The organism is Bacillus sp. mrc49 (assembly GCF_002803435.1).
Map to the genome: position 1 here is coordinate 1 of NZ_PHNG01000722.1, position 57671 is coordinate 57671.

At 43.6% G+C, this 57671-nt stretch carries 51 protein-coding genes (1 of these 51 running past the window's edge); 14 read left to right on the forward strand and 37 right to left on the reverse strand.

The annotated features are described in order from the left end of the window. A partial coding sequence (locus tag CVN76_RS20600) for an HAD family hydrolase (RefSeq protein WP_100532856.1) occupies positions 1 to 485 on the reverse strand: 485 nt, incomplete at its 3' end. Between the two features lie 337 nt (positions 486 to 822). On the opposite strand from CVN76_RS20600, the gene CVN76_RS32160 reads away from it, so the two are divergent. Next, on the forward strand, positions 823 to 1620 hold the full coding sequence (locus CVN76_RS32160) for a peptidoglycan-binding protein (protein ID WP_100532857.1): 798 nt from the start codon (positions 823 to 825) through the stop codon (positions 1618 to 1620). 94 nt (positions 1621 to 1714) lie between these two features. Here the strand turns inward: CVN76_RS32160 and CVN76_RS20610 are convergent, their stop codons facing one another. From CVN76_RS20610 to CVN76_RS20620, 3 genes are read right to left on the reverse strand one after another with little or no spacing between them, the layout of a single operon-like run. Beyond that, positions 1715 to 2236: a GNAT family N-acetyltransferase gene (locus tag CVN76_RS20610; protein WP_100532858.1), complete on the reverse strand. Its 522-nt coding sequence runs from the start codon at positions 2234 to 2236 to the stop codon at positions 1715 to 1717. Positions 2237 to 2257: 21 nt separating this feature from the next. Further along, positions 2258 to 2671 carry a bleomycin resistance protein gene (locus CVN76_RS20615; protein ID WP_100532859.1) on the reverse strand — a complete coding sequence of 138 codons (414 nt, stop codon included), beginning with the start codon at positions 2669 to 2671 and terminating at the stop codon, positions 2258 to 2260. 19 nt (positions 2672 to 2690) lie between these two features. Further along, complete coding sequence (locus CVN76_RS20620) at positions 2691 to 3698, reverse strand: phosphotransferase enzyme family protein (RefSeq protein WP_100532860.1); 1008 nt, start codon at positions 3696 to 3698, stop codon at positions 2691 to 2693. A 269-nt stretch (positions 3699 to 3967) separates the two neighbouring features. Here CVN76_RS20620 and CVN76_RS20625 point away from each other — a divergent pair, with 269 nt between their 5' ends. Then, the gene (locus CVN76_RS20625; RefSeq protein ID WP_100532861.1) at positions 3968 to 4417 is read left to right on the forward strand and encodes a YfmQ family protein; all 450 of its coding nucleotides are present in this window, start codon (positions 3968 to 3970) and stop codon (positions 4415 to 4417) included. Positions 4418 to 4947: 530 nt separating this feature from the next. Here CVN76_RS20625 and CVN76_RS20635 read toward each other — a convergent pair. The 9 genes from CVN76_RS20635 to hpaB form a co-directional block, all read right to left on the reverse strand. Beyond that, positions 4948 to 5997: an aldose epimerase family protein gene (locus tag CVN76_RS20635; RefSeq protein WP_100532862.1), complete on the reverse strand. Its 1050-nt coding sequence runs from the start codon at positions 5995 to 5997 to the stop codon at positions 4948 to 4950. Between the two features lie 17 nt (positions 5998 to 6014). Further along, on the reverse strand, positions 6015 to 7502 hold the full coding sequence (gene galT, locus CVN76_RS20640) for a UDP-glucose--hexose-1-phosphate uridylyltransferase (protein WP_100532863.1): 1488 nt from the start codon (positions 7500 to 7502) through the stop codon (positions 6015 to 6017). A 129-nt stretch (positions 7503 to 7631) separates the two neighbouring features. Next, positions 7632 to 8804 (reverse strand): galactokinase, encoded by a 1173-nt coding sequence (locus tag CVN76_RS20645; RefSeq protein WP_100532864.1) that lies wholly within the window; start codon positions 8802 to 8804, stop codon positions 7632 to 7634. A gap of 78 nt (positions 8805 to 8882) precedes the next feature. Further along, entirely contained in the window at positions 8883 to 10685 is a 1803-nt protein-coding gene (locus CVN76_RS20650) for a glycoside hydrolase family 2 protein (RefSeq protein WP_100532865.1), read from the reverse strand. An 816-nt stretch (positions 10686 to 11501) separates the two neighbouring features. Beyond that, the gene (locus CVN76_RS20655) at positions 11502 to 12491 is read right to left on the reverse strand and encodes a LacI family DNA-binding transcriptional regulator (RefSeq protein ID WP_061142747.1); all 990 of its coding nucleotides are present in this window, start codon (positions 12489 to 12491) and stop codon (positions 11502 to 11504) included. Between the two features lie 146 nt (positions 12492 to 12637). Next, positions 12638 to 13468 (reverse strand): carbohydrate ABC transporter permease, encoded by an 831-nt coding sequence (locus tag CVN76_RS20660; RefSeq protein ID WP_100532866.1) that lies wholly within the window; start codon positions 13466 to 13468, stop codon positions 12638 to 12640. After that, positions 13469 to 14371 (reverse strand): carbohydrate ABC transporter permease, encoded by a 903-nt coding sequence (locus CVN76_RS20665; RefSeq protein ID WP_100532867.1) that lies wholly within the window; start codon positions 14369 to 14371, stop codon positions 13469 to 13471. Positions 14372 to 14452: 81 nt separating this feature from the next. Further along, complete coding sequence (locus tag CVN76_RS20670) at positions 14453 to 15724, reverse strand: ABC transporter substrate-binding protein (RefSeq protein ID WP_100532868.1); 1272 nt, start codon at positions 15722 to 15724, stop codon at positions 14453 to 14455. 391 nt (positions 15725 to 16115) lie between these two features. Then, a complete protein-coding gene (hpaB, locus tag CVN76_RS20675; RefSeq protein ID WP_100532869.1) occupies positions 16116 to 17573 on the reverse strand; it encodes a 4-hydroxyphenylacetate 3-monooxygenase, oxygenase component in 1458 nt (485 codons plus the stop codon). Positions 17574 to 17788: 215 nt separating this feature from the next. Between hpaB and CVN76_RS20680 the strand changes: the two genes are divergently transcribed. Then, entirely contained in the window at positions 17789 to 18655 is an 867-nt protein-coding gene (locus CVN76_RS20680) for an SDR family oxidoreductase (protein WP_100532870.1), read from the forward strand. A 48-nt stretch (positions 18656 to 18703) separates the two neighbouring features. Here the strand turns inward: CVN76_RS20680 and CVN76_RS20685 are convergent, their stop codons facing one another. Further along, positions 18704 to 19192, reverse strand: a complete 489-nt coding sequence (locus CVN76_RS20685; RefSeq protein ID WP_100532871.1) for a hypothetical protein — start codon at positions 19190 to 19192, stop codon at positions 18704 to 18706. 312 nt (positions 19193 to 19504) lie between these two features. On the opposite strand from CVN76_RS20685, the gene brnQ reads away from it, so the two are divergent. Beyond that, entirely contained in the window at positions 19505 to 20839 is a 1335-nt protein-coding gene (gene brnQ, locus CVN76_RS20690; protein ID WP_157805732.1) for a branched-chain amino acid transport system II carrier protein, read from the forward strand. A gap of 573 nt (positions 20840 to 21412) precedes the next feature. Here brnQ and CVN76_RS20695 read toward each other — a convergent pair. The 4 genes from CVN76_RS20695 to sdaAB form a co-directional block, all read right to left on the reverse strand. After that, entirely contained in the window at positions 21413 to 21940 is a 528-nt protein-coding gene (locus CVN76_RS20695) for a DinB family protein (RefSeq protein ID WP_100532873.1), read from the reverse strand. 1 nt (position 21941) lies between these two features. Continuing rightward, complete coding sequence (locus CVN76_RS20700; RefSeq protein WP_100532874.1) at positions 21942 to 22487, reverse strand: GNAT family N-acetyltransferase; 546 nt, start codon at positions 22485 to 22487, stop codon at positions 21942 to 21944. A 592-nt stretch (positions 22488 to 23079) separates the two neighbouring features. After that, a complete protein-coding gene (gene sdaAA, locus CVN76_RS20705; protein ID WP_061142739.1) occupies positions 23080 to 23955 on the reverse strand; it encodes an L-serine ammonia-lyase, iron-sulfur-dependent, subunit alpha in 876 nt (291 codons plus the stop codon). A gap of 41 nt (positions 23956 to 23996) precedes the next feature. Beyond that, positions 23997 to 24659, reverse strand: coding sequence for an L-serine ammonia-lyase, iron-sulfur-dependent subunit beta (sdaAB, locus tag CVN76_RS20710; RefSeq protein ID WP_061142738.1), 663 nt, complete (start codon positions 24657 to 24659; stop codon positions 23997 to 23999). Between the two features lie 421 nt (positions 24660 to 25080). On the opposite strand from sdaAB, the gene CVN76_RS20715 reads away from it, so the two are divergent. Continuing rightward, positions 25081 to 26124 (forward strand): DUF418 domain-containing protein, encoded by a 1044-nt coding sequence (locus CVN76_RS20715; RefSeq protein WP_332850656.1) that lies wholly within the window; start codon positions 25081 to 25083, stop codon positions 26122 to 26124. 67 nt (positions 26125 to 26191) lie between these two features. On the opposite strand, the gene CVN76_RS20720 is transcribed toward CVN76_RS20715, so the two are convergent. Genes CVN76_RS20720 through CVN76_RS31915 form a run of 3 tightly spaced genes read right to left on the reverse strand, consistent with a single transcriptional unit; the run spans position 26192 to position 33377 of the window. Continuing rightward, positions 26192 to 27148: an endonuclease gene (locus tag CVN76_RS20720; protein WP_232732394.1), complete on the reverse strand. Its 957-nt coding sequence runs from the start codon at positions 27146 to 27148 to the stop codon at positions 26192 to 26194. Positions 27149 to 27167: 19 nt separating this feature from the next. Then, complete coding sequence (locus tag CVN76_RS20725; protein WP_232732396.1) at positions 27168 to 30527, reverse strand: DUF6359 domain-containing protein; 3360 nt, start codon at positions 30525 to 30527, stop codon at positions 27168 to 27170. Between the two features lie 45 nt (positions 30528 to 30572). Beyond that, the gene (locus tag CVN76_RS31915; protein WP_232732398.1) at positions 30573 to 33377 is read right to left on the reverse strand and encodes a bifunctional metallophosphatase/5'-nucleotidase; all 2805 of its coding nucleotides are present in this window, start codon (positions 33375 to 33377) and stop codon (positions 30573 to 30575) included. Positions 33378 to 34346: 969 nt separating this feature from the next. On the opposite strand from CVN76_RS31915, the gene CVN76_RS20735 reads away from it, so the two are divergent. Then, the gene (locus CVN76_RS20735; RefSeq protein WP_157805733.1) at positions 34347 to 34883 is read left to right on the forward strand and encodes a hypothetical protein; all 537 of its coding nucleotides are present in this window, start codon (positions 34347 to 34349) and stop codon (positions 34881 to 34883) included. Positions 34884 to 35199: 316 nt separating this feature from the next. On the opposite strand, the gene CVN76_RS20740 is transcribed toward CVN76_RS20735, so the two are convergent. Genes CVN76_RS20740 through CVN76_RS20755 form a run of 4 tightly spaced genes read right to left on the reverse strand, consistent with a single transcriptional unit; the run spans position 35200 to position 40216 of the window. Further along, complete coding sequence (locus tag CVN76_RS20740) at positions 35200 to 36252, reverse strand: LLM class flavin-dependent oxidoreductase (protein ID WP_100532877.1); 1053 nt, start codon at positions 36250 to 36252, stop codon at positions 35200 to 35202. Between the two features lie 33 nt (positions 36253 to 36285). Continuing rightward, positions 36286 to 37341: an LLM class flavin-dependent oxidoreductase gene (locus CVN76_RS20745; protein ID WP_100532878.1), complete on the reverse strand. Its 1056-nt coding sequence runs from the start codon at positions 37339 to 37341 to the stop codon at positions 36286 to 36288. A gap of 12 nt (positions 37342 to 37353) precedes the next feature. Continuing rightward, the gene (locus tag CVN76_RS20750) at positions 37354 to 38790 is read right to left on the reverse strand and encodes a 4-hydroxyphenylacetate 3-hydroxylase family protein (protein WP_232732399.1); all 1437 of its coding nucleotides are present in this window, start codon (positions 38788 to 38790) and stop codon (positions 37354 to 37356) included. Continuing rightward, positions 38735 to 40216: a 4-hydroxyphenylacetate 3-hydroxylase family protein gene (locus CVN76_RS20755; RefSeq protein ID WP_100532879.1), complete on the reverse strand. Its 1482-nt coding sequence runs from the start codon at positions 40214 to 40216 to the stop codon at positions 38735 to 38737. The genes CVN76_RS20750 and CVN76_RS20755 overlap by 56 nt, the downstream gene beginning before the upstream one ends. A 314-nt stretch (positions 40217 to 40530) precedes the next feature. On the opposite strand from CVN76_RS20755, the gene CVN76_RS20760 reads away from it, so the two are divergent. The 4 genes from CVN76_RS20760 (at position 40531) to CVN76_RS20775 (ending at position 44020) form a co-directional block, all read left to right on the forward strand. Further along, complete coding sequence (locus CVN76_RS20760) at positions 40531 to 41367, forward strand: MetQ/NlpA family ABC transporter substrate-binding protein (protein WP_100532880.1); 837 nt, start codon at positions 40531 to 40533, stop codon at positions 41365 to 41367. 34 nt (positions 41368 to 41401) lie between these two features. Next, complete coding sequence (locus CVN76_RS20765; RefSeq protein WP_100532881.1) at positions 41402 to 42163, forward strand: methionine ABC transporter ATP-binding protein; 762 nt, start codon at positions 41402 to 41404, stop codon at positions 42161 to 42163. Continuing rightward, entirely contained in the window at positions 42153 to 42815 is a 663-nt protein-coding gene (locus tag CVN76_RS20770) for a methionine ABC transporter permease (RefSeq protein WP_100532882.1), read from the forward strand. Before CVN76_RS20765 ends, CVN76_RS20770 begins: the two co-directional genes overlap by 11 nt. 437 nt (positions 42816 to 43252) lie before the next feature. Then, positions 43253 to 44020, forward strand: a complete 768-nt coding sequence (locus tag CVN76_RS20775; RefSeq protein ID WP_100532883.1) for a GolD/DthD family dehydrogenase — start codon at positions 43253 to 43255, stop codon at positions 44018 to 44020. A 66-nt stretch (positions 44021 to 44086) separates the two neighbouring features. Here CVN76_RS20775 and CVN76_RS20780 read toward each other — a convergent pair whose 3' ends face one another. Continuing rightward, complete coding sequence (locus tag CVN76_RS20780) at positions 44087 to 44899, reverse strand: ABC transporter ATP-binding protein (RefSeq protein ID WP_100532884.1); 813 nt, start codon at positions 44897 to 44899, stop codon at positions 44087 to 44089. A gap of 244 nt (positions 44900 to 45143) precedes the next feature. Beyond that, positions 45144 to 45899: a hypothetical protein gene (locus CVN76_RS20785; protein ID WP_100532885.1), complete on the reverse strand. Its 756-nt coding sequence runs from the start codon at positions 45897 to 45899 to the stop codon at positions 45144 to 45146. A gap of 109 nt (positions 45900 to 46008) precedes the next feature. Here CVN76_RS20785 and CVN76_RS20790 point away from each other — a divergent pair, with 109 nt between their 5' ends. Further along, the gene (locus CVN76_RS20790) at positions 46009 to 46500 is read left to right on the forward strand and encodes a hypothetical protein (RefSeq protein WP_100532886.1); all 492 of its coding nucleotides are present in this window, start codon (positions 46009 to 46011) and stop codon (positions 46498 to 46500) included. A gap of 94 nt (positions 46501 to 46594) precedes the next feature. Here the strand turns inward: CVN76_RS20790 and CVN76_RS20795 are convergent, their stop codons facing one another. The 4 genes from CVN76_RS20795 to CVN76_RS20810 all read right to left on the reverse strand — a co-directional run bounded on the left by CVN76_RS20795 (position 46595) and on the right by CVN76_RS20810 (position 50579). Then, positions 46595 to 47488 carry a DMT family transporter gene (locus tag CVN76_RS20795; RefSeq protein ID WP_100532887.1) on the reverse strand — a complete coding sequence of 298 codons (894 nt, stop codon included), beginning with the start codon at positions 47486 to 47488 and terminating at the stop codon, positions 46595 to 46597. A gap of 34 nt (positions 47489 to 47522) precedes the next feature. Beyond that, positions 47523 to 48986: an aminoacyl-histidine dipeptidase gene (locus CVN76_RS20800; RefSeq protein ID WP_100532888.1), complete on the reverse strand. Its 1464-nt coding sequence runs from the start codon at positions 48984 to 48986 to the stop codon at positions 47523 to 47525. Between the two features lie 48 nt (positions 48987 to 49034). Next, a complete protein-coding gene (locus tag CVN76_RS20805; protein WP_157805734.1) occupies positions 49035 to 49646 on the reverse strand; it encodes a VanZ family protein in 612 nt (203 codons plus the stop codon). 108 nt (positions 49647 to 49754) lie between these two features. Then, on the reverse strand, positions 49755 to 50579 hold the full coding sequence (locus tag CVN76_RS20810) for a MerR family transcriptional regulator (RefSeq protein WP_100532890.1): 825 nt from the start codon (positions 50577 to 50579) through the stop codon (positions 49755 to 49757). A gap of 103 nt (positions 50580 to 50682) precedes the next feature. On the opposite strand from CVN76_RS20810, the gene CVN76_RS20815 reads away from it, so the two are divergent. Further along, a complete protein-coding gene (locus CVN76_RS20815; RefSeq protein ID WP_100532891.1) occupies positions 50683 to 51132 on the forward strand; it encodes a GNAT family N-acetyltransferase in 450 nt (149 codons plus the stop codon). A gap of 135 nt (positions 51133 to 51267) precedes the next feature. On the opposite strand, the gene CVN76_RS20820 is transcribed toward CVN76_RS20815, so the two are convergent. Then, positions 51268 to 51912, reverse strand: coding sequence for a hypothetical protein (locus CVN76_RS20820; protein WP_100532892.1), 645 nt, complete (start codon positions 51910 to 51912; stop codon positions 51268 to 51270). A 93-nt stretch (positions 51913 to 52005) separates the two neighbouring features. On the opposite strand from CVN76_RS20820, the gene CVN76_RS20825 reads away from it, so the two are divergent. Next, positions 52006 to 52188 carry a hypothetical protein gene (locus tag CVN76_RS20825; RefSeq protein WP_100532893.1) on the forward strand — a complete coding sequence of 61 codons (183 nt, stop codon included), beginning with the start codon at positions 52006 to 52008 and terminating at the stop codon, positions 52186 to 52188. Positions 52189 to 52350: 162 nt separating this feature from the next. Here CVN76_RS20825 and CVN76_RS20830 read toward each other — a convergent pair whose 3' ends face one another. Both CVN76_RS20830 and CVN76_RS20835 read right to left on the reverse strand, forming a co-directional pair. Next, positions 52351 to 53367 carry an ABC transporter permease gene (locus tag CVN76_RS20830; protein ID WP_100532894.1) on the reverse strand — a complete coding sequence of 339 codons (1017 nt, stop codon included), beginning with the start codon at positions 53365 to 53367 and terminating at the stop codon, positions 52351 to 52353. Continuing rightward, complete coding sequence (locus CVN76_RS20835) at positions 53367 to 54089, reverse strand: ABC transporter ATP-binding protein (protein ID WP_100532895.1); 723 nt, start codon at positions 54087 to 54089, stop codon at positions 53367 to 53369. The genes CVN76_RS20830 and CVN76_RS20835 overlap by 1 nt, the downstream gene beginning before the upstream one ends. Before the next feature lie 124 nt (positions 54090 to 54213). On the opposite strand from CVN76_RS20835, the gene CVN76_RS20840 reads away from it, so the two are divergent. Continuing rightward, complete coding sequence (locus CVN76_RS20840; RefSeq protein WP_100532896.1) at positions 54214 to 54813, forward strand: TetR/AcrR family transcriptional regulator; 600 nt, start codon at positions 54214 to 54216, stop codon at positions 54811 to 54813. Positions 54814 to 54859: 46 nt separating this feature from the next. Here the strand turns inward: CVN76_RS20840 and CVN76_RS20845 are convergent, their stop codons facing one another. From CVN76_RS20845 to CVN76_RS20860, 3 genes are all read right to left on the reverse strand, one after another. Further along, complete coding sequence (locus CVN76_RS20845) at positions 54860 to 56107, reverse strand: MFS transporter (protein WP_100532914.1); 1248 nt, start codon at positions 56105 to 56107, stop codon at positions 54860 to 54862. 232 nt (positions 56108 to 56339) lie between these two features. Beyond that, positions 56340 to 56531: a hypothetical protein gene (locus tag CVN76_RS20855; RefSeq protein ID WP_100532898.1), complete on the reverse strand. Its 192-nt coding sequence runs from the start codon at positions 56529 to 56531 to the stop codon at positions 56340 to 56342. Between the two features lie 414 nt (positions 56532 to 56945). Continuing rightward, on the reverse strand, positions 56946 to 57671 hold the 3' portion of the coding sequence (locus CVN76_RS20860; protein ID WP_100532899.1) for an STAS domain-containing protein. 108 nt of this gene lie beyond the right edge of the window; the window shows 726 of its 834 coding nt (coding positions 109-834); its start codon lies beyond the right edge, outside the window — the gene reads right to left on this strand; it ends in the stop codon at positions 56946 to 56948.

Here is a 57671-nt window from a genome sequence, read left to right on the forward strand (position 1 = left end):
GCGACGGCTTCCGTCGGATCGATCTTTAACGTCTCAATTGCCTTTATATATAAATCAGGCGCTGGTTTAACCTTATCCACATCGTCTCCCGTGATAATGGCCTCGAAATAGTGTAACAGACCGAGTTTTTCCAAATAATGAGTGACCCACTCTTTCGATGAACTAGATGCAAGCGCAATTTTATAACCTGAATTCTTTGCTTCCTCTAAGTATTCCTTTACACCTTCACGTGCCTTCGGTGTCTTCATCTTTCCTTCATGCAGGCTTTTCGCTTTCGTTTCAATCTCCTCAATATTGTATCTGTCACCTAACTGGGATTTGAAAAATGCATTCAGTTCCGTATTATCCGTTCCGATGCATGTAACAAAACGTTCGAGAGGCAAGTCCGCTTCATAAAAAACCATCGTTTCTTTATAAGCTTCATACCAAGCCGTTTCCGTGTCTAAAATTAAACCGTCAAAGTCGAAAATAACTGCTTTTATCATCCTAATTCCCTCCCCTTGGATTGCTTGAGGACAAAGCCCAGGCTCCTTCCCTAAACGTACATGAATGCCTATCCTTATTCAACTGAACCGACCTCTCATTTTCGTTCCATTAAGAAGGATAAGGATTCTAAGCTATCTTTTCCTACTTGCATCGTTCGAATGCAAAATCCGCGATGACTAAGGATATCGTAGCCCTATCTCCGCCTCATTTCTTTCCTTTGCCGTTACATGTTTTAACAGTTCCTTAGTGCCTTCGCGGTGTTTTTCCTTACCTGCGCTAAAAAAGGGGATGGGTTAACGAATCGTTTAACTGCAGGAAACAACGAGGAGGATAAACATGAAGAAGATAATATTAACGATCCTGACGGCTTCCGTATTCATTCTAGGCGTTTGCACGCCAACAGACAGCGAAGCCGCAGCCGGGAATCGCACCCTTTCATTCGGAATGAGTAATAGTGATGTAAAAGAGCTCCAAGAATTATTAATGACCAAAGGGGTCTTCCCTTATCATGAAGAAACAGGGTATTATGGGCCGATTACAAAAGCATCGGTTAAGAAGTTCCAGGTGAAATCGGGATTGAAAGCCGATGGAATAGCGGGAACGAAAACGAATCAAAAAATTCAGGTGTTGCGCAGCGGGGATATGGGACGACCTGTAGCACAGCTGCAAAGGTTATTGAAAGCAAAGGATGTCTACACATCAACGATTGATGGCATCTATGGCAAAGGCACGAAGCAAGCCGTTATGAACTTTCAAAAACAACAGGGATTATCGGTCGATGGAATGGCCGGTGCACGGACCTTCAGTAAATTGAAGGAAACAGCTAGTGTGGCGAGTTCATCCGCCAAAGAGCTTACGGTCACAAGCACAGCTTATACAGCGAGCTGCCAGGGATGTTCAGGTACCACCAGAATGGGCGTCGACCTGCAAAAGTATGATGATGCGAAACTGATAGCCGTCGACCCCAATGTCATTCCGTTAGGCTCCATCGTCGAAGTCGAGGGGTACGGACAAGCCATCGCGGCAGACACGGGCAGCGCCATCAAAGGAAACAGAATCGATGTATTCATACCAAAGGAAGATGATGCGTTAACATGGGGAAGAAAGCAAGTGAAGGTCAAGGTCATCAAATGATCGATTGCTGATTCATCATATAAATCAATTACATAACGGAAAGGGCAGGCATGGAGGCAACTGTTTCCATACCTGCCCTTTTTTCTTTCGATCATCAAACCAACTTATACATCAAAATGTCATCCACGTATACATGATCATTCATCTTATATTCCTGGATTTTACGGCCTTCTTCAACGAACCCCATCCTTTTGTATAAGGATATGGCACGATGATTGGTGGAGAACACGCCCAAACTCACCTTCTCGATGAGCGGGTTCGCTTCTGCCCAATCCAATAATGCACGAAGCAGCTTTTCTCCGATTCCCAGCCCACGGTAACTGTCGCTGATCATGATGCCAAATGAGCCCTTGTGCGACATCCTTTTTCGTTTTTCAGATTGAAACACTATCCAGCCGATGACTTCCCCCTTCACTTCTGCGATAATGATCGTTTCCCTGTCATTTTCCAATAGTCCTTGTATCCATTCCCTTTGCTGCTGCTCCGTTTTATTGAACTCGTCCGATACGGCAATGAAATACTCTCCTTCGGAAATAACGGCTTGCTGTATGGCCAAAACCGCTTTCGCATCTTTCCCTTCAGCAGTCCTGATTTTATATGACAGCGTCTCGGACATCCTTCTTCCCTCCCCCATTTTTCATAGCCTGCTCCCAGCGGATATCATCTGTGAAAACCTTAGTAAATACCCATCCGGATCTTGCACTAAGATCTCCTTCACGATGACACCCCCATCAGCGCTTTCGTAATGATTGACCATCACATCCCTGAATAATTTTATTTCATGCCCTTTTAAAGCAGCCGCCATTCCTTCAACATCATCGATTTCAATTTGAAAGTTAACTCCTCTACCCAGTGGATACATCCATTCAGCTGTATTCCAGCTCCCGTTCATTTCTTCTATCATCATCTGTGCATCGCCTAATGAAAGAAAAGCGAATTTATCTTCCACACGTTCATATTCCAAATGAAATCCCAAAATATCAAGATAAAATTTTTTCGATTCACTAATATTCGTTACGGATAATTCAGGTACTAGTGCCTTGTATATCATGCCTGCTCGATCCCCCGTGTCATCGTGATGCCACGTCCAAATCGAAGTGAACGATCGGACGGTTTTCGATGATTCTTTTTTCGATCGTTCGAACCGTTTTGTTCCATTCACGATCCGAATTTTCCAAATCATATTTTTTATGAAAAAAATTATATAACGTAAGATCTCTTACCTTCAAAAATAAAGGAATCGTCTCGTAATCTTCACGTGCCAGTTTATTTTCCGTTTCATACCCCTTCATGAATGCCCTCATGAATTTGGCTGCATATCCATCCAGGTCTTCCACGCCTTCACGTTCCAAGCTCCCGATCAAATAATATAAAGGGATGGCTAAGTCGCTGGCGAACCAGTGATTGGAGCAGTCATCAAAGTCAAAGACGTGAATCCTGCCTTCATGGTAATGGAAATTCCCGTGATGAATATCGGAATGAATTAAGCCGAAGTTATCGCGGTGGACTGGAAGCGCCTTTAGTTTCCTGATGATTACTTCTTGCTGTCGCAACACTTGTTCCGGAGCATCAGCTTGATAGTGTGCAGCATCCAATAATTCTTCTTCGTGCCAGTCCATCCTTTGATAAACATTTTCAGGACTGTAGTCTTTTGTTTTTTTATGCAGCTGGCCTATCGTTTTTCCCCATACATAAAATAAATCCCCGTCATGATGGCCATCCGTTACCTTCACTCTTGCACCAGGGGCTTTTTCAAACAGGCAGCAATGAAACTCCGACCCATCAAGCCCCTTTACCATTTCAACCAGGTTATGGTCCCTTGAAGGAATGACCTTCGGAACCGCGCATCCGTCATTGTGCAGATACTCCATCCATTTTAGCTCAGCCAGCACTTGATCTTTTGCACGATGTGATTGATGGGTCAACCTCAGAATATATGGTGTTCCGTCGCGATAAACCTCAAATACATAGTTCTCGGCATCGCCCAGTTTGACCGGATTCCCTGTGTTCACTTGAAAATAACGCCCGGCCAACTCCACCATTTCAGCGGTGAAAATCCTCTCTATTGACGCTTCCATTTTCTTCACTCCCTTTAATGACGCAAAAAGTCCTACTTGGTTATACGATATCCATTCGCCTTTCTCCTTTTTTTGTCTCAGCTTTTTTTACTCATGAAAAAAACCTCCAGGAAACCTGAAGGTCGGGATGACCATTACTTTTTATTTTCCAGACTCGGTATCAAATGTGTACAATTTATTAACTTTGAGAGCTATTGTGCCCTGAGCTGCTTTAGCATGTTATCATCAATTCAATAATATATTATAGAATGTTACGGAGATGATGATAGATGACAACGACCGCTATAATTATAACCATTATTCTTAGTATCATTAAGCTACTGGTTTCCTGTCTTCCAACGAGTACAGTGAATTGGATCCTTAAGAAATTCGAACTTCATTTCGAACTCAACCAAGCTCATACAAGCTTGACGATCCAGGGGAAACGCTTGGAGGGCGAAGACAAGCTACATGTTATTAATCATTATAATGAGGCGAAATTCTTAAAGAAAAACCATATATTCCCGGGCAACGAACGATTGTTTTTGCATCCGGAAAATGGAGGAACTCCATTAATCTTTGATACGAAACAAGGTAAAAAAGACATAAAGTTACATGTCTTCATCTACCCTGACCACATCGATGTAGTTAAACAATACAAGAAGAAATTAGCTGCGTATACCCTGTCTTCCGATAGCCTCCAAGAACGTTCTATGCGATTAAGCAGCGATTTAGCTTAAAGAGTCAAAGTCGTCATTCAGGTATAGACAAGGGGAGCGTCCGATTTGGACGTTCCCCCTTTTTATGCCATTAATTGCTTCATTTCCTTGCCCAAGCTCCTTGGATTTCACTCACAATTTGCCCAATATGATATGCGTCGTGCATCGCTAAGCTCTTCAGTTCCAGTACTAATGGATTATCTTCTCCCGGGATCTGTCTGTACAAATCAAATGGAATGCATGGCCCCATCAGCCGGTTTCCAGATTGCCTCTTCAAAAGTGATATCCTCCAGCTCCATTTTCCATTCCCACCGGTTCATCCCTTATAATCCCTTTTGCCCTTAACGGACAACGAACGTTGCTTCAGCTAAAGAAATCATGAAGTAACAAAAACAAACCACCCTCGATTGGTGGTTTCATCATGCATATACCTAATGGGACAGAAGGACAGTGGCATCAAGGAATGGAAAAAAAGCAGACAAATTCCAATGCTGTGGAGTTTGCCTGCAGTCTGAAAACCTCCATGGGGTCCGCACTCCATGAGGAGTCATTTATTCGGTTGTGCCAAAACGCCACTTGGTCACAGACTTATACCGCTCTCCCTCACCCACAAGAGTAGTAGGGAACTGTGGATGATTGATGGCATCCGGGATACCTTGGGTTTCCAAGCACAGGCCCAGGTATTTTCCCGATTGCTTTCCGCGAATTTGAAAATCATCTTCTAATGAATTGCCGGTGTATAAAACGACCGAGGGCTGATTGGTTTCAATGATAAGTCTGCGTCCGCTTTCTTCATCTTCCAAAACGATGTCCGCTGAATCGCCCCCTCGTAATAGAAAAGGATGATCATATCCGTTTCCAGCCAAGAGGTTTTGCGGATGCCGTGATGTGATTCCGTCTTGTATAACACGACCTTTGCGGAAATCGAATACAGTCCCCTCCACATCCACAGCCTGACCTGTTGGTATCAAGCCATCATCAAGCTCCAGGAATTGATCGCTTTTTAACGTCAGCCGATGTAATGCGATTGACCGTTTCAGATTGCCGCTCAAATTAAAGTACGTATGATTTGTCAAATTCAAAATGGTCGGTCGATCACTTTCCCCTTCGAGCGTAAGGATGATTTCATGATCGTTTGTCACCGTATAAATCACCGCCAATTCAACCGTTCCAGGATAGCCTTCCTCCAGATGGTCGCTTAAACGGCTATAGCGAATGCTTATTGAGTCGGTCTCTTCGGTGATGGATACATCCCAAACCGCTTTATCAAACCCTTTGATGCCGCCATGAAGATGGTTGCCAAGATTGTTTTGGGCGAGTCTGTACGTCTCTCCATCCACCGTAAGCATCCCATTTTTAATCCGGCCAGCGTGGCGTCCGATCACTGAGCCGAAATAGGGGGAATGCTTCTGATATTCGGCAACGGTGTCAAAACCGAGTACTACATTTTCCGTTTTCCCATGTCGGTCGGGAACGAAGATGCTCGTGATTGTACAGCCATAATTGAGGCATGTTACCTCCATCCCCGCATCATTGACGATCTTATGTTCCACGATTCGCTTTCCATCCAATTCACCTAAAAAAGCTTGAGATACCTTCATTTCCCTTCTCCTCCATCCTATAGACCCAGACAAAAACGGCGGAATGCCTGTTGACCTTGCAGATCCCTTTTGAATACTCCGGCGTCCTCCAATGTCCTGAGGAATTTAACACCCAATTCTTTTCGCAAGATGCCTTGAACGGTTTCTTTACCAATGCTTGCATCATAGCGTGCCTTTATTTCATTAGCCCATGACGAATGATATCCCTGCACTTTTTTCGTTCCGCCCAACAAATAGGCTTCGATCTCCTCCAGCTCCGCTTTCAGCCTTGCCGGAAGAACGGCAAGACCCATCACTTCGATTAAGCCGATATTTTCTTTCTTTATATGATGCACATCACGGTGGGGATGAAAGATTCCATCTGGATGCTCATCATTTGTACGATTGTTCCTCAGTACAAGATCCAGCTCGAAATGACCATCCTTCCAACGTGCAATCGGTGTGATCGTATTATGCGGCGTCTCACCTGAATAAGCGATTATTTCCGCCCCTTCATCCGAGTATAGCCTCCACTTCTCGAGGATGTCGGCCGCCGCATCCATCAACTCTTCCTTGTTTTCACTTCTTAGACGAATGACTGACATCGGCCACTTCAAGGTATGGGCTATCACTTCCGGAAAACCGTCCATGGTGAAGCGGAATTCTTCCGCTGCGTTTTCCATGGCAAATTCATATCGCCCGCCTTGGTAATGATCATGATTTAATATCGACCCTCCTACAATCGGGAGATCTGCATTCGAACCAATAAAATAGTGGGGAAACTTTTCCACGAATTCCAAGAGCCTTGAAAATGTTCCTTTGGTTATTTTCATATCACGGTGCTCTTCTGAAAGAACAATGCAATGTTCATTATAATAAACGTACGGAGAAAATTGAAAATGCCAGCGCTCATCCGTTAATTCAAGCCGGATCGTCCGATGATTCGAACGTGCCGGATGGCCGATTCTCCCGTTATACCCTTCATTCTCGACGCAGAGAAGGCAGCGGGGATAGGATAGGGCTTGCCGTTTTTCTTTCTCCAACGCGATTTGCCTTGGATCCTTTTCCGGCTTCGAGAGGTTGATCGTAATATCGAGTTCACCAAATTGGCTTTCCAATTTGTAGTTGATGTTTTTATGGATATGCTTCATTTGTATATAATTGCTGTTCTGGCTCAATCGATAAAAATATTCTGTCGCCGCTTTCGGGTCTTGCTGATACTTTTCATAAAAGGTCCCATTCACTTCCGACGGTTTTTTGATGAGAACATTCATGATTTTACTGCTGAGGATTTCTTTATCGATGTCGAGATCACCAACGATGCCCTTTTCGCTGGCATAAACCGCCATTTCCTCAAGCAAATCAGGAATGGCTGCATTTTTCCGTTCCTCTGCCGCAAGCGGGAATTCCTCCAAATGAAGGATGGCCATCATTTGATTGCGCGAATAAATTTCATCCTCTTTCACCATCAAATTGAGCTGAACGGCCCGATTCAGAAGTGTTTGAATAGCTGTATATATGTCCATATAAACACTCCTTCGCTAATCTATTTTTCCTATCCTGGTGGATAGGTTCAGTTCCATTTCCATGCATCATCCATACGTCTACCGTTTTGCCTTTACAATCTCAGGGGACCGAGAGACGAGAGCGGACATTCAGATTCGTTTGGCTCCGTCCCCTATGCTTGCTACATAAAAATCGGCTTCATAGCCAATTTCTTGCTTATACCGTCCACCGACATCTTTGATAAAGGAATCCACCGCATTCGCATCGACCAATGCTATCGCACATCCACCAAAACCGCCTCCGGTCATTCTCGCTCCCACGGTTCCCGCTTGTTCCCACGCCGCTTCCACTAGGGTGTCCAATTCAATTCCCGTGATTTCATAATCCTCGCGCATGGAAAGATGAGATTCATCCATGAGGTTTCCAAAGGTGCTTAAGTCCCCTTCCTTCAACGATCTCAAGGCTTTTTTTGTCCGGTTGTTTTCATACACCGCATGTTTGGCCCGCCGCTTTAGCACATCATCTTCAATCAACGAAAGGTTGGCTTCAAATTCCTCTTCCGTAAGATCACCCAGGCTTTGGATATCCAGCTTACTTTGCAAAAGCCGCAATGCCTCCTCACATTCCGAACGGCGCTGATTATACTTGGAGTCTGCCAGTTCCCTTCTTTTGTTGGAGTTGATGATGATGATTTTATGGCCCTCGATATTCAGCGGGGCATACTCATATTCAAGTGTTTGGCAGTCCAGGAATATCCCGCAGTTCACCTTACCCATCCCGACAGCGAACTGATCCATGATACCGCTGTTGACCCCAATGAATTCGTTCTCGACCTTTTGTCCAAGCTTGACAAGCTCGATACGGTTAACCCCAAGAGCAAAAATCTCATCCAGAATGACCCCCATCAGCATTTCGAGTGACGCGGATGAAGAAAGACCGGCTCCATTCGGGAGATTGCCAGACACATATAAATCAAAGCCAACAGGAAATGCTCCCTGACTTTCCTGTATATAACGAATCATGCCTTTTGGATAATTAGCCCAATTATCTTCTGCGTCGAATTCCAATCGATCAAGAGAGAATTCGATGACGCCCTTGTTTGCGAAATTTTTTGAGTAGACACGAACGCGGCGATCTTCCCTAAGCTTGACGACGCCATAGGTACCATATGTGATTGCACAAGGCAGCACATATCCCCCATTGTAATCGGTATGCTCCCCTATAAGATTAATCCGTCCAGGCGAGAAGAAGGTGTGCACCCCCTGACTTGCCTCGATTGAAAATACTTGCTGAAACTCAGTTATTAACGTGTTTTTGTCCATGGGCCCTCCTTTATATATCCTTGATAAAATGAAAGGCCAGCGCAAAGCTTCATATCCTCTGCCACTGGCCCTTTTTCGTTAAGAGATCGTTTCCGGATGCCACATATCATTGATTTCCTTGATCTTTTTCAAGTCACATTTCGGTTTTCGATCATAGGTCAGGATCCCGTTGATTTCTTGCTCTACATCCGTTAGTTGGGTATAACAATATCCGTGAAGAACGTTGGATGCATAGACAGCTTCCATAATTCTTCGGTAGTCCCCTACAAAATCTTCTTCATTTACGACCGATGTATATCCCCAACCAGCTTCTTCCCCGACCTTATAGCCAATACCGCCGAATTCCGTCAAAAGGATCGGTTCTCCCTGATGGGAAAAACCATCGGCATAAATTTTTCGTTTCGCTGGCATGGAAGCAATGGTAGCCTCTTTTGTCGCCAACTCGCCTTTGTACGTTTCATATTTGCCCTCTTCATCCTTCGCACCGTGATTGTAATTGTGGATGGCGCAAATATCCGTTTTCGTAAGTTCCCAGCCGTCATTCGATATCACCAGCCTCGTTCCATCCAAGGAGTGAAGGAGGTGGTACATCGCCAACGAATGATGCTGCTGATTGGAATTATCCTTTATATGCGGCACGCCCCAACTTTCGTTCAAGGGCACCCAAGCGACGATCGAGGGATGATTATAATCTCTTGCTACCATCTCAATCCACTCTCTCGTTAAACGGGCAACCGAATCGTTATTGAACGAAGCGGATGCCGCACACTCTCCCCAAACAAGATAGCCTAGCTTATCCGCCCAATATAAAAAACGGGGATCCTCTGTCTTTTGATGCTTGCGGCACCCGTTGAAGCCCATTTCCTTAGCCAATTCAATGTCTTTTTTCAGATCTCCATCCGTGGGGGCCGTCAGCAGCCCATCTTCCCAATACCCTTGATCAAGGACAAGCTTTTGATAATAGGGCTTATTATTCAAATAAACCATGCCATTTTCCGTATGGACCTTCCTCATCCCGAAATATGTTTCCACCTCATCTAGTAACCTGCCATTCTCATCTTTCAATTTTATCGTTACATCAAAAAGGTTTGGATTCTCCGGGGTCCAGTTCCAGCCGTCATGGTGCGTGTTCGTTCTGAAAATTTTATGATTATGGAGGTTGAAGCTGCGGCTCGTATATCGTTCCATGATGCACAGACTATCCTTGACGATCCGTTCCCCTTGGAAGTTGATCTCGACGTCTACATGCTTTTCGCTGTAGTCTCCCGATACCTCAAATTCCATATGGATATTTCCATGATCGATATCCGGCGTCCATTTAAGGTTCTCCACACTCACTGGCTCGACCGGCTCGATCCAAACCGTTTGCCAGATGCCTGTCGTTCTCGTGTACCAGATCGATTCCGAATTTTCGAGCCAAAACTGCTTGCCGCGCGGGATCGTTTCATCCGTGGATGGATCCTCTGCCTTTACAACGACCGTTTCTTCCCCGCCAGTTAAATACTCCGTTATGTCATACTTAAAGTTTGTGTGACCACCTTCGTGAAATCCCACAAACTGTCCATTCACATATACCCATGATCGATAATCCACCGCTCCAAAATGAAGGTGGATCCTTTTTCCCTTCCATAGATCGGACAGTTCGAAATGCCGTTTATACCATACGATATCGTGAAGGCTTTTATCTTCAATGCCGCTCAGCTTCGTTTGATAGGCGAAGGGGACTTGGATTTCCTTGTCAAAAACCGCGGAATCCTGAGCATACCACTTTTGATCGGTACCAATTTTTTGATCATCAAAAGCAAATGACCAGGCTCCATTTAAATTCAGCCAATCCTTGCGAACAAATTGAGGTCTTGGATATTCCTGGCGATATGTCATGGCATTCTCTCCCTATAGATGATTGATTTCATTATAAAAAAAAGTCATTGCAATTATTGAAAGCGCCTACAACACTATTTTATATAATCAGTAAAATAACGTCAATAATTTTAGTAAAATTTTTATCAACCCTTTTTCTTTCCAAAACAAAAAACCATGGATGGATTCCATGGTTTCAAGCTAAAAGTAATGGGAGTTAAAGGTAATTGTTAAAACATCGTGATCCCGGAACGATGGATGCAAGACTTCCGGTTGAAGTGAAAAGAAACGGGCTAAGAACAGATATTCCATAGCTATGGGCAATGGAATGCTATCTTCAAATTCTTACAAAAGGGAATGAAAGCGGTAAATACGCGTCTACGTGAGACACCGCAGGCTGTAAGAGGCTGCTGAAAAATAACGCTTTTTAAATTTTCATCTATATACTGACAATAAAAGAAGCTAACAACCTATATGCAGTAGGTAATTAGCTTCGTTTTCTCTTTAAACAGACTTTTTCAGTGCCCACCTGAAAGCCGAGGAGGCTCAAGGACCGCCTCTGGATAAGGATCGCCTGTAGTGGAATGTAACGTTCGTTCTATAACCATCAGTTCGGTGGGCAATGAAGTTTCCATCTCCGTTTTCACGCAGAGTGGAATGAAACGGAAGGCGCGACACTCCTGCGGGAAATGCGCGTCTACGTGAGACCTCGCAGGCTGAAAGCCGAGGAGGCTCAAGGACCGCCCGCGGAAAGGGAGCACCTGCAGTGGAATGTAACGGTCTATGTGCACTCCTCAAAAAAATTGAAGAATCACGATTCACTCTGCATCATTTCACTCAGAAGCTGCTGCTCCTGATGATCAATTCCGTACCGATCAAGACTTGCTTGACGATTTTGCGGCCCATCACTTGCTCCATCACTAAATCAGCTGCCGTTTCCCCCATCAATTCCGTGTGCACCTTAAGGGTCGTTAGCGCTGGATAGACATATTTCGAAACACTGATATCATTGAGCCCAATGATATTGACTCGTTCGGGCACCGGTATGCCTTCTTCATGCAATGCACGTAAACAACCGATCGCAATCAAGTCATTCCCCGCAAAGAAGGCCGTAGGCAGTTCGTCACCGTGCTCGGTAATGGCCGCTTTCATTAATCGGTATCCGTCCTCCACGGAAAAAGTCCCCATATAGATGAACTTTTCTTCAAGCACTTGCTTTTCATTTCCATAGATTTTGAAGGTTTGTTCGCGCAAATCCCTGATATCGCCGGATTTGTCTTTATAGGACTCTTTTCCTCCTATGTATCCGATCGAGGTATGTCCTTTTTCAATTAGATAGTTAATGATCTTTTTAGTGGCTTTCTCGAAATCGATTTTAACGGAATCAAATGAATCATCTTCAAGACTATGATCAACGAGGACGATGTTTTCCGTAATTTCCGCAAGTGCAAGGACTTGCTCCTTACTGAACTTCCCTATTGCAATGATCCCTTGAATATTTTCAAGCTTCACTTCCTCAAGGTCATTATAAAAATATTTTACGAGCTGGGCCTCCAGTTGCTGGCAGCGCCTTTCGATTCCAAACCGGATCGACATATAGTATAAGTCTTCAAGCTCTTCTTTTTCTGTATACCAATGGATAATCGCAAATTTGGAAGGTGCTGCCTTTCGTATAGCCCGCCGTTTATATGATAACGTTTCTGCTGCTTCAAATATCCTTTTCCTTGTCTCATCCGTAACGGAAAGGGAATCGTCATAATTCAGAACTCTTGAAACAGTCGCAATGGAAACGCCAGCTTTTTCAGCTATATCCTTTATCGTGGCCATCCTTATCAATCCATTCTTACATAATTTCTGTATGTGCCTTATCTTAATAATTTCATATTATCCATAAAAAAGAAAGGGGATATTCCTAATGGGAATCGTAAATCATTCCGGGATACCTGCCCATTTCCCGCTCCCCTGCAATCATTTCATTTAATGCCTGTTTGGGTGACTCCCTTGATGAACGAGCGCTGACCCAAAATGAAGATAAGGATAACGGGAATGGTGGCAATCGCCGTTAACGCCATTAGCCTTCCTGGTGAAGAAACGAAGCTTCCTTGCTGCATGATGGCAATGCCGGTTGTGATGGTCCTCATTTCCGGCGAGCTTGTCGTCAGCAATGGCCAAAGGAAATCGTTGTAAATCGACATGAAGGTGAAAATCGCCAATGTCCAAATAATGGGGCGTGCAGATGGTAAGGCAATCTTGGTGAACACCTGCCATTTGTTCGCTCCATCCAAATGGGCTGCCTCCTCCAATTCCTTCGGGAAAGCCTTGAAGGATTGATATAAAAGAAACACGCCAAATGCATTGGCGGAATAAGGCAAAATGAGCACGGCATATGTATCCAATAAACCTAGCTGGTTGAACCCCATATATAAAGGTAAAAACGTGATCACCCATGGAATCGTCAATGAGCCAATGAACATCGCGAACAATAGCTTTTTGAAAGGTACGTCCAGCCTCGCCAAACCATATGCAGCAAGGGTATCGACAATTAACACGATCAATGTGCCTGCAATTCCGACAAATAGCGAATTTGACATCCACGTAAAGACTGGCGTATCCGAGCCGCCGCTAAGGCTATACGTATAATTCTCCAGCGTGAACACTTCCGGTATCCATTTAATTCCTGAGGTGAAGGCTTCTTGATCCGTTTTAAAGGAAGTAGCCAGCATCCAAAAAAGAGGAGCGATAAAGAAGATGGAAATGACAATCGCTATCGTGACTATAAATATCTTGAAACCTTTATTTCTCATTTACTTCATTGCCTCCTTCTTTTCCCTAGTCAGTCTAAATTGAACGAGTGAGATGATGATCATGATCAGGGCCATCAATATCGACATCGCTGCGGCATTTCCCAATTGCCGCTGATTGAAGCCCTCCTCGACAATATTCATCAGGAGGACCTGCGTTGATGTGCCGGGACCGCCTCGGGTCATCAAATAAGGCTGCCCATAGATATTGAAGGATGCGATGGTCGAGGTAAGGGTGACGAATAGCATCGTTGGCTTAATGGTCGGCAGCGTAATGTGAAAGAAGGTTTGCCATCTGTTGGCCCCATCCAATGAACCGGCTTCATATAATTCCTCCGATACCTCATTCAAGGCATTGGTGAAGATCACCATATTGAATCCTATCGTCCACCAGAGCGTAGCGATGATGATGGAAACCCAGGCCCAAGGGATATCCGTCAGCCAAGGGATCGCCGAAAGCCCTAACTTCTGGAGATATTGATTGATTAAGCCACTGTTCGTATCAAATATCCAAAGCCAGATGATGGCAACGATGGAAACGGATACAGAGTAGGGGATGAAATAAGCAGTTCGGAATAGACCTGTCAGTTTCTTTGGCAGGGCATTCAGCAGCAGTGCTAAACCAAGCCCGACGGCGACAAGTAATGGCACGCTGAAGAGGACGAACAAGAACGTGTTTTTCAGTCCCTCAAAAAATAAATTGTGCAGATAGGATTCAGAGTCAAAAATATTCAGGTAGTTTTTAAGCCCGACGAACTCTTTGACCGGATTCAGCAAATCCCAATCGTGCAAACTGATCCAGACCCCATATCCAATCGGTGCTATGAGAAAAACAGTAAACAAGATCAAGTACGGTAAGACAAATAAACTGGAAGTGGCTTTAGATTTCCACGATGTTCGCTGCATAGGTTTCTCTCCTTATTAATCTCTGCGGTCGATATAATAATAGGAGGAAGCAAGTGATATTCACCTGCCGCCCCCTTCAAGTCATTTATTCAAGATCTGGTCGGCTTTTTTCGTTGCATCATCCAACGCCTGTTTTGGATCTTTTTTCCCTAATAACGCCAGATTCACTTCAGCCCATAATGGATCTGAGATCTGGCCCCAGTTTGCAATTCTTGGGGCAAACTTGGCGTATTCGAACGAAGCGGCAACCTTAGGCTGTTGAACCATGCTTTTAAATTCTTCATTTTGTTCATAGATTGCCTTGGAAGCAGGGGCTTGACCTGATTTTGCCCATTCCAATGTGTTCTTGGCAGCGAATTTCAGGAAATCATTGATGGCGGCCAACTTTTCTTTATCTTTAACAGTAGCTGGTATGACAAAGTTATGACCATTTGCATATACCGCTTGTTTTTCCGTTCCTAATTGCGGCACTTCGGCAACCCCATAATTAATGCCTGCCTTGTCCCACTGCTCCATCATCCACGGTCCATTGAACTGCATCGCATTTTTGCCTTGAAGGAAAAGGTTCACTTCTCCATCTTGCTGAACATTGGCCGGGGACACCTTCTGCTTGTGGATAAGATCCGCCAGGAAGGTCAATGCCTCAACACCAGCCGGGCTATTGTAATCAGGCTTGCCATCCTTTAAGAATTCCCCGCCATTTTGATAGAAGATCGTCGGGTAAATGAACTGATTCGGCCAAAGAGTCGGCACGACATAGCCATATTGTCCCTTTGACTTGTCCGTTAACTTCTTCGCAAAACTGAGGAACTCCTCCCGATTCACCGGGGCTTTTTCAGGATCCAAACCAGCAGCCTTGAACAAGTCCTTGTTGTAATACAGAAGCAGGGGATGGATATCCAACGGGATTGCATATTGCTTTCCGTCCACTGTCCCGGCTCCCCAGGCCGTTTCGGAATAGTCCTCTTGTTTGATACCTGCAGATGCCACTGTCTCGCTAACATCTTTCACTAGATTCTTTTCCACATAGTTCGTTAGCTGATCGGTATGCATGATTAATAGATCAGGAGCATTTTTTTGACCGGAAAATGCTACATCGACCGTTTTATAATAATCCGATTGCGGAACGATTTGCATATTCACTTCATATTCAGACTGCGATTTATTATAATTCTCGACAATATTCTTCATTCTCGGGCCATCCGCACCAGAAAATGGTGTCCAAAATGTGATCTTTTTACCGTTGCCATCATCACCCGAGGTAGAAGCTTTATCTTCATTGGAACAAGCAGCCAAAGATCCTATCGCAAGCGCTGTTGCCAGGACAGCGCCGATTAGCTTTTTCTTTTTCATCTAGGTTAACTCCCCTTATGTTTATTTCGATCCACTTGAATACAATCATGAACGGATGACGTAAGACATCGTTCCCCTTCTATCAGCAACACACCTCCCGCTTTTGATGAATGCGCTTTCAAATACCGATAAAAAATTTTAAGTAAAATTTTTACTTAAAATAAATATATACTTGGACCTATTTGTTGTCAACGGTTTTTCCCACACCGAAAATAAAAATTCAGACAACTTTGAAAAAGGGCTGCCGTTACAATGAAGTCCGCTTGCCAATGCCAGAATTCGCCCGCCGCCATTGGCTGGCATATAAAAGACACTAAAAAAAGTAGTCCATCCAACACCTTAGCGATTGCGTGTTTTGGGCTACTTGATGTGGATATGACGAAAGGCCGAATCAATCATCGGCTAAGCGGTCAGTGGACGACAAAATGGATTCCACGCGTTTTACATAGGCTTTAGAATCATAGGAAGAATACAATTGGCTTGCAAGCCTGATTGGATCACCAAAGAAAAACCGTTCATATAACGTTTCTCTTGTACCAAATGAACTCATGCACATATCCCATGCCAAACGAAAAAGCTTAGTGCGATCTTCTGCATTTTTGGATGCGCCTTGCAAATATCGATCTAAATCTTTTCTGATCCCGGATCGGAAGGCATTTTCTGTTGGGGTCGTCATTAACCCGCTTGCACCTAGCAATTGAATGATTTCCGTAAACCTTGGATAAATTTTGGGAAACAAGTTACTGGCAATTTGAAGCGTCAATTGATCTGGCCTCATGTAACCCCATTCATCTACTTGCGCTTCCATTTCCGCTTTGAACAGCAAGGCTTTCATCGTCTCCAGGGCAACGATGATTTCGGTCGCTTTTTCTTGGACATGCTGGTATGCGCCAACATTTATCGTCTCGATGATGGATTGCACAATGCCTAGAATGAATTCAGTTTTAACGATCCGTCTGGCTACAACCTGATGCATGGTGAAAGCGGAAAATGAACTGGAAGTCATGAAGGTATTGGAGATTTCACTATTATCAAAATAAAATACCCGATCCCAGGGGACCAATACATGGTCAAAAACAACAATCGTATCCATTTCTTCAAATCTCGAACTCAAAGGATGATCGAATGCAGATTCCCCGCCAACAAAGGAATCCCTGCAGATGAATTTCAAGCCCTTGCTGTTGCTGGGAATGCTGAATGAAAAACCTTTATCCTTCCCCCCGAATCCTGCTGCCGACAAAACTAATATTTCATCCGTTATCCCGCCCTGTGTCGCCAATACCTTCGCACCGTTGATCACAATTCCCTCAGCATTTCTTTCGACGATTTTTGCTGCAATCGGCTCCTCCGCATTTTCAAAATGATAGTGGGCCCGATTTACCTGAGGATCAATAAATGTATGAGTGATCGATAAATCATTGTCGCGTGCATATTCATAGAAATTCGTTATATTTTCTGGATAACAATTCGCTTTGCCAGTCAATAAGCCTACAGAAGATGCAAATGCCATGATGACCGTATTCATATAATCCGGACTTCTGCCCATCATCCCATTGTTCAGCTTCGCCCAATCTTGAATCATGGTGCGCCTATTGACTAGATCATCGATTGTCTTTGGCTGTAAGTAGGACATTCCTACCGGTTTTCCCGTTAAGGGAGATAGATACGTCATTTTTTGTTTGACTCGTTCTTCAAGCTGGAAATCATATAATTTCCCTTGGCTTTTCATGACGCCCTTAAATGCAGGGTGCTCCGAAATCTTTCCCGTCACAAGATCTCCATCGAACCATACAGTCGTTTTTAGCCGGTCAATCCGATCAATATACTGATTTCCGTTTATAGCTGCCATTTTTCCGCCCCTTCCTTCGTGATATCATATTAAGCTGTATTTTTTTTTGTTACGGAAATTCGGGGTGATTCGGTGAAACTTTCATGATTGCAACATTCCCTCTCATGCTTGGTTTGGTATGCCCTTAAGCGAAACCCTTCCACACCCTTGATGTTTATCTGTCCTTTTTAACGGCTAAAGTATCCATACATCAAATCATATAAGGGGAGATTTTCTTGAATATATATGAACAGCAAAAAAACGGACAACCCGGTCAAACACAGCCAAGGCAGCCCGGCATCGAATCCGAGATGGATCCACTGCCGATTCAGCCGAAAGATTACAAAGGAAGCGATAAACTGAAGGACCGCGTCGCACTGATTACTGGCGGCGATAGCGGCATCGGGCGTGCGGTTGCGATGGCGTATGCAAAAGAAGGGGCCCATGTCGTGGTGAATTATTTGGATGAGCATAGTGATGCAGAGGAAACGAAGCAGCTGATTGAAGCTGAAGGCGTCCGCTGCCTCTTACTCCCAGGAGATGTATCGGAGGAAGCGACCTGCAAGGAATTGGTCAAAAAAACAGTCGACGAATTCGGCAAGCTGGATATCCTTGTGAATAACGCTGCGGTGCAATACCCGACGGAAAATATTGAGGATATCACGGACGAGCAATGGGACAAGACGTTCCGCACCAATATATATTCCGTATTCTACATGAGCAAGCATGCCGTCCCGCATATGAAGCAAGGTAATTCCGTCATTAACACGACCTCCATCAACCCGTACAGAGGACACGCTACATTGATGGATTATACGGCGACAAAAGGGGCAATCGTCGGCTTCACACGCAGTCTTGCCCAGAATGTGGCAAAGAAAGGGATCCGCGTCAATATGGTGGCCCCAGGCCCAATCTGGACTCCGCTCATACCGGCGACGTTCGACGAACAAAGCGTAGCGGAATTTGGCACGGAGGCACCGCTTGGCCGCCCTGGGCAGCCGGCAGATCACGCCGGGGCCTATGTACTGCTCGCATCTGATGAAGGAGCTTATATAACAGGACAGTGCATCCATATCAATGGCGGCATCACGATGTCTTCTTAAGAAGCCCCAAACGACCGCAAGCCTGATGCTTCCGGTCGTTTCTTTTTCCTAACACCAAACGATGATTCGATATGGCGTGGTTTGGGCAGGGATGCTTTTGGTGGCAGGTCCATAGATGACAATGAGATTTCGGTTTTCAGGAGATCTCGAAAAAGGTTGCCCATTTTGTAAAACGATTTGCGTGAACGGTGAAAGATTCAATCGCAATTGACCATCCCGGCTCTCCAATTGATCATTGAAATAATCCACTTTCACATTTTGATATGGACTATCCTTCACCATGATAAGTGCCCGATATTGCGGCGGGTAAATAAGAGGAACAGCCGCATTTTCATCATAATATCCAGTTACCCGATCACCTACCGACACCATTGCTTGGTCGACGAAGTACGTGCGGGGTGACACGACGAAATTCACGGATGTTCCCCTTTCTTCCACCGATACTAATTTATAGCAGCCCTCCCGCTCACCACTTTGTCCGGTTGGAAAATCACTGACCACGGTGACGATCCCATGAAACGGTTTAAAACTTATCATTACCCAATCCCTCCATTTAAACGTCCCAAAATGATATCCTTTTAATTTATGTGTAATGATTACCTATCGTTCATGATTGATTGCAACTTAATGGTATGAGTTGCTTTTAGATGCTCAAAATAAGAAAAGGAAAGCTGGAAACCAAGACCTGGGCATAAGATTTGGCAATAAAATTCAAAAAATATATTGAAATATCAATTTTATTTAGATATAATACGAAATGGTCTTAAATATTAGTTTGTCTACAATTTTTAGAAAATTTAATTATTTTTTAAAATAGTAAATTATGGTTAAATTCATGGAGGTTTTAATGTGTCTAATAAAGTGCCATCTTCATTCATAGTAGTGATCGGTTTCATGCTGTTCGCTTTGTTCTTTGGGGCAGGAAATTTAATCTTCCCGCCAATGCTTGGTCAATCGGCAGGAATGAATGTCTGGATTGCCAATGCCGGATTCCTGGTAACGGGAGTCGGACTGCCTTTACTCGGTGTAATGGCGCTTGGCTTTTCAGGAAAAGATGATTTACAGTCGCTAGCGAGTCGCGTGCATCCGGTGTTTGGAATTGTATTCACAACCGTTCTTTATTTAGCGATCGGGCCGCTTTTCGCAATACCACGAACAGGTAACGTATCCTTTGAAATCGGCGTGAAACCTTTCTTACCCGAAAATCCAGGACCACTACCTTTAATCATTTTCACCATCATCTTTTTCACAGTAACGTGTCTTCTTTCGCTCAATCCTGCGAAAATTGTCGAAATTGTGGGGAAAGTTTTGACACCGATCAAGTTAACGTTCATTGGAATTCTCGTAGTGGTCGCATTCGTTCATCCAATCGGGGACTTTCAAGCACCTGCCAGTAACTATACCATTCAACCATTTTTCAATGGATTCAAAGAAGGGTATTTAACGATGGACACACTTGCATCATTTGTTTTTGGTATCATCATCATTAATGCCATCAAAGCAAAAGGCGCCACAACAAAAAAACAAATCATGATCGTTTGCGGAAAAGCAACCGCTATTGCTGCCATCATCCTTGCAACGATTTATACGGCCCTTTCCTATATGGGAGCTTCCAGCGTAGAAAAGCTTGGACATCTCGACAACGGAGGAATCGTCTTGGCCAAAGTATCGGATTACTACTTTGGGTCATATGGCGGAATCTTACTCGGATTAATGATTACCGTAGCTTGTATAACGACAAGCGTAGGACTGATAACGTCTTGTTCGACATACTTCCATAAGCTGTTTCCAAACCTGCCTTACAAAACCATTGCGATCAGCTTATCGGTTTTCAGTGCAATAGTTGCCAATATCGGCCTGACACAGCTCATTGCCATTTCCGTACCTGTGATGACAGCCATTTACCCGTTGGCCATCGTGTTGATTTTCTTAACATTCTTCCATTCTCTATTCAAAGGGAAACCGGAAGTGTATCAAGGCAGCTTACTGCTGACCTTCATCGTCAGCTTATTTGATGGATTAAGCGGAGCTGGCATTCACATTTCATTCATCGATACTTTCTTTAATGCGATCCTTCCTTTATATGGGGCAGGACTAGGATGGATCATCCCGGCCATCGTAGGAGGAGTCGTCGGTTATGCCAGCAGCCTCATACGCCCGAGCCATAACCATCAAATCGACTAATTAAAAAAACAGCAAAATAATCTGTCCAGGATCCTGGACAGATTATTTTTGTTTTTATTCTTGTTTTGCTGCTGGCTAGATTTTTTTGCTGGGACGGATTCTCACCCGGTTCGGACGGATTATCGCGCGCTGGGACGATTTCTCTCTCCGCTCGGACGAATTATCTCCAGCTAGGTCGAATTCTCTCTCCGCTCGGACGGATTACCGCGCGCTGGGGCGATTTCTCTCGCGGGTTGGACGAATTATCTCCAGCTGGGGCGGATTCTCACGCGGGTTGGACGGATTATCTCCAGCTGGGGCGGATTCTCACCCAGTTCGGACGGATTCTCACCCGCTTCGGACGAATTCTCTCTCCGCTCGGACGGATTATCGCGCGCTGGGGCGAATTCTCACCCGCTTCGGACGAATTATCTCCAGCTGGGGCGGATTCTCTCTCCGCTCGGACGGATTCTCACCCGCTTCGGACGGATTCTCTCTCCGCTCGGACGAATTAACGCGCGCTGGGTGAATTCTCACCCGCTTCGGACGAATTCTCTCTCCGCTCGGACGGATTATCGCCAGTTTGATCCGTCGTTAGCTTTTTATTTCGTTCCGTAATTGTCTCAGTTGTTGAAAGATTTGTCCGCGGTGATGGGATTCGTGTTCAATCAAATGGTAAACGACCCATTCAGGTGTGACATCATATTTTTCAAGTATTCTTGGTTTACGCCAGTCATCCAGGTCCATTGTTTGGAAATATGAGAGGAAAACTTTGCGTACCCGGTTCAGGCGGTCCACGTGCTCTTCTACAGTTTGTCCCTCCACGTGGGTCAGGGAGCCATCCACTGAACGGCTGTCTGCCGGAAACAGCGCAAGTATTTCCGGGTCCCATTCCCTGACAAGCACTTCTTCGTATAACCAATCCGCCTCGACCAATGCAATGTGATAAAGCAGCGAGCCAATCGTTTGCCGTTCAGCCGACTTCGTATCGATCATAGCTTGGCTGACGCCGGTTAATTGGGATATGATGGTACGGCGTACATCTTCCAAACACCAGAGCCACCGCCCAATTTCTCCTTCATATCCCGGTAATGCAGTGATTCTTAATTCCCTTTTCTCCATTTCAATTACCTCCGCTTTCACGTACATTCTTGGCATCCAATACCAGGGCAGTGTGCTTCCATTCGTAAACCAAAAGCGTTAATGCTTCGCCGGCGATTTTGATGGGTTCCGACTTAATCACCTTCGCTCCAAATGCTTCATAAAAAAATCGGGATTTGTTTCCATCCAGCACTTCGACGAAAATCGAATGAAATCCCAGCTCCTCCAATTTCAAAAACAGTTTCTTCAGAAGCTTTTTGCCTATGCCCATTCCTTGAAATTCTTCGAGGATATATATGGCGGTTAAGTCACCGGAATCTGCAACCGGATTTTTTGCTCTTTTTCCGCCATTAATGAACCCGACAATCCTTCCATCGCCATTTTCTGCAACGTAAACGTGATTCCCTTCATTTGATATATTCTCTATCCATAAAGCCTTTCTTTTGTGGTAGGACAGTTTCGCTAAAAAATCGGTTGGAATGATATTTTTATAAGTCGTTCTCCAACTGTCTACATGCACGATCGCTATCCCTTCTGCATCGGCGACCGTTGCCTCCCTTATCAGCATATCGAACCCCCTCATCTGTATCCTTTATAGTGAAATTCGTTGAAGGACATGGGTATTCCTCTTTTCCTTCCTTATTCCATAACAAAACAAAAAGAGCAATCCTCAGATTGCCCTCTCGTTCGTTTATTCGCTTTTTGGCACTCGCTCTTAATTTCCCAAAAAAAGATTGGCTCTCATTCCCACAGATATACGCCTGCTTAGTAGATGATCCAGTTCCCGTTCTTGTTCAACCATTATCCGTTGCTCCAGTTTTTGAGCATATAGTGCATAACCGATCCCATGAGCCTGAAACATTGCTTTTTCCATTGCCGACGTGTACGTTAATTCGAGAAAATTGATGAAGAATCAATCCTTTCCAGTTTAAATTTCGTTTTCATCTTATCATTCCGCCCGATAACTGACAAAGTGACTCAGCCTTCATATTCATTGATAATCCAGATTCTCGGCCGCCTGTTCAGCTCCCGGAGCATGGAAACGCCGAATCTCTCTAATTTCCTCTATTTTCCTTTTTTTGTTTTGTGATGCATTGCTTATACAGGTATACAATGCAAAAACCCCCACTAACCACGGCTGTCGTTAATGGGGGGTGGATTTATTTATAAGACCCGAATATTTCCTCTGCCAATCTCCGGCCTGTTGGAGTAGCCGCAAGGCCTCCTTCTGCCGTCTCGCGAAGGGCGACTGGCATGGTCTGCCCAATTTTATACATCGCATCGATCACTTCGTCGCATGGAATACGGCTCGTTATGCCTGCCAGTGCCATGTCTGCTGCCGTTATCGCGTTAGATGCTCCCATCGCGTTACGTTTCACGCAAGGAACCTCAACTAAACCAGCCACGGGATCGCAAACAAGGCCAAGCATATTTTTCAATGTGATCGCCATCGCCTCTGCAGATTGACTAGGGGTACCGCCGGCTAGCTCCACAATCGCAGCTGCCGCCATTCCGCTTGCCGAACCGACTTCTGCTTGACAGCCTCCAGCTGCCCCTGAAATCGACGCGTTGTTCGCAACGACAAAACCGAACGCTGCCGAGGTGAAGAGAAATTCAATCATTTCTGCCCTCGTCGGATTCAATTTTTCCTTTACAGCAAATAAGGTACCGGGAACCACACCTGCAGACCCCGCAGTGGGAGTGGCACAAATCATGCCCATTGCTGCATTCACTTCGTTCGTGGCAACAGCCTTGCTGACGGCATCCAAGAGCAGATTGCCTGCGAGAGCCCTGCCCGTCTTCATATAATTTTGCAGCAGGACCGCATCTCCGCCAGTTAGGCCTGTAACGGATTGCACTCCCTTAAGTCCTCTTTCGACCGCTTGTTCCATGACCGTCAGATTCCTGTCCATTTTTTCAATGATTTGCTCCCTCGACAAGCCAGAGAACTCCATTTCTTGCAAAATCATGATCTCTGCGATTTTAACATTCTTACTTTCAGCAAGTTCAACCAACTCTGCTACATTCCGGAACATATCTCTACCTCCACATCTATACCAACATTCTTAAATTTTCTTTATTCCACCATTTTAATGACTTGCAAAACGTTTTCCAATCCCTCAAGCTCTTTCATGATTTCAAGCTTGATCTTCTGATCGACTTCAATCACCATGAGGGCCATCTGGCCTTTTTCTTTTCGTGAAACTTCCATATGGCCGATGTTAATTTCGTGATTCGCCAAAACGGTTGAAACGGAGGATATGATCCCGAATACATCGTTGTGCACAACCAGAATGGCTGGATTTTCGCCTGACAATTTAAGCTTAAATGTATTCAGCTCCGTTATTTCGATTGTACCCCCGCCTATGGAGATTCCAACAAGCTCCAGTTCCTTCTCTTCATCGAATAGCCTGATCTTGACTGTATTGGGATGATCCATCACCGTATCCTCGATTGTAAAGGTAACCTCCATGCCCGCTTCTTCCGCAATGGTTAAGGAGGAAGGAATCCTTTCATCATCGGTATCGAAATCCAATATCCCGCCAACGACAGCAACATCCGTGCCGTGTCCCCTGTAGGTTTTTGCAAAAGAACCGTACAAAGAAATGATGGCTTTATTAGGTTGCTTCCCGAATAATGTCCTTGCCACTCTGCCTATTCTGGCAGCTCCTGCTGTATGTGAACTGGAAGGTCCGATCATCACGGGACCGATTATATCAAATGCAGATCTGTATTTCATTGTGTACCGCTCCTTTTCTGGCACTAAACCGACATTGTTTATGCCGCTTTTTGTTCTTCATTCAAGCCTATATGGTGAAATGGACTGGCGGCGTATCGCGCTTCTGCCAAATTCTCCATTAAAGCCGAGCATCTATTAAGCTGTCGAAACGGACAACCTCTTCATTATATTAAAATATCTTTATTTTTCCTAGAAATGTAAACCCTTTCATTGCATATTTCATCTTACCATATATTAGACTGCATACCTAACAAAATTTCTTATTAAGAAAATAAAAATATTATTAAATATTTCAGTATTTTTACATAATTTAGTCTCTTATAGCGTTCTTCAAATTTTAAGGTTTCTGTAAGGTTGGCACTAAGATCAGGTAAGGTTCGTTGGGTATAGTGATCATTACAGAATAATTTTTTAAAGGAGAATGACATTGATCCCTTCCATATCACAAAAAGAAAGAATCATCTCATTGGACATTATCCGCGGCCTTGCTCTTTTTGGCATATTGCTTATTAATGTAGGTGCGTTCAAAACCATGATCGAAGGAGACCCCCTACCTGATTATAACGGCGTTAACGGCATCATCAGCACATTGATAGACATCATCGTGGAAAAGAAATTCTTTTCGATATTTTCTTTCCTATTTGGAGCAGGTTTGTATATTTTTGCTTCAAGAGCCGAAAGTCGCGGCGATAAACCTCGCTGGAGGATGGTGAGACGGTTACTGACCCTCTTCGTGTTAGGAATTCTTCACTTTTTCATCTTCTGGGGAACCATTTTGCCGGTATACTCAATTGTCGGGTTGCTTTTGATCCCCTTTTATCGTGCAAAGGTTTCCACACTGAAGAAGTGGTTAGGGGGCATGACCGTCATTTACATGGCATCCTTACTTACCAATATCCTTGTTCCATCTATAGCATCACCAATCCTGGAGTTTCTAACCAATGATGGTATTCTAATCTTCATCATGTTTTTAGCTGGTTTTTTAACCGCCAAAGCAAATTGGCTTGTTCGGATACAAGCATTATCAAAACAGCTTAAATGGATACAGCTCGGCACCTTTCCCGTGTTCATGATTTTATCCGGTTGGATCTGGAACACTTCGCAGCATGGTGATGATCATATCGATCTGCTTATCAAATTGGGTGCGATCCCAACTACGCTGTTTTACTTATCCACAATGTTCCTATTAGTTGAAAAAGAACGGATCGTGAAATGGCTGAAGCCGATTTCCCTTGTCGGACAAATGGCTTTCACCAATTATATCGCCCAAAGCATCATTGGTTCGGCTATCATCTTCCTTATCGGTCTCGAAGTCGTTTCACCACTTGATGTTGTATATATTGCCGTCTTGATTTATGGAATACAAATCATGTTCAGCATAATCTGGTTCAAGTTCTTCCCTATGGGTCCAATGGAAAAAGCTTGGAGGTATATGACTTATGGAAAGCAAATGAAGAGCAAATGAAAGCAACCCGGAAGGCCAAAATGGAGCAGCTGTACACATGCCAGCTGCTCCTTCTGCCTTTAAAATACTAGCTCGCCTTTTTTTCATCCTTCGAACTTACCCCACCCCAAATCTTGGACACCCACTCAGGATGATCAATGAATGGATTGCGGTTATGCTGCCACCCATAAATGACATCATTTCGATGGCTTTCGAAATCGTCGACTGGATCGAGATCATTCCATTTCAATAAAGTCGAAAGCTTTCCATGCAACGGCTTCGGATACGTATTGACCGTATCGGATAATTCCAAATCCAACTCCCCGTTTCCTTCATAACGGACGGCCATGTAAAACAGCATCCTGGCGATATCGCCTTTCACATGATCTGGCGGCTCCCATGAATCTGCATCGAACTTGCATTCACAGCCACTATACGATTGACCGCCCTCATCAAAATCGAGATGGCCCCGTTTGCCATTCACCGTCACATCGGCGGGACGGAGGTGATGAAGATCGGTCCCAGGGCCTTTGCTTGTTCCAAAATCACCGTGTGACTTTGCCCAGACATGTTCACGGTTCCATTGCCCAGCATTGCCGCCATTGGCGTTCTTGGCAATCGATTTTCCAGAGTAAAGCAGGATGACATTATTGCTGTTTTGCGGATCTTCATCCGTTTCCTTAAGGGCATTCCAAACTTGATCATAAGACACCATCGTATGCCCCTTGATGATGGAGTGCAGCACAGACTTCAATTCCGTCCCCGTTTTCCCTGCCGCCTTGTCGTAATACGCTTCAAGCGGAGGATCATCCGAGACGTTCAACGTGAAACGGGCAACTGCTTCCGACTGTTTGTCTTCGGCCTTGACTGCAACAATGGTTGTCCCCGCCTCATTTGTAGGGAGAGTTAAAGTGGAGCCGGCAACCGCACCAATCGTCGATGAAAATGTCAGTGGATCGCCATCGGGGTCTGTGAAATGTTCATCCAGATCGATCGTTACCTTAGTCCCGAGTTGCACATTAACGTTTTCCAAACGTTTCGTCACGACTGGCGCTTGATTTTCTTTAGTCCCAAAAAGGGGAAGCGATGGCTTCCCCTTTCGAATTGAAAAACTTGATATTCTTTGTGTCGACGCCTTCGGTTACTGTCCATTTCTGGACATTTTCAGCGCCGCGGATTTCTTTTACAAGAGCGTTATCGATGATGACTTCCTTCACTGCCATGCCGCCAAAATCAATGACTGCGCCTTCCTTATCCGGCTTGATCGTGACTGTCACATTTTTGAGGCCCAAGCCTTTGAATACTGCATAGGAACTCTTTAACAAGATGCCTTCATCAATTTTGGATGTTTCGTCCAAATCCACCAAAACACTAGGGGATGCAATCGTAAGTTTTTTTGTTTTAACGTTTTGCAGATGATACGTTTTATCTGGCGTAACCGGTTCAACTCCGCCTGACCCGGATAGAGCGGTTTGAATCAATACAGGATCATGGTCGCTTGCCCGTCCATGCACTTCCATGAAGGATGAGTTAATATGGACAATATCGACTTTCGTCGCAGCGGCCATATTATTCGAGACGAGAATATGGTCCAATACTTGGGAATTCCCTTGATAGGTGTATGAATACCGTTTCTCAAAAGGCACTTTCTCGATCATATTCGTTAAGTCTTTACCCTTTAATGTTTTAAGCGGTGCCGAAAATTCATAATCGTTGAAATCGCCAAGCAAGACGATATTCGCCTTGGCATCCTGTGCCTTAATATCACTGACAAATCCGTTGACGATGGAAGCAATCTTAAGCCTTTGCGTCTCACTTGAAAGCACAGGAGGCTGATTCTTTCCGAATAATGGCTGGTCGCCTCCCTTTGAATTGAAGTGATTGGCGACTACCACTACACTTTCGCCTTTGAATTCGAATTGAGCGGCCAACGGCTTCCGGCTTGAAGCGAAGGCAGGATCAGCAGGCTCGATCCGTCCAGGGTTCAAGGTAAGCTTTCCATCCTTGAAGGCTACCGACTGCGTCGCCGTCCCTTTCGTTCCCTCCGTTAACTTGACACGGTCGGCATTATATAAGAAGCCGACACGGATATTCCCGCCTGGCGCTCCGCCATCGCGTTTATTTTCTGGAGCGATATCGATGAATTGATAGTCCGGTCCGCCCAATGCTTTGATTTTGTCCGTTAGCTTCTTGGCACTTTGTGCAGAATCCGTTGTCCCGCTGTCCGTTTCCCCATCATTATCCTGCATCTCGGTAACGCCGATGATATCCGGCTGCTTAAGATTTGTAATGATGGATGTTGCGATCGTTTCCACTTTCGCGTTAGCCGTTTGCGTCGAGAAATTCTCGATATTATAGGAAGCAATCGATAATTTATCGGAAGCCTTCTCTAGCACTGTCACTTCCCGGGCCGTGCCGCCATCCTTTAATGTCGGCAGCTGATTTTTATCCGTCAGCACCCGGTAGTTGCTGAATCCATAACTGAGTACACCCGTAACCGATCCTTCAAAGGAATCACCGGTTTTGGCCACGAATTTTTCATCATCTATATCCAAGATGATCCGTTCAGGATTGAAGTCCGTTTCCGTAATTTTCACGCCTCCAACAGCAGTCGTCGTTTCCATATTCCCAGGAACCACGACCAATTCACCATAGTCTTGTGGCGCAACCACTTTTGGGTTGGATACTTGGACGAGCATACCCTCCAAGCTCTCATAGAAATCAATGCCATCTTCGCCTGGATTGAAATCTGTCAATCTATCATCATCTATGTTTTCCGCAGGCGGAGTGACGTCTTTGCCGATGACGATCGGTTTCGGTACAGTCACTGTGCCGAGCTTTTCCACGGTCGTGTTCGTCAATTCCGTTGTTGGCAAATCTGTCGTTTTCATCTCGGCATACCCCTCGATATACCATTCAACGACCTTACCTGCCACCTTGATATGATCTCCCGCTTTCAGACCATGCGCTTTATTGTATACAAGAATTCCCTCCGAAGTCGTTACGTCCTGATCCGGATTCGGATCCTGCATGTAGAAGTTATTCGCATCTTTTACATACGTGACGACACCCTCGACACCAGAGACGAGTTGATTCTCGTACGATGAATAATGATCCATCCCCTGGATGTCACGGATTTTCACTTCATTGGTTTTCGTGACGGTATAGGCAAATGAGAAAACCTCAGACGTTTTGTCGTTAACAGCCATTGCCTTTATGACCGTATCTTTCGTCAAGATGATGGGCTCTGTGTAAAGCGTGCTTGCTGAAGTCGGTTCTGATCCATCGAGCGTATAATGAATCTTCGCATCTTTCCAGCCGGTATTAAGTGTTACCTTCGTATGTTCACTCACCGTTCCAGGGAAAATATCCGTGTAAACGGCCGGTTTGTTGATTAGTTCATAATCTTCAAGGCCACGCGGCTTCAGTTGGTATGTGTCATTGAATTGTGAGGCGATTCCGGTAACGGAAATGACATCGCCGTCTTTAAAGCTTTTCAGGAAATCGTCATAAGTCGAACCGTTGCGGTTATCATGACGGACAATCACCGTGTTTCCTTTGGCATCCTTCGCCACAAATTCGAATGTTCCGTATGTTCCCGATGCAGCCAATCCTGTAATGGTCACGTTTTCAAGGGAGACCAGCTCCCCTTGTGTGTCACCATTGACGCCAGTTGCGTCCAGCTTTTGGATACTCGGAAGCTCATTCCCGGAAGAAATGACATCCAAGGAAGTCGGCTGCATTTGCAATTCCTTGTTATAAGCAGAAACCTTGCCAATTAAACGAACCTTATCCCCTTGCTTTACATCCTTAGGCCATGAAGAACCATACACATATAGCCCAGCGGTCTCATCTTGGATATAAAAGCCTTTACCACCCCAATATCCCAGCCCTGTGGTCACCACGCCATCCACCTGCACAACATCTTCGGTATTCGTGCGGGCCTCGGCAATGGAATCCAGAACCTTCACATCAGGCTGTTCAGGAGAAGTTCCTCCATCCGTGATGATGGTGTATGCGGTCGGCGATTTCAGACCAGGTACGGAAAAATATTTTTCCAATTTCCCGGTAATCGACACTTGTGCCTTCAACAATTCCGGATGATCGACTAGATTCAATGCCGTGCGGATGCTTCCGGCTGGAAGCTGTACGGGCATGATTTTCTTTACATCCGTTTCATCCCGGCTGTCCGCTATCCCAATATTCGTCCCTTCAGTAAAAGGCGATGCCTGCTGATAGCTCGTCCCGCTTTTTGCGACGCCGACAATGTATCCCTTCACAGTTGCCGTCCCGCTGTTATTGGTAATGGCTTCCGCCACCGTTATCGTCGTCCCTTCCGCGTTTGCAACGGCTGCGTATGGCAAAACCGTTGATAGCACAAACAATATGGCAAGGAAAAGCTTGCTCATCCCACTCTTCTTCAAGATCTCAACCCCTCCGACTTTTTACGTATATCTGTTTCATGCGAATTAAAAAATGATTTCGCCCTTCACGGTGATGCCGTTCATGTTCACGTTTTTACCTTGAACAACTGCTACGTCCAGATCGCCCTCGACCGTAACATTCGAAAAAGTGAAGTCATCCGCAGGAGTACCCGTCAATGTAAGATTGCCTTTAACTTCCGCATCCTTCAAAGAGTCGATATCCGTAATGTCCACAACCACATCGCCGTTATGGGTCTTCGGTGCATCAGCACTTCCCCCAAAGTCCTTAGCAGAAACTACGGTTGGATCAGCAGGGTTTCCAGCCACGTCTTTAATCCGTCCTTCAATGCTTGGAGAGATGGTTTTCAGTCCGCTTACATAATCGCGTAAATTTTCCCAATCGGCGAGCCCGATATCCGTCACCCGTCCTTCTTCATAAGCCTTCTTGAAAACGGTGAAGCCATCTCCGCCCTTGGCTGTAAAAGCATTGGTCGCCACGACATATTGCTTCGCTGACTCCAATTCGGAGTATGTTCCATCTTGGCCCAATACCTCCACCTTGTTCACACGGCTGCCTGCCGGCTTCGAGCTGTCGTAGCTGAATTTCATTCCGGCTACATGGAGGAAACCGCCATTTTCCTTAGGTGCAAGGCTGACACTATGCTCTAATGCCTCCGTGATTTCCACACCAGTCAGCTTCATCGTCGCCAGCGTATTGCCAAATGGTAAAACGGTCAGGATTTCCCCTAGCGTGATTTCGCCTTGATCGATGCCGGCCCGGATCCCTCCGCCATTTTGGAACGCGATGACTGCAGCATTATTGAATTCTTTCGCTTTGCTAAGCATTCCATCCGTAATCAAGTTACCTAGTTCCGTTTCATTTTTACGTACACTCGGCTTCGTTTCGACGCCTCCATCACGAGGGGTTTCCAAAGCATTCACGGCGGTTGCCCCAGTCTTCGTTTCCTTCAGCTCCTTAATCTTCGAGGAGTATGTTTCCAGCACTTTAGCCGCTTCGGCATCTTCCTGCTTATCGGCAAGCTTGATCAGCTGTCCGGCCTGCCCGACAATCTTGCCGTCCTTATCGAAGTTCACATCGACCGTTCCCAAAAAGTCACTATACTGATAGCCCTGAACGATGACAGTAGGCTCCTTTTCGTTCCCTTTTGCATCCTTGTCGATAACGACTGGGTTATCCAATTGCGTATGGCTATGGCCGCCCACGATCACATCGATCCCTTTGACGCTTGCGGCCAATGTTAGATCATTGTCGTAAGCTGCATTGTCGTCATAGCCAATATGGGAGATGGCGACGATCTTATTCACACCCATGCCCTCGAATGCCTTGACCGCTTTTTCGGCTTCTTCGAGATAGTTTTCGAACTGGATGCTTCCAGGACTTGAAATATCTTTCGTTTCTTCCGTCGTAAGCCCGAAGAACCCGACCTTTTGACCGTCCACTTCCTTCACGATACCATTGTAAATCTTCCCTTGCTCCGGTTTACTAGAAATCAAGTCAGAGAAGAGTCCCTTAAACTTATTATCTTTGGAGAAATCCACATTCGAACTGACAAATGGGAATTGTGCCCCTTTGACGAAATCGGCCAAAGCTTGATGTCCTTCTGCACTTGAACCCAAGTCAAATTCGTGATTTCCAAAGGTCATGATGTCATATTTCATGAGATTCATGAATTGAAGATCTGCTTGTCCCTTGAATTCATTGAAATAGAGAGTTCCCGAAAATACGTCCCCAGCATCTACCAACAACGCTTGCGGTTTTTCTTGACGCACTTCCTTAACGGCCGTCACCCTTTTGGCCACATTGTCCAAGTGGGCATGCGTGTCATTCGTGTGCATCAAGGAAAGCGTGATCGCCTTCGGCTTTAAAGCCTCTTCGGCAGCCGCAACCTTTTTATCCGCCAGGGTGATCTTCGCCTCGAATTCCTTGCGATCGGCATCCTTGATTCCACTTAAATTGATGGCGGCCTTGGCTTTTTTAGCCGCATCTATCTGTTCTTTCGTTTTGAGCTCCCCGTTGGCAAGAGTTACATAGGCATTCACTTTTTTGGCGACTTCCTTTTTCTTTTCTGCATATACCGCAGCATCATACTTAGCGGTTACTTCTTTTACGTAAGCATGGATGCCCTTGCCGAGCTTCGATGTTTTACTGACCTTTTTCAGCTGTGCCGAAACGGTTTTCATCCGTTGGTCTGCCGTTTTTAAATCGCCTTTTTTCACCCAGTACTCAGCTTTTTCATAGTAAAACGGCACTTTAAGGTCACCATTCAAAGCCGTTTTTGCCGACTTTGTGAATTTATCGTATAAAAGCTTTTCGATCTTCGCACCGTACACCGTATCTTTTATGGCCTTGTCTGCCTTTTTCACGGCTTTATCAAGTGCGTTGTATTGATCCCTGATATCATTGGATTTCTTGGCAATGACCGAGTTCGTAAAGGAATTGATCGTCTTATCATGAGCCGCTTTCGCTTTTTCAGCGTCTTTATATCCTTTTACATAGCCCTCTGATCGGGTGATATATTTATCATAAGCTTCGATTTCTTTGTATTTGGCTTCTTTTTCTTTTTTGCTTAATAGTGATTTTTTGATTGAAGAGTTGATGTCTTTTTTAGCTTGCTTGGCTGACTTGATTTGTTTCTCGACAGTGGACACGGAAGCGAGTTTAGAAGAGTAGAAATAGGTATCGAATGGTTTTTTGATGGTGGCCTTAGCTGCTTTTATTTTTGCATTCAGGCTAGTGGCGGCGTCTGATGGTGCCGGTGCTACTGCCACGATCGTTGTCGCAGCCATAATCGCAGCAGATGCGATTTTCACGATTTTCTTTTTCCCCATTAGAGTATATCCTCCCATAAGTTCTATACTGACATAATAATTTGTTAACACGGCCCTTGAATTGGCACGCTTTTCAAAAAATTACATCTGAAAAAACTTCATCTTTTACACAAATCCCCCTACTTTTTTCCTGTAAAGATTCGTGTATATCCTATATTACAACAAAATAATCCAATTTTAAAACAAATTTACAATATCACACGAAATATTAACAGAATATTATCATTACTTTTAATTCATAATACCTATTTTTCGGTTGAAGTTATCCCAATAAAATTATTAAACAGGATAATAGTATGAAGATTGATTCAATTGACCGTTGGACTTTATCCCTGAATTCGCAAATAATCGACATGATGAATTTCTGCTTGGCGTTCTATTGACCCGCTTTTTAATGGGGGATCAACGGTGGAAGGGCTACTTCTAAAGCGACAGAATTGAAAAGTTGGTTTTTCAATGAGTTTTACTTTTGTCATGTGGATGGTGGCTGGATCTGGATTTTGGTTTTACTTAAAGAACTAAAGAGGGGGCTGTAAGAACCCTTTGTTAAATGAAGGATTGTAATTGGTTCGGCTCAGCGGTACAACCGTGCAAGGCCCGCGGATACAACCGACCTTTCATTATCAATGTGAATCTAGTCATTTGCAGCGATAAGATCTTTTTTTTATAATAACACAAACGGAACAAGTGTTCTAGTATAAATGTGTTAAATAATGACACTTTTTTAAAAAAATAGCTTTTGGAAAATCTCCATGAGCACCGATCCCTTGATCAGGTGCGGCTAGGTTCAATGAGGGTTTAGCTTCACCCCCTGTCACAAGCACTGTTATTTCCATGGAGGTGACTGGGTTCCCCTGATATGTATTGTAAATATAAAATGGATATTTATGTTAAAATTAATGATGATGAACTTTCAATGAAACGATTTGCCTCGATATGTAGAGTGTAAGGACATTGAAAGGAAATGGGGTGGCTATCATAAAGAAAATTCTTAGTTTATTGTTTTTATTTGCATTGTTTAATGGTGTAGTTGCTTGTAGCAAGGATGCGCTGAAGGAGGGGATACCTATTAATGAGGGGGAAAAGGTCAGTCTGGAAGATGCAGAAAAATTATTTAAAGGGTATAGTACAGAGCTATATACCATTAAAGATGCATCCGATCCCCCTACTTTTGATGAAATTGCAAAAAATATGAAAGTATTTTTAACAGACGAACAATATAAGGCGGAGATCGATAACCGTAAATATCAAATACCGGAATTGGTATCCAAGCAGCTTAACAAAAGTATTGAAGTACAAGATGTGACCCTTGAAGAACAAAGCAAAAATGATGATGGCACGATAGATTACTTTTATACAACGAAATTTAAGGTTTATGACGGGAACTCAGCTAAGGTTTATGAGAAGGAAGGAGAATTAACCATATCCATTACAAACAAGGGCTTAAAAATCGACCGTGAATGGAGCAGAGGCGTGAAAATTGACGGTTTAGACGGTGGTCTATAATAAGGGCTTACCGAACCAACGATTGTTTAGAGAAGAAATGAGAGCTGAATACGTGAGCTTAGGGGTGTAACCTTTTCCAAGTTCATTTTCAGTGTTCGCCTTTTTTACTTAGAGGGGTGTAATTCTATTTGCGGATCCCATACCATCATGAAGCTACCTCTCCCTTTCTCCTAGAAATGCTGTTTGTTAAGAAGGAGTGTAAAATCGTGGGACTGTTATGCCCTAATTCCATGAAAATGGCCACCAGTTGGCAGCCACTTAAATTTAGATCATTACTCATGTGACAGCCTTGATAATGTGAATTCCATTCTTCCATTCACTCATTCTTTATGAACTCTTTTTCCAAACGATTATTTACGTTGCTATAAAAGTCGGGTAATTCTACTAGTGCATTTCGGAAGGTTAATAAGATCATATCGATTCCAATCGCCTGGAGTTCCTCTATTTTTCTTGCAACCGATTCGTAGCTGCCGATTAAACCTGTCCTGAATCCCTCATTATTAGCTACAAAGTCACTGATGGCAGAGGCGTTTCTCCACATTCCTTTTGTATGTGTACGTTTTTTTTGTTGCGCTATTGCCGTAGCATCTGCATGTTCTATAATATACTGATATTCACTTGCTGCCTCCTCTTCCGATTCTCTGGCGATGACGAAAGCATTTACGGCAAATTTCACGTTTCGGCCGTGCTTTTGTGCTACAGCATTCACATAATCCATTTGTTCCTTCAGCTCTTCTATGGAGGCACCGTTCATAAAGTAATGATCGGAAAATTCCCCGGCCATCTCTTGGGAATCCCGGGAATTGCCGCCTTGATAGATGGCTGGATATGGTTTTTGAATGGGCTTCGGTGCCAGTACGGCATTCTTTATTTGGTAGTAGTGTCCTTGAAAAGAAAAATTATCAGTCGTCCACAACCCCTTTAAAACTTCTAAGTATTCCTTTGAACGTTTATACCGATCTTCATGCTTGATCCATTCGATTCCAAACATTTCTTGTTCTTCCTTGAACCAGCCGCTGACCAAATTAATGTGAAATCTGCCATTTGAAATGATATCTATGGTTGAGCCTACTTTTGCAAGAGTTGCGGGATGAATGAACCCTGGCAGAACTGCCGCAATAAAATGAACGTTTTTCGTTTCCCCCGCCAAAGCAGTAATGACGGATAAAGGATCCAGCTGGCCTCGATCCGTCTCGCCTCCTCCAATACTGCCGACATAGCGAATGGCATATAGGATGGAATCGACTTGTAGCTCGTCCGCCAGTTTTGCGAGTTTGCGATTGTATTCCATGCTTCCATCCGTGTTTTGCTGAACATTTGCCCGCAAGAAGCCACCAGATAAATTAGCACCCCAGATTGAAAATTTCATATCCTTCCCCCTAACGTTTATGGAACATACTGCTCATAATACCTTTTCCGCAAACAATGGGCGCACTGCCCGCCCGAATCTTTCTGCCTCCTCTAAATGGGGAAAACCGGATAAGATGAAATGTGTGACGCCAATATCGATATATTCCTGAAGACCTTCCCTAACTTGTTCAGGCGTTCCAACAATGGCAGTTCCGGCTCCTTTCCTTATTTTCCCGATTCCAGACCAGCCATATCTACCAAAGCGCTCACTATTCCTCGTCAATTCATTCATCCGTTTTTGGGCCACTGAATCCGTCGTTTCGTGGTAATGATTCATCCTTTTCAGCGCTTCCCCATCAGCCTTGCTTATTATTTTTGTGGCTGCCTCCCATGCTTCACCCTCCTCATCCCGAACGACGACATGAATCCTGACACCATATTCCAATTGCCTTCCGTACTTCTTTGCTCTTTGTTCGACATCATGGATTTGTTTCTCGATTTGCGCTGCTGGTTCGCCCCATTGTAAATAAACATTCGCGGATTTCGCTGCAATTTCCTTTGCTGCATTCGATGAACCGCCAAAATAAATCGGAATATTCGGACTTTGGTATATGCTCGGGTTCAAAACTCCATCGCTGATCGTGAAATGTTCACCTATATGATTCACTTTCTCTTCCGTCCATGCTTTTTGTACGACTTCAAGGAATTCGCCTGTTCTGGCATATCGCTCTTCATGCTCAACGAAGTCACCATCCTGACCCAATTCCTTTGCCGAACCTCCAGTCACAACATTAACTAGGATTCTCCCTTTCGAGAATTGATCAAGGGTCGAGGCCATTTTCGCCGCAACCGTCGGGGCAATGAATCCTGGACGGAATGCGATTAATGGCTTGATCGTTCTCGTATGATGAATGATCGCCGAACCAACTATCCATGAGTCCAGGTAAGGAATGCCCGTAGGAATTAAGATCCCTTCAAAACCAGCCTTTTCAGCTGTTTTCGCAACACTTATTATATAATCCAAAGTAGGCTTTCTCTCTGGCTCGCTCAATCCCAAGTATTCGCCATCGCCATTAGTGGGAACATACCAGTAAAAATGCACGGACATTATAGGACCTCCTTATTTTAAAACCTCATACGCATAATCAATGAGCTTCTCCTTATTTGCATAATTATTGTATTGGGCTGCATACGTTCTTACAGGATCGCCTGAATAAAACCTCTCATATAATTCATGTCTTGATGCAAGCGGACTCCCCAATAGATCCCATGTCAATTTCATTAGCCGTGTCCGAGCTTCAGCCGTCGTCCCTGTACCTTGGTAGTATTCTTTTAATAAGGGACCTATGGGACCTTCCAATTCTTTTATGCTGGAGGGTACCTGTAATAGCCCCCCTGCACCAATCTGCTGGATGATTTCCAGCGCCCGTGGGTAGAACCTAGTTCCCAAATTCCTTGCTGTCGTTAAGAAATCTTGATTAGGAAGCAGGATGCCGTTATATATTTTTGCTTTATTTTCTGAAGCGAGCAGTAAGGCTTTAATGGTTTCCAGCTGGATGATCAATTCTGCAAGCTTCTCTTTGACATGCAAGAATTGTGTTGCCCCGGCCGTTTCCGCCAATTCGTTCCCGATCGCAACGACACTTTCCAGTTTGCTGACGAGTCTCACGACTGTTTGATGCTGGCTAAGCAGGGCTGAAGGAACGTCACAACGAAGCTTCCAGGCAAATTCAGGATCCTCATGAACGAGCACTCGCTCCCAAGGAATGAATACATCATCAAAAATCAAGACGGCGTCCATTTCGTCAAAGCGTGCACTTATCGGATGATCCTCCTCCCTTTCATCAGCAAATGACTCCCGGCAAACGATATGCAAGCCATTTGCATGAACAGGCACAAAGAATACATTGGCAAATTCACGTTCATTTTCGCCTCTTTTGTGATAGGAAAAGATTAATAGTTCATCGACATATGGAGCCGCTGTAGCAATCATTTTTGCACCGCGAACATAGATTCCTTCACGATCCTTACGGGTGATATGTAATATTCCCGGTTTCTTTTCCCCTGATGTCTTCGAGCGATCCTTTTGTGGATCATGCCCTGCCACCGTCGACAATAAATCGAGATTACGAGATTGCTGGTAATAGCTTTCTATTTTTTCGGAAAAGCCGGGATGGGCCTCCTCATATTCTGAACGGTTTGCAAACCAGCCAGTAAAAAGGGAACGGGAATATTCAGATAGACGGCTCATCACGCCAAATGTTTGATCAGCCCAATATTGATAGGCCAAACGCTTTCTTTCCAGATCTTCGTGTGTTCTTGGAACAAGAAAGGACAGGTTTGCATCCACCCCGTCTTCGGTTTTGTATGTAAGCAAGGATTTACTGTCTGCTTTTGTTTGTAAATCGAGCAATGACTGTATTGTATGGACCGTTCCTTTAAATGCAGGATGCTCGTCCAAGTTTTTGACGATATCCCCATCTAACCAAATGGTTCTCCCATCATTGAGTCGTTGAAGATACCGATTGCTTTCGATCATCGCGATTCCCCTTTCCATTTACCCCCTCCAAGAAACGGTGGAGCTTTCGTTTTAATGGCTCTTTATCATACGTTTCATATTGTAAAGCGAAAGTTCGAATGGGATCCCCTGTATATAGCCTTTCATACAAATCATGCCTCGATCCGAGTGTACTTCCGATCAGTTCCCAGCCTATTTGAAATAAAGAGGTTTTAGTGGCGGCATCAACATTTGCTCCTCTGTAATACTTTTCCAACAGTGGAATGAGCTCGTTGCTGTCCTCAATTGCTGTTGAAGGAAGCTGGATGAATCCGCCCGCCCCGATTTGTTTTAAAATTTCGATCGCTCTTGGATAATGGCGGGTTCCAAGATTTCGCGCCGTTTGCAGAGGGACGAGCGCTGGTTGATAAACGCCCGTCTCGTTCAGTCCACCTTGTACCTCTGATGCAATAAGCAGCGCCTCAATACTGTCGATTTGGGTATACAATTCTCCGAGCTTTTCTTTCACATGCAAGAATTGATCAACACCGATCGATTGAGCGATTGCCGTGGCCACCCCCGTTACGAACTGAAGCTTGGTCAGCAAGCGGACGACCGTCTGGTGATGGGCGAGAACGTTCAATTGCTGATGCCGCTGAGCTTCATACACGCCTTCTACGGATCCCCTGATCAATACTCGATCCCATGGAATCAGCACATCATCAAATAGTAAAACAGCGTCCATTTCATCAAATTGTGCACTTAATGGATGTTTCTTTCGATCACTCGAGGCAAAGGATTCACGACAAACAATTTGCAGACCAGGTAAATTCAAAGGGATGATGCACATATTCGCATGCTCCGTTTTATCGGGGGTCAGCTTCTGATGCGGCATGATGATGACATCATGTGCATACGGGGAAGCCGTAGCAATCATTTTCGCCCCTCTGACCACGATCCCCTCCTCTGTTTCCCTTATGACTTTCAATAAAGCATCTTCCTGTTCCTCACTCGGTTTTGACCGATCGATCTGTGGATCAAGAATCGCTTGGATCACAATACGCCGTTCATCCCTAGCCTGTTCATAGTAGGCAGTGATTTTATCTGAAAACCCTGAATCATATTGGTTAAAGAAGTCCTTATCGATGAAATAGCCTGTAACCATCGAATTTGCATAATCGGATAATCGGCTCATCACGCCGTAAGTCTTACGCGACCATAATTCAAAAGCCTTCCTTCTTGAAACCAGATCATCCATATCTTTAGGAATGAGAAAGGATTTATGAACAAATTCCTTTGTTTTTGGACTTTCATATCCGACGATCCTTTGTTCCTCAGGTGAATCCAGCATATCCAACAAATGCGTTAATGTGTCTAAGGTGCCTGTGAAAGCCTGATGGGCATATAAATCCTCTATTTTCTTTCCATCAAGCCAAACATTTCTTCCATCCTTCAAACTTTCGACAAGCCGGCTTCTTGGATTCATCACGTGCCCAACTCCTCCCTGGATAACACAAAAGCCCTTGAAGGAGGATGAAACTGACTCCTAACAAGGGCTCTCGGTTGTCCGATAAGCTATCATTTTATGTTTACTATCATAATCCGATTAAATTAAGTGGTCAAGTACGAATTAACTTTCCGCCAGTAAAATAACACTTGATAAATATTCCACAATCTTGTTATAGTTTAATTATTCCAATTGGAGAACTATACTATGAAGGCCTACCGGATAACCGGCGGCATGAACAAACCTTGTTCATGCTTTTTTTTATTCCCAAAAACAGAAAAGAGGTATTCTGCATGAGAAATTCGATTTTGTTTATCATCATGTCCGCTTTATTCGCGGTGTTGCTTTCAGCTTGCACCAGTGGCAACGGCAGTGAAAAAGCCGCAAGCCAAGAAAAGAAAGAAATTGTTTTCGGCTTCACTCCAGGTCCGTATAGTGACCAAGTGAAAAAAGGCATAGAGCCCCATTTGAAAAATAAAGGGTACTCACTTAAATATGTGGAAATCAGTGATCCGAACCAACCAAACTTTGCCTTGGCGGAAGGCTCGATCGATGTGAATGTATTTCAGCATACCGCTTTTTTCAAGAATTTCATCCATGAAAATAAACTGGAGCTTTCCGAAACCATCAAAGTCCCAACAGCTCCGATGGGATTATATTCCGATAAGTATGACAGCAAGGATGAATTGAAGGACGGACAAAAAGTGGCCATCCCCAATGACCCCGCTAACGTGGCGCGAGCATTACGAATGCTTGAACAAATAGGGTGGCTTGAATTGAAAAAAGGATATGATCCCCTGACCGTATCAAAAAAAGATATCGTCGCTCAAAAAGTCAAGTTTTCATTTGTCGAGGTCGAACAGGCGCAAGTGCCCCGGATCTTGCCTGATGTAGATTATGCAGTAGCCAATGGCTATACCATCTTGGTATCCGACCGTAAATTATCTTCTGCTCTTTATTTAGAGGATCCTCCATTCGAATATCAAAATTTTGTTGCTGTAAGGACCGAAGATAAAGACAAACCATTCGTGAAGGATATCATTGAAGCCTACCACTCCCCCGAATTTCAAAAAGCAATTGAAAGCAATAAAGAATTTGAAGGATTTCACCGACCTGATTATTTTAAATGAATGGTTTATAACATGAAAATGAGGAGGTCCTTGAATGATTACATTCAATAATGTATGTAAAACCTTTTCCGTAAAAAACGAATCATTCACCGCCGTTTCCCATGTGAATCTTGAAATTAAGGAGAAAGAAATATATGGGATCATTGGCTTTAGCGGTGCGGGAAAATCGACTTTGCTGCGTATGGGCAACTTACTAGAAAAGCCTACGGAAGGTACGATTACGATAAACGATTCAATCCTTAGCGAGTTATCTGGCAAACAACTTCGCGAAGCACGTAATAAAATCGGGATGGTTTTCCAGCACTTCAACCTGCTGGCTAACCGAACGGTACAAGGAAATGTCAGCCTGGCTTTGGAGCTTGCCAATGTCCCCAAACATGAGCGGCCCAAAATAATAGCCGAGTCCCTGAAAATCGTTGATTTATCCGATAAAGCCAACCATTATCCTGCACAGCTTTCGGGCGGACAAAAGCAAAGAGTGGCGATTGCCCGTGCCATAAGCACAAGACCCATTGTATTGCTTTGTGATGAGCCGACCTCTTCACTGGATCCGCAAACCACCCAATCCATCCTTGCCTATCTGAAAAAAATAAACGAAGCTTATGGCGTGACCATCCTGATCGTCACTCATGAAATGGATGTTATTCGTAGATTGGCAAACAGGGTCGCCGTCATGGAAAATGGACAAATCATCGAGGAATTGGACTTAGCGGATCATCAAACGATACCCACAACAAAAATCGGTAAAATTCTCATACAACACGAACTTGAAGAGGTGAAAGTAAGTGTTCGATAACATCATTTCCTTACTCCCTGAAATTTACTTAGGTATTGGCCAAACATTTTTAATGGTCGGAATAGCGATATCAGCAGCTATCTTATTGGGACTTCCCATCGGTCTCCTTACATTTTTAACTTCGAAGGAACAATTACTTGAACATACGATCTTGAATAACATATTGAATGCACTGATCAACACGGTCCGTTCCTTCCCATTCATCATCTTGCTCATCGCTCTTATTCCTTTTACAAGAACAATTTTGGGAACATCGGTAGGTCCGCTCGCCGCTTCCATTCCTCTATCGATAGCGGCCATTCCTTTTTTGGCCCGACTTGTGGAACAATCTTTACGCGAGGTGCCAAAAGGAACGATCGAGGCTGCCGTAGCGATGGGAGGAACAAGCATCCAGATCATCATCAAAGTTTTATTAGTAGAGGCGCGTTCCGGTCTCTTATTAGGCCTCACCGTTACTGCCGTTTCGTTCATTTCTTACTCAGCTATCGCCGGAGTTGTAGGCGGCGGGGGGATTGGCGACTTGGCCATTCGTTATGGATACTATCGTTTCCAAACAGACATCATGATAACGACCGTACTTCTTCTGATCATCATCGTTCAATCCGTCCAATTCATCGGGAACTATCTATCTGCCAAACTTGATAAAAGATGATTGAAATCATGGCCTTTCATGTATGAACCGAAAGGCCTTTTTTAACTGCTCAATCATGCTATCTTAAAAACCCGCTTAACTCCTTAAGTAGGTCAAATCATCGTGCATCCGCCATATAAATCCATACCCTCGAGCTGTCCTTTCTTTCAACGAAAAAAAAGCCCTCCCATCGTTGAACGATTAATGTCTCCCAATCGATTGCCTATCATTTTGCCTGTTCGCAGTTGTTATTAATCTTAATCCTCTTCAAAGCATTCTAATCCTCACAGTAAATCAATCATATACAAAAGAAAACGATAAGTAAAATGATAAAATATAAAAACAAATGAAAGTTTTCATTGAAAAATCAATTTCATTTGTAATAAACTGAAAACAGGTAACTCAGCATTCAATAATGAAAACGTTATCAAAAATAGACGATGGAAAGGGTGTTATTTATGGGGTTTCAAGGATATGATAAAAACTTCAATATTACAGAAAAAGTTGCTGTTGTAACAGGCGGAGCAAGCGGTATCGGAAAAGCTATAGCGGAATTATACATAGAAAAGGGGGCAAAAGTGGCCATTTTCGATCAAAAAGATGGTGTGACCGAGATCGCCCAGGAATGGAGTATGAAAGATTCCATCGGCGTGCCATGTGATATCACTAGTAACGAAAGTATGGACCAAGCCATTCAGAAAGTTAGAGAACACTTTGGCAAGATTGATATTCTAGTAAATTGTGCTGGTATTGCTTTACTCGATGATGCCGAAAATATTTCTGATGAGTACTGGCAAAAAACCATGGAGGTTAACTTAACTGGTTCCTTTAAAATGTGCCAGAAGGTCGGCCATTTAATGATTGAACAAGGAACTGGCGGGAATATTATCAATTTAGCTTCTCAGGCAGCACTTATGGCCTTGGATGATCATGTTGCCTATGCTGCTAGTAAAGCGGCCATTCTTGGAATGACTAAAGTGCTTGCTTATGAATGGGCTCAATTTGACATTAAAGTAAACACCATTTCACCTACCGTTATTTTGACTGAATTGGGGAAAAAGGCTTGGGCTGGGGAAAAAGGGGAACAAGCGAAAAAAGAAATTCCGCTTGGACGCTTTGGATATCCCGAAGAAGTGGCAGCGATTGCCTTATTCCTAGCCAGCGATGCGACAAATCTAATTACTGGTGAAAATATCGTAATGGATGGCGGCAATACGATTAAATAATAAGAAATAAAGATGCCTGCACACACTCTCTATAACTTGGACACTAGGACTCTTGAAACTGCAAGCTCAGCCTTGGATTAATAGGGATTTGATCCGGATCCAAGGGCGCTCGTTCTCCCATTTTACCGTGACGGGCACTTGAAAGGTCTTTTCCAATATAGGCTCCGTTAAGACCTCCATTTTTTCACCTTTAGCCACTACGGTGCCGGAATTGATTAATAACGCATGTGTGAGCGATGGGACGATTTCTTCAATATGGTGGGTAACATATATGATCGTTGGAGCGACTGGGGAATCTGCCATTTTTTCGATGGCTGCCAATAGTTCTTCCTTAGCGTAAATATCCAGTCCATTGCATGGTTCATCCAGAACCAGCAGCTTCGGTGAAGACATTAGGGCCCTTGCAAGCATCACTTTTCTTTTTTCACCTTGAGAGAGCGTATGTATGAGTTGATCGGCCAAAGGCTTGATCCTGAATTGTTCGAGCAGTTCCATTGCCTTGTTGCGATCATCGTCCGTGATCTTGTCATATATTCCGATCGAAGCGAACTTGCCGCTTATGACGACTTCGAGGGCCGAATCGTTTGCCCTTGCTTGATACTCTTGATCCAGGGAAGAACTTACCCAGCCAATGGACTTCCGCAGCTCGGGTATATTCGTTTTGCCAAAAATATTTCCCAACACCGACACTTCACCGCTGCTCGGCCATTGATATCCTGTAATCATCTTCAGCAGGGATGTTTTCCCTGATCCATTAAGTCCTAGAAGGGCCCAATGTTCTCCTGGCCGAACCTCCCACGACACTTCATTCAATATCGTTGTCCCTTTTCTCCGCCAGTTAATGTTGTTAAGTGTAATGATGCTAGTGACTTGGTCCATCGTTTTTCCTCCTTATCGGAACACAAATTGTCTGAATAATATGTTTATTTATTCATTCTACCATTTTATACACTTTCCTATCAAAATCTTCATGATTTTCATGAAAGGCAAAAAAACGGTGTGAAGATTCACACCGTTTCAGACTATAGACAGACTCAATGAAAATCGAGTATGTCTACATCTTTTTCATGACTTGTACCAAAGGAATTTTACTTTAAGGTTTTTTTAACTCTTATTCTAATGCTTATTTATATATTAAGGCATATAAACCATCAGCTTTGCCACTTGAAGTTTTTTTTGGTGAAAACCCTGTCTGTGTTCCAAGTGACTTAGTTGAAATAACAATCCCAGCAGTATTTCTAGTTTCTTTATATCCTGTTCCCCATGTCTTATTCATATAAGGGGTAAAACTAACATATCCAGTTTTCCCTTTACTAACAGGAAAAGTTGTTGAGAATTTTGAAAGACTAGTTAACGATTTTTGCCATGAGAATGAGGCACTTGATTTAACTTTTGATTCAAAAGAAGCAGAGTATGAACCTGTAAAAGAGTTATTTACTGTGACAGATTCACCATAAGTAATTGAACCTGGCCCTTTTATGTCAGGCGTAACTTTTCTCCTACTTCCATTAACTACAGATTTCCCTTTTTCTCCACTGTACCTGAATGTTTCATATGTAAGTGGAGACCTCGGAGTAATTTTAATTTTCGAATCTATATTTTCTTTTAATTCTAATTCTTCATTTGTCTCTATATCGTCATTCGATGTCATTAGTTGTTTATATTCATCCAAATCAATCTGCACTAAATTTCCATCGGCATCAGTTTTGAACGCCTCATAAATTTTTTCATTCGTATCTGCATCCTCAAGATAAGGATCTCCTGTTTCTACATCAGTTTTCTCTAAGAATCTCTCATTACTCCCATTGGCAAATACTTGATTAGCTCCTAAAATTGAAAAAAGTGCCACAATAAAAAACAATATGAAGTTTTTATTCAAGATATTCCCTCCTTTACATGGGTCTTATATACTATAATAACACTATTTTTTATAATTTGTTATTATTTTCTTAAATTAGTATAATAACCTAAATAAGGAGGTGGTTGACATGATTAAAATTTTAAAAATATCATTTTTCATTCTATCAATTTTTGTAGTAAGCAGTTGTCAGGAAAAAGTTATAGAGGATACTCCATCTAAATTAACTATTATTGAGAAAGAGCAACAACAAACTGAAGTGCAGAATCATATACTGAATTATATACGCGTTAATATCGTAAATGAGGCTAATAAAAACAATAATTTAATTGATTCCTATTATACATATGGGTTTGATAGTAAAAAAATATATATGTTTTATCAATACGCTTTAGTTAATGAAAGTGAAACCATTGTTCATACTGACTATTTTCCTGTCATTTTAAAACGTAATAAGGACGAAGAAATTATCAGTTATTTAACTCCAAAAAAAGGAGAAGATAAACAAGAATTTTTTAATGAAAAATTCCCTGATGGACTCTTAGAAAAAAATCATAAAATTGATGATGAGTATTCTTATACAAAATCAGAAATTGAAAAACAGATAAACAGCAATGATTGAATTAACAATCGCCAAATAACCGCTACCCTTAAGAACTGTTGAAGAGAATCGATCAACTTAAAGATAAAAAGGAATTGGGCAAACGTACGAGCAATTATCCATTTAGTGCCTGCTCTGTCTTTTTTCCAAATCCATTGATGATGACGACACTCGAAATCGCAACCAGTCCGCCTATTGTGGAAAGGACACTCGGAAGCTCCTGGAGCCAGATCCAAGCAACGATAATGGCAAATGCCGGTTCAATATACATCATGCTCGAAACGGAGCTGGCTTTCCCTAATGATAGGGCAATGGCCCAAGATACATAAGCGACGGCTCCCGGAAAAATGCCGATATAGAGAGCAGAGACATTCGCTTCCAGTGTCGCTTCTTGAATGGTATGTATAAGGCCTGGAGAAAAGATGAAAAAAGGTAATGTGCCTGCCCATGTAAAATACGCCGTCAATTCAATCGGCTTGTAACGAAGCAATAATGGTTTTTGAAAAACAAAAAAAACCGAAGTGGCAACGGATGCGAATAACACTAAAAATGCTCCGTTTGTAAAATGGAAGCTTGAACTGGCCGTTCCCAACGTAATAAGGAAGATTCCGACAAAACCAATCACTAACCCGGCCCAGCCAAACAAACCGAGACGCTCCTTTAAGACTATGGCAGCTATTACCGCCGTAAAAATGGGGGCAGAGGCAATGAGCATCGCTGCCGTCCCAGCTGAAACGGTTTCTTCACCGAATGTTACACCCAATTGATAGAGACTGATGCCGATCCAGCCCAAGATCACTATTTTTATCGCGTCCTCTTTTCGCGGTAAACGGAATTTGCTCGCAGGCCATAGAGCATAAAGGATGAAAACGCCTGATGCTATAAGAAAACGAATCAGCACTAAATGCCCTGCGGAGTAACCGCCCTGGAGGCTTGCACGAATGGCCGCAAATGCAGATCCCCATAAAATGATGGCTACCGCCGCTATCATGAATATCTTCAGATTCATAACCAGACCTCCATTCCGTTTTTTATATACAAGCCTAAAGGTCCTTCATCCTTTTTAATGTGTATAGGAAGTATTCCCAGTTATTTATCGTCGAGGGGATGCTGAGATGTTCATCAGGTGTATGGACGGAAAATATATCCGGCCCGATCGCAACGGCATCCAATCCTGGTATCTTATCGATGAACACCCCGCATTCAATTCCTGCATGGACAGCGATGATTTCAATCTCCGCATCATATTTGTCTTGATATGCTGCTTCAAATAATTTCTTGAGTTTCGAATCAGGATTATAAGGCCATTCCGGATAATCCGCATCAATCAGTAGGTCGCAGCCGAGCATGTCCGCGATGGCCTTTGCCTGGGTGACCATATGGTATTTCATGCTTTTGATCGAGCTTCTGATTTCACTTTCGAATGTCAATTCGGCATCATTCGCAGTAACGACCCCTAGATTCGTCGAGCTCTCGACCAATCCCTTTATGCCCATGCTCATTCCTTGTACGCCGTGGGGGATGATCAATAGTGAGGAAATGGCTTTAGCCGCCGTCTCCTTGGAAAAAACGGTGTCAGAAACGGCGAAGCTCCGGTCAAACTTTATCGACACTTCAGGATCGGAGGATTGCATTTCATTTTTAAACGTTTCGTCCCATTGCTGGATTTTCTCCTTTACCTTATGCTCATCCTCAACATGGAACCGTACCATTGCCTCTGCTTCACGAGGGATCGCATTCCCTTTCAGCCCCCCGCTCATTTGCTCAATAAAGCATGGGAATTCCATCGTTAAATCTTGTAATAATCTTCCTAAAAGTTTATTGGCATTCCCTCTTTCCTTATCGATCGATATACCTGAATGTCCGCCCTTCAGCCCTTTAATCCTGATACTATAGGGAACTGCATCGTTAGGGGCGGCTTCCCATGTGATCGGGAGGATCTGTCTGACACGGATTCCCCCTGCACTGCTGACGAGCAGCTTTCCGTCTTCCTCCGAATCGATATTGATCAGCATTTTTCCCTTGAAGTGAGCTGGATCAACGGCAAGGGCCCCGTTCATCGTCGTTTCTTCTTCGGTCGTTATCACGATTTCAAGCGCAGGATGCGGGATATCATTCGCATCCAGGAGAGCTAAGGCATAAGCAACCGCAATGCCGTTATCCGCACCTAGAGTGGTATCCGTCGCATAGAGCATGTCGCCGATTACCCGTAATTGGAGGGGATCGTTCTCAAAATCGTGAAGGGTCCCCTTATTCTTTTCGCATACCATATCCATATGTCCCTGGATGATGATGGCAGGAGCGCTTTCATACCCAGGTGCTGCCGGCTTTTTAATGATGACATTGAGGGCTTCATCCTGGATTGCCTCTAGACCCTTTTCCTTCGCAAAACGAACCAGATAATCACTGATCGCTTTTTCATTTCCCGAACCTCTCGGGATTTTCGAAATCTCTGCAAAATAATGAAACACGGGATGGTCCGTTAATTCTTTCAACGTGCGATACATGAAAAACACCCTTTCATACAACCTATTTATATAACTTGGGACACTTCGTCACCAGCATCCTCCCTTCCCAGGCAGGATCTTAACCCCCCTGGAGAAAAGGGGATATAGGAGGTATCCCAAGTAAACACCGATCATGTTCAGGATAAGGTCATCCACATCCAAGCTTCCGCGCCTCAGAACGAACTGGCTGATCTCGATGATGGAAATCAAGATGAACGGATGAAGGAATTTCGTTAAGGCGGTTGGCTCTTTCCCTTCCCTGGACAACAAATACAGCCCGAACGGAATGAAGAGTTCTACATTGGCGCTAAGGTTATAAAATGACACAAGTTCATCCATTTCGTTCGATGCATAAGATAGAATGGTGGAAAATGGAATCATATTATAGGAATAGACCTGACCTGTTGGCCGAAAAAACAGCAAAACCACTAGTGATGTACTGTAGCCGACAAACGCGGCCTGCCATAAAAAACGCCTGACGGTGATCACTTCTCTGCGAAAAAAAACAACGGCGAACGAGACGAGCATGAGGATACAAAACCAGACAACCAGGATTGCCAGAGGATTCAAATATAAGGAAATCTTGAGAAACAAAGGAAGACCGCCTAAAAATAACGCTTGCGACAGAAAAAAGGAAAGCAGGACCGATTTTAGCGACATATGCATGTCTCCTCCTTCCAAATCATACCTATCTTTTTATCCTAGGGCATCTTCCACAAACCGTCAACAAACGTCTCAATCGGGTGAGGCCGGGTTAATAGCGCTCCCTCATTCGACTTCCACCATGATCTGGGTCAGGTAATTTTCATATCCCTTTACCGAGACTTCATCCAGGATGTATTCTTCGTAGGCAAACGATTTGATGTTCAGGTTTTCATGTTCCATGAAGCGGACGATTCTTTTATAAGTTTCGGAAATATTTTCATAGCTTCCCTTATGGTAGGCAACGATATAAAGTCCCTTCGGTTTGGCATGGAAGGCAGGAGTATGATGCGTATCATTTACTTTCGTGTAAAGAAACGAATAATTATCATGATCTCCGTCGAGGATTCTTTCTTTGCTTATCATCGCCCCGATAGGGAATCCGGTGTAAAATTCATTGTCATTGCAGAAATCGATGAAGTCCGAAGTCGCTTTCAAGAATTCGGCATCAGAAGAATTCAGGATGGATTCGCTTATGAAAAGCTGTTCTTCCTCCTCGAGTCTCAAGGTGATTTGCGAGTCATCCATACATAGCGCTTTTTCAGTGAGGGAGATTTTCGTTTCGATGATTTTCTGCATTCGATGAAGATTTCTTATCTTTTTTTCCAATTCCAGCGACTTTTCTTTGAAAAGCTCGATCAGTTCCAGAGGTGACCTGTTGGTAAGAAACCACTTAATCTCCTTCAATGGCATATTGAATTCCTTTAATAATGAAATGACAGAAAAAACTTCAAATTGTTGATAGGAATAATACCGATACCCTTTGTCATTTTTGACATCGGGAGTGAGAAGCCCAATATCATCATAATGGATGAGCGTTTGTTTCTTTACATTGCATAATTTGGCGAATTCACCGGTTGTGAAATATTTTCCTATATTTAACTCGGACATTTTGATCTCTCCTCTTGACTATATGGTAACCAGATACCTTAGGGTATTAGTATATCATCATAACAAAACGGATAAACCGGAGCGAATTGAGAAAGGAAATTATATGACAGTCCATATTAAAGAAGTCACGAACGAAAATAGAGCGGAGATTTTGAAGCTGCACATCCATGAAAAGCAAAGAACATTTATCGAAACGACCGAGCAATGTTTGAAAGATGCACGGGAATGTAAATATTACAAGCCAGTCGGTCTTTATACGAAAGATACCTTGGTCGGTTTTGCGATGTATGGTTTTTTCCCTGGCGAAGGGGAGCATGGCCGAGTTTGGCTCGACCGTTTTTTCATTGACGCAAAGCATCAGGGACAAGGCCTTGGAACAATCCTGCTCGAGGCTTTGATCGAACGGTTAACCATGGAGTATGATTGCCCCGAGGTCTATTTGAGCATAGTCGAAGAGAATCAGGCTGCTTCTCACTTGTATAGGAAATTCGGCTTTGACTTCAATGGCGAGGCAGATTTCAACAATGAAAGAGTCATGGTCAAGAAAATATGAGCATGGAGGAAACATGCGAAAAAAGTCCTTAAATTAAAAAGGTTGCCCCTAAAAGTCTTATTCCTGACTTTTGGGACAGCCCCTGAATAGATATACTGTTTAATTTTCCATTGATTAATAAAAATATATCGTGTTTTATTTATATTTCACTTTAATATAAGGAGCACCTACAGCATATGCGGTATTTGAATAATACGTATTTATAACCTTTCCAGCAGGGCTTTTTACTACATGCTTAAATCTTTTGAAAGTAATGTCTGACCAAACACCTAATCTACTATATTTTTTTGAATTAGCTGGGATGGTAGCAGAAACTGATGTATTATGAGATACACTAACCCCCACATTATAACCACTATAACTATAAGAACCTGAAATAGTATAAGATTTCCCACGAGAAATAGTATAACTGCTAGCTTTAATCCAAGCATTTGTAAGAGGATGATAGTTCACCCATTTTTCTTTTGTTGTATTAGTAGTAATAGTAGTAGTTGTAGTTTTATTGCACGTTGCGCATCTAGGAACAATTTTAATCATTTGGTTATCTAAATAAGCATTATAATCTTCTACTGTATTAAAAAACACTAAAGTCCCATCGTCTTTTGTTAACCTATACGGAGTATCAACTGTTAATCCTACATTGGCTTCTTCAATATCAAAAACAGAATCAGCTCCTTTATCTGCTGAAACTTTTGATAGGTTCAAAGATCCGATTAATAAAATAAATAGACTGAAAAGACTAAGAAGTCGAATGTAAAACTTTTGGTTATAAATTCTCATTTTTAAATCTCCCCTTTTTTCCTATATTTTCTGTATAATATCATTATACATTTTTTAAAAAATAATACAAATTAACCAAGTGGAGGTAAAATAATGAAATTATTAACCGGTACTCTAGCATTATCTGTTTCTTTTATACTATTTATTTATTTATATGGTTTAAAGGTTGATTCTTCTATTAAATACAATGCAACATTTTATACTTTTCCCGCACTTCTATTTTTTATAGCCTTATTTTGTTTTGTATCATTGATGGTAAACAACAACAAAGACTGAAAGAAAATAAAAATGTTTAGGCTAAAAAGGGCGTCAATTAGGCCGATTTCGACTTTTTGACGCCCCTACTTTAAAATCAAGAATGCTGATTTAAATGCATTCTTGAATTTTTTTTTCTTCTTTTGGCTGATTTTATCCTTTCGGGACAACCATTGCACTCGTTCATAAGGAACGGTATCTTTTCAAGCTAATGATATTGATCGTTATGAACACGGCCGAAAATGCCACGAGTACGATAAGATCCAGGAATACATCAGCGAAAGAAAAGCCTTTATACATGATGCCGTTCATGGCATCCGATGCGTAATAAAGCGGCATGATCTTGCCGATTTTTTGCAGCCAGTCCGCCATGCCATCCAAGGGGAATATCCCTGTGAAGAAAACCTGCGGTACGATGACGAGCGGGATGAATTGCACCATTTGGAATTCGGAGGTGGCGAAACTGGACAGCAGCGTGCCAAGCGATAAGGCCACGAGTGCGACAAGTATATTCGTCAATAACACGAGCCATAAGGAGCCCACGAGCACGATATCCAGTACATTGACGGCATAGAGGACGACGATGATCGTCTGAATGAGGGCAAATGAACCATAGCCGATCACATAGCCGGCGACGATTTCATGCCGCTTGATCGGCGTGGCCAGCAGACGCTCCAGCGTTCCGCTTGTTCGCTCCTTCAAAAGCGCGATTCCCGCGATCAAAAACACGAAGAAAAAAACGAAAAAGCTCACGAGCATCGGACTGAAGGTGTCAAAGCCCTTTGTATCTTCATCTCCGTACACATATTGCGATTCAAAGGAAGGCATTTTTCTTGTATGTCCCTGCAGTCCCAGCATCAGCTGCATTTGGACGGCTTTTGCGCGTGCTGGTTCGTCGTTCAACAGCGTAAGCTCCATTTTTCCATGTTCAACGTGCAACCAGCCATCCGTTTTGGTTTCAATCATTCGTTTCCTTGAAAACTCCTCAGCTGCCTTTACTTGAAAATCGGCCTGTTTCAATCCCGCGATCGTGCTTTGATCACTGCCGGTTACGACGATTTTCAACTCACTCGCTTCTGTGCCGAAAATGAAGTACATGAGCGTTAAGATGAGCAAGGGGGCGAGGAAAAATAAAGCTAGGGTCCTTCGATCACGGCGCAGCTGCTGGATGATTCGCGTCACGAGAGAGGAAATCCGCATCACCGTCCGCCTCCAATCTTTAAAAAAACGTCATCAAGCGTTTCCGCCGCAAATTGTCCTTTTAAAGCGGCAGGCGTTCCCGATGCAATGATAGCTCCCTCACGCAGCATCGCCAGTTCATCGCATCGTTCCGCCTCATCCATGACATGCGTCGTTATCACGATCGTCTTGTGCTCTTCATCTCTTAACCGCTCCAGCTCCTGCCAAATGGTTCGTTTTAGCATAGGATCGATTCCCACCGTCGGTTCATCCAAAATGAGGATTTCGGGATTTTGGATGAGGGCGATCGCCAAGGATAAACGGCGCTTCATCCCCCCGGAATAATGGGCAACCCGAGTGTTCAAATCATTCGTTAACCCGACGATTTCAGCTGCATATCGGATCCGCTCGCTTCTTTCCTTTTTCGATAACCGATATAGCTTCGCAAAAAACTCAAGGTTTTCAGCACCAGTCAGCTCAGTATACAAAGCATCTGATTGTGCCATATAGCCGATTTCCATCAACAATGTTTCATTTGGCACCTTATGATCGAGAACCGTGACGCTCCCGGCATCCGGCTTAATCAGGCCGACAATCATCTTGATCAAGGTCGTCTTTCCGCATCCTGAAGGACCTAACAAGCCGAATATACCACTTTTTTCTATCCTGAGGTCCAAGGGCTGAATGACCATTTTATGTTGAAAGCCTTTGGCGATACCTTCCATGATAATCGCATGTTTCATTGGACGCACTCCCTTCCACTTTAATTAACACGATGTTGAATGTATCATCATTCTAAGGTAGCATGAGTTTCAATACAATGAACAGATTTTGAAAAATGTCCAGTGAAGTGAGGGGGATATTCAGATGGCATCGATTCATGAGGAAATGATACAAAAAACGAAGGCTCATATCCAGCATCACTTCATTGCACTCATTGAAGCAGAAGGATTCACGCATGTGTCGGTAAAGAAGATTGCAGAGCGTGCGAACATCAATCGAGGCACCTTCTATCTTCATTATGCAGATAAATATGCGTTGATGGATCAATTGCAGCAAGACTTGCTGGATGAACTTCAAGCACGTATTACGGCGATTTTACCGAAAGAGGCTCTTCTTGCCCTCCATCAGCAACAGCTATATCCGCCTTTCGTCGCGATTTTCCAATTCATCGGTGAGCATGCCCAACCCTTGAAGGCGATTCTTGGTGATCAGGGCGATCCTGCTTTTGCGAAAAAAATAAAGCGTGTTTTCGGTGATGTCCTTTTGGATCGATTGATCAGCCAGCATCCTGCGGCTCTCAATGAAGCATTTCGAACATATATGCACGCCTTTTTGACATCGGCGATTTTAGGGGTGATCCAGGAATGGCTGGAAAATTGCGAGGAACAGCCAGTGGAGGAAATGGCAAAGATACATTTTCAAATCTTGAACTTCATCAGCCAATTACACACATTCATTAAATGAAATGGATATAAGGCATGTTCACCGCATGCCTTGTCGGAAAGGTCGCTTACCCCTTTTTCTCCGCCATTCCCCCTTCACTGGAATAGTACCTGCTTTTCATTGGCTTCATACTGAGTACAGATAATAAAATCGAAAGCGCCAGCAGCATCACGGAACCTGTAATCACGACGAAGCGAATCGAAAGGAAATGGGCAGAAGCACCGACAATCACTGTTGTCATAATGATCAATAATGCTTCCAACAAACCGAAAATGCTGCCCACCCTCCCCATGATGTCCGCCGGGATATTATTCTGATAAAAAGTTTGAAAGCCAGTATTAGCAAAAGCCAATGAAAAGGCAATAAGGAAAAATCCTGTAGCCGCGATTGCAAAAGAAGTCGACAAGGCATAAATCATATAACCGATCGAAACACATACGGAACCCAGGCCAATCAGATAGGATATCCGCATTTTACTGATGAATAATGCATTGACGATGGCTCCGGCAATGATACCGGCCCCGGCGATGCTAACGAGGAATCCGTAATCACTGTCCGACAAAAAAAGCACGGCTTTGGCAAATGCCGCTTCTTGAGAGTCCATGGCCGTTTCCATCACCACCATGCAGCTGAACAAGAAATATATGAGCATCACATAGGAGGCTTTTCGGCTGTAATCGAGGACGATGCCCCAATCCTTTTTCACGATGGTCCAGGATAGGTGGCGATCGGTAAGGCGGAAGGAATCATCTTTTTCAAGATCTGGCATGAATAGCGTGATCACGCCTGATAATACTAAGGCTAGAGCATTGATATAGATGGCTGCAACGGGGGTGCCGATTAAGAAAAGGAGACCCGCTATCGCTGGTCCAATCAAAAAAGCCCCGGAATCGATCAAGCTTCGTAATGAGTTGAATCGTTTTCTCTGTTCGATCGGTATTAATTTTGTTATATACGTCCTTGATGTTGTACCAAACACGGCCTCTGCCATATTGATCACCAATACGAGCGAATAGATGGCCCAAATGGAGGAAGTCAATGCCAGCAAAGCGATGAATGCCGCCCGGAATAGATCAAGTGTTACCATCATCTTCCATTTATTCATCCGATCGATGACGCTGCCAGCCCAAACATTGGTCAACAATACCGCCAACGGTTTCACCATATATAAACCAGCGACCGCTAAGGGAGACTTGGTCAAATCGAGAACGATCAAATTAAGCGCGATGAAATACACCCATGCGCCGAAGTTCGAAATCCCGATCCCGCACAATAAAATGGAAGGATACTTCCAAGAAGTCATTACATGTTTCAATCTCATCTATTCCCCACCCCTGGTTGTCATGCCCGGCTGAATGTCCTTTCAAATCCGGTACTACAACGAAGTCCTTTTTTTCTAAATTTTAACATCGTCCATTCCGAACTGTAAATGATTCCAACGCAAAAAAACCCATTGATCGGCAATGAGTTTGTAAGCGAAACAAGATATGGATTTTTCGGTTCGGCGCTGACTATCATTTCATGCATAAATGCCGTAAGGAAAATCTTCACCTTTGTGAAAAAAACTTTAACAAAGGATTCTTTTTCTTATCGGTTATTCTTAACTCATTCATGATGATTTGATCCTCATGATCGGCTATCCATTTTCTTAGTGCAACTTTATCCTGACATTGGGTTAAATAAGTCTGGCCACCCTTGCCTGTAGCATTGATAACATAGCGATTGAACGTCTTCTCCATAATTGCCCGCCTTTTTTGTAAAGTGTGTTTGATTTTATTTAGGGTTTCCCAAAAGAACGAATATATATTGTCTTAATTCGGATTTTCTAATGAATCGAACCTATCATAATGTGCTAACTAATATTTGTCAATACGTTTTCAAAATGTAACTGAAATGTTAATTTTCAGTTTTGTGCGGGCCTCATGGTTGGCTGTATGAAGGGGATGATAACGAGAGAAAAGATGCAGGACTCTTCCCTATACGGAATGAAGTGAGAGGAAGATACGGATGTCTCTTTTACCCATGCCGACTAAAGCATGCGTTAAAAACCAAGTATGCTCACCAAAACAAAAAAGACCGCCATATGGCAGCCCTTTCCTTCAAAACCAGACTTGCATTCTAAATGAAAGCCCTGGTTCTTTGAATTGTATGTATCATTTTATCGTATGAATCGCTTGGGCTAAAGTCGCTTTGACCGTCACCTTTTCAAAAGGCAGTTGAAGCTTGACTGCTTTCATCGCTATTTCCGGCCTAAGTCCTGAAAGGGTCGTATGGATGCCGATGAGATGCATGGATTCGATCAATTGTGACAGCTGATGTGCGGATGCACCATCTATGGCATGGACGCCTGATAAATCAATGAACAGTCTTGAGACATTTTTTTCGGCACACTGTTGTAACGTGGTTTCAAGCAAGGACATGCCCCTAGCCGTGTCGATATCACCAATCAGCGGGAGTAACGCTGTATGATCATTAAGAGAAATGATGGGCGAGCTCAGTTCATCGATCGTTTGCTGCTGGGCTTTCATGATTTTGTTGGCATACCTATGGTTTGCCTCAGTGAACCTTTCCATCACTTCACTGAACACCCTGACCACGATCTTATACCAGGAGTTGATTTCCGCTTGGGTATATTCCTCTTCATGCAATGCTGCAAACTGCTCGATATAATCCAAGTATTGTTTTTGCGTCCGGAAAAATTCCCTCAATATGAAATATATGGGAGTGTTTAAATGTTCCTCATCCTTACCGATATCTTCAATCCATTCGTCTAGCTTATTAAAGAACTGGCTTTCTTCTAACGTAAAGATTTGAAAGAAATGTAAATGAAATTGATAGTTTTGCTGCTTCAGTTTTTCGATAACTTGGGGATCAGGAGA

Bases quoted from the DNA above. Each gene is read 5' to 3' on its own strand.
- CVN76_RS20765 (WP_100532881.1), top strand. From the start codon at position 41,402: ATGATTACATTCAATAATGTATGTAAAACCTTTTCCGTAAAAAACGAA.
- CVN76_RS20800 (WP_100532888.1), bottom strand. From the start codon at position 48,986: ATGTATCGCACGTTGAAAGAATTAACGGACCATCCCGTGTTTCATTAT.
- CVN76_RS20805 (WP_157805734.1), bottom strand. From the start codon at position 49,646: ATGTCGCTAAAATCGGTCCTGCTTTCCTTTTTTCTGTCGCAAGCGTTA.
- CVN76_RS20840 (WP_100532896.1), top strand. From the start codon at position 54,214: ATGGCATCGATTCATGAGGAAATGATACAAAAAACGAAGGCTCATATC.
- CVN76_RS20660 (WP_100532866.1), bottom strand. From the start codon at position 13,468: ATGAGAAATAAAGGTTTCAAGATATTTATAGTCACGATAGCGATTGTC.
- CVN76_RS31915 (WP_232732398.1), bottom strand. From the start codon at position 33,377: ATGGGGAAAAAGAAAATCGTGAAAATCGCATCTGCTGCGATTATGGCT.
- CVN76_RS20620 (WP_100532860.1), bottom strand. From the start codon at position 3,698: ATGGAAGCGTCAATAGAGAGGATTTTCACCGCTGAAATGGTGGAGTTG.
- CVN76_RS20745 (WP_100532878.1), bottom strand. From the start codon at position 37,341: ATGTCCGTGCATTTTTACTGGTATGTTCCCACTAATGGCGATGGCGAA.
- CVN76_RS20655 (WP_061142747.1), bottom strand. From the start codon at position 12,491: ATGGCCACGATAAAGGATATAGCTGAAAAAGCTGGCGTTTCCATTGCG.
- CVN76_RS20810 (WP_100532890.1), bottom strand. From the start codon at position 50,579: ATGTCCGAGTTAAATATAGGAAAATATTTCACAACCGGTGAATTCGCC.
- CVN76_RS20650 (WP_100532865.1), bottom strand. From the start codon at position 10,685: ATGACATATCGCCAGGAATATCCAAGACCTCAATTTGTTCGCAAGGAT.
- CVN76_RS20750 (WP_232732399.1), bottom strand. From the start codon at position 38,790: ATGGAAAGGGGAATCGCGATGATCGAAAGCAATCGGTATCTTCAACGA.
- CVN76_RS32160 (WP_100532857.1), top strand. From the start codon at position 823: ATGAAGAAGATAATATTAACGATCCTGACGGCTTCCGTATTCATTCTA.
- CVN76_RS20695 (WP_100532873.1), bottom strand. From the start codon at position 21,940: ATGGAGAAAAGGGAATTAAGAATCACTGCATTACCGGGATATGAAGGA.
- CVN76_RS20790 (WP_100532886.1), top strand. From the start codon at position 46,009: ATGATTAAAATTTTAAAAATATCATTTTTCATTCTATCAATTTTTGTA.
- CVN76_RS20610 (WP_100532858.1), bottom strand. From the start codon at position 2,236: ATGTCCGAGACGCTGTCATATAAAATCAGGACTGCTGAAGGGAAAGAT.
- CVN76_RS20625 (WP_100532861.1), top strand. From the start codon at position 3,968: ATGACAACGACCGCTATAATTATAACCATTATTCTTAGTATCATTAAG.
- CVN76_RS20615 (WP_100532859.1), bottom strand. From the start codon at position 2,671: ATGATATACAAGGCACTAGTACCTGAATTATCCGTAACGAATATTAGT.
- CVN76_RS20830 (WP_100532894.1), bottom strand. From the start codon at position 53,367: ATGCGGATTTCCTCTCTCGTGACGCGAATCATCCAGCAGCTGCGCCGT.
- CVN76_RS20775 (WP_100532883.1), top strand. From the start codon at position 43,253: ATGGGGTTTCAAGGATATGATAAAAACTTCAATATTACAGAAAAAGTT.
- hpaB (WP_100532869.1), bottom strand. From the start codon at position 17,573: ATGGCAGCTATAAACGGAAATCAGTATATTGATCGGATTGACCGGCTA.
- CVN76_RS20760 (WP_100532880.1), top strand. From the start codon at position 40,531: ATGAGAAATTCGATTTTGTTTATCATCATGTCCGCTTTATTCGCGGTG.
- CVN76_RS20755 (WP_100532879.1), bottom strand. From the start codon at position 40,216: ATGAATCCAAGAAGCCGGCTTGTCGAAAGTTTGAAGGATGGAAGAAAT.
- CVN76_RS20645 (WP_100532864.1), bottom strand. From the start codon at position 8,804: ATGGACAAAAACACGTTAATAACTGAGTTTCAGCAAGTATTTTCAATC.
- CVN76_RS20635 (WP_100532862.1), bottom strand. From the start codon at position 5,997: ATGAAGGTATCTCAAGCTTTTTTAGGTGAATTGGATGGAAAGCGAATC.
- CVN76_RS20780 (WP_100532884.1), bottom strand. From the start codon at position 44,899: ATGGACCAAGTCACTAGCATCATTACACTTAACAACATTAACTGGCGG.
- CVN76_RS20795 (WP_100532887.1), bottom strand. From the start codon at position 47,488: ATGAATCTGAAGATATTCATGATAGCGGCGGTAGCCATCATTTTATGG.
- sdaAA (WP_061142739.1), bottom strand. From the start codon at position 23,955: ATGTTCCGGAATGTAGCAGAGTTGGTTGAACTTGCTGAAAGTAAGAAT.
- CVN76_RS20815 (WP_100532891.1), top strand. From the start codon at position 50,683: ATGACAGTCCATATTAAAGAAGTCACGAACGAAAATAGAGCGGAGATT.
- CVN76_RS20685 (WP_100532871.1), bottom strand. From the start codon at position 19,192: ATGATAAGTTTTAAACCGTTTCATGGGATCGTCACCGTGGTCAGTGAT.
- CVN76_RS20715 (WP_332850656.1), top strand. From the start codon at position 25,081: ATGACATTGATCCCTTCCATATCACAAAAAGAAAGAATCATCTCATTG.
- CVN76_RS20700 (WP_100532874.1), bottom strand. From the start codon at position 22,487: ATGCTGATAAGGGAGGCAACGGTCGCCGATGCAGAAGGGATAGCGATC.
- CVN76_RS20820 (WP_100532892.1), bottom strand. From the start codon at position 51,912: ATGAGAATTTATAACCAAAAGTTTTACATTCGACTTCTTAGTCTTTTC.
- CVN76_RS20825 (WP_100532893.1), top strand. From the start codon at position 52,006: ATGAAATTATTAACCGGTACTCTAGCATTATCTGTTTCTTTTATACTA.
- CVN76_RS20855 (WP_100532898.1), bottom strand. From the start codon at position 56,531: ATGGAGAAGACGTTCAATCGCTATGTTATCAATGCTACAGGCAAGGGT.
- CVN76_RS20835 (WP_100532895.1), bottom strand. From the start codon at position 54,089: ATGAAACATGCGATTATCATGGAAGGTATCGCCAAAGGCTTTCAACAT.
- sdaAB (WP_061142738.1), bottom strand. From the start codon at position 24,659: ATGAAATACAGATCTGCATTTGATATAATCGGTCCCGTGATGATCGGA.
- CVN76_RS20670 (WP_100532868.1), bottom strand. From the start codon at position 15,724: ATGAAAAAGAAAAAGCTAATCGGCGCTGTCCTGGCAACAGCGCTTGCG.
- galT (WP_100532863.1), bottom strand. From the start codon at position 7,502: ATGGACATATATACAGCTATTCAAACACTTCTGAATCGGGCCGTTCAG.
- CVN76_RS20740 (WP_100532877.1), bottom strand. From the start codon at position 36,252: ATGAAATTTTCAATCTGGGGTGCTAATTTATCTGGTGGCTTCTTGCGG.
- CVN76_RS20665 (WP_100532867.1), bottom strand. From the start codon at position 14,371: ATGCAGCGAACATCGTGGAAATCTAAAGCCACTTCCAGTTTATTTGTC.